Origin of the sequence: Streptomyces sp. NPDC053474, from assembly GCF_044544845.1 — a bacterium.
Lineage (GTDB): Bacteria > Actinomycetota > Actinomycetes > Streptomycetales > Streptomycetaceae > Streptomyces.
Window position 1 is genome coordinate 340,068 of the sequence record NZ_JBITXV010000006.1, and the last position, 55,694, is coordinate 395,761.

Annotated in this window: 54 protein-coding genes (2 of these 54 cut by a window edge); 29 read left to right on the forward strand and 25 right to left on the reverse strand. The window is 73.1% G+C overall.

Going from position 1 to position 55,694, the window contains the following annotated elements:
* The 3 genes from ACIG3E_RS16845 to ACIG3E_RS16855 all read right to left on the reverse strand — a co-directional run.
* A protein-coding gene (locus ACIG3E_RS16845; RefSeq protein ID WP_399616377.1) for a helix-turn-helix transcriptional regulator crosses the window boundary here: on the reverse strand, positions 1–679 show its start. 2,174 nt of this gene lie to the left of the window's left edge; 679 of the gene's 2,853 nt are visible here — the first part of the coding sequence; it begins with the start codon at positions 677–679; its stop codon lies off the left edge, out of view.
* Between the two features lie 161 nt (positions 680–840).
* Complete coding sequence (locus ACIG3E_RS16850) at positions 841–1,038, reverse strand: hypothetical protein (RefSeq protein WP_399616379.1); 198 nt, start codon at positions 1,036–1,038, stop codon at positions 841–843.
* A gap of 223 nt (positions 1,039–1,261) precedes the next feature.
* Complete coding sequence (locus ACIG3E_RS16855) at positions 1,262–2,119, reverse strand: aminoglycoside phosphotransferase family protein (protein ID WP_399616381.1); 858 nt, start codon at positions 2,117–2,119, stop codon at positions 1,262–1,264.
* Between the two features lie 238 nt (positions 2,120–2,357).
* Between ACIG3E_RS16855 and ACIG3E_RS16860 the strand changes: the two genes are divergently transcribed.
* Positions 2,358–5,585 carry an amidohydrolase family protein gene (locus tag ACIG3E_RS16860; RefSeq protein ID WP_399616383.1) on the forward strand — a complete coding sequence of 1,076 codons (3,228 nt, stop codon included), beginning with the start codon at positions 2,358–2,360 and terminating at the stop codon, positions 5,583–5,585.
* Positions 5,586–5,735: 150 nt separating this feature from the next.
* Positions 5,736–6,431 (forward strand): L,D-transpeptidase family protein, encoded by a 696-nt coding sequence (locus ACIG3E_RS16865; protein WP_399616385.1) that lies wholly within the window; start codon positions 5,736–5,738, stop codon positions 6,429–6,431.
* A 58-nt stretch (positions 6,432–6,489) separates the two neighbouring features.
* Here the strand turns inward: ACIG3E_RS16865 and ACIG3E_RS16870 are convergent, their stop codons facing one another.
* Positions 6,490–7,575 (reverse strand): NADH:flavin oxidoreductase/NADH oxidase, encoded by a 1,086-nt coding sequence (locus ACIG3E_RS16870; protein ID WP_399616387.1) that lies wholly within the window; start codon positions 7,573–7,575, stop codon positions 6,490–6,492.
* Positions 7,576–7,764: 189 nt separating this feature from the next.
* Between ACIG3E_RS16870 and ACIG3E_RS16875 the strand changes: the two genes are divergently transcribed.
* Positions 7,765–8,121 (forward strand): ArsR/SmtB family transcription factor, encoded by a 357-nt coding sequence (locus tag ACIG3E_RS16875; RefSeq protein WP_399616389.1) that lies wholly within the window; start codon positions 7,765–7,767, stop codon positions 8,119–8,121.
* Between the two features lie 22 nt (positions 8,122–8,143).
* On the opposite strand, the gene ACIG3E_RS16880 is transcribed toward ACIG3E_RS16875, so the two are convergent.
* The gene (locus tag ACIG3E_RS16880; protein WP_399616391.1) at positions 8,144–9,589 is read right to left on the reverse strand and encodes an FAD-dependent oxidoreductase; all 1,446 of its coding nucleotides are present in this window, start codon (positions 9,587–9,589) and stop codon (positions 8,144–8,146) included.
* Positions 9,590–9,872: 283 nt separating this feature from the next.
* Between ACIG3E_RS16880 and ACIG3E_RS16885 the strand changes: the two genes are divergently transcribed.
* The gene (locus ACIG3E_RS16885) at positions 9,873–10,433 is read left to right on the forward strand and encodes a DUF6214 family protein (RefSeq protein WP_399616393.1); all 561 of its coding nucleotides are present in this window, start codon (positions 9,873–9,875) and stop codon (positions 10,431–10,433) included.
* A gap of 107 nt (positions 10,434–10,540) precedes the next feature.
* Here ACIG3E_RS16885 and ACIG3E_RS16890 read toward each other — a convergent pair whose 3' ends face one another.
* Positions 10,541–11,236, reverse strand: a complete 696-nt coding sequence (locus tag ACIG3E_RS16890; RefSeq protein ID WP_399616395.1) for a DUF305 domain-containing protein — start codon at positions 11,234–11,236, stop codon at positions 10,541–10,543.
* Positions 11,237–11,411: 175 nt separating this feature from the next.
* On the opposite strand from ACIG3E_RS16890, the gene ACIG3E_RS16895 reads away from it, so the two are divergent.
* Complete coding sequence (locus tag ACIG3E_RS16895) at positions 11,412–12,920, forward strand: LVIVD repeat-containing protein (RefSeq protein WP_399616397.1); 1,509 nt, start codon at positions 11,412–11,414, stop codon at positions 12,918–12,920.
* Between the two features lie 19 nt (positions 12,921–12,939).
* Here the strand turns inward: ACIG3E_RS16895 and ACIG3E_RS16900 are convergent, their stop codons facing one another.
* The gene (locus tag ACIG3E_RS16900; RefSeq protein ID WP_242727824.1) at positions 12,940–13,557 is read right to left on the reverse strand and encodes a TetR/AcrR family transcriptional regulator; all 618 of its coding nucleotides are present in this window, start codon (positions 13,555–13,557) and stop codon (positions 12,940–12,942) included.
* 287 nt (positions 13,558–13,844) lie between these two features.
* Here ACIG3E_RS16900 and ACIG3E_RS16905 point away from each other — a divergent pair, with 287 nt between their 5' ends.
* Positions 13,845–14,090, forward strand: coding sequence for a DUF2630 family protein (locus tag ACIG3E_RS16905; RefSeq protein WP_138964057.1), 246 nt, complete (start codon positions 13,845–13,847; stop codon positions 14,088–14,090).
* 22 nt (positions 14,091–14,112) lie between these two features.
* Here ACIG3E_RS16905 and ACIG3E_RS16910 read toward each other — a convergent pair whose 3' ends face one another.
* From ACIG3E_RS16910 to ACIG3E_RS16925, 4 genes are all read right to left on the reverse strand, one after another.
* Positions 14,113–14,817, reverse strand: a complete 705-nt coding sequence (locus tag ACIG3E_RS16910; RefSeq protein ID WP_399616400.1) for an HAD family hydrolase — start codon at positions 14,815–14,817, stop codon at positions 14,113–14,115.
* 54 nt (positions 14,818–14,871) lie between these two features.
* Positions 14,872–15,576 (reverse strand): phosphatase PAP2 family protein, encoded by a 705-nt coding sequence (locus ACIG3E_RS16915; RefSeq protein ID WP_399616402.1) that lies wholly within the window; start codon positions 15,574–15,576, stop codon positions 14,872–14,874.
* 33 nt (positions 15,577–15,609) lie between these two features.
* Complete coding sequence (locus ACIG3E_RS16920; RefSeq protein WP_138964063.1) at positions 15,610–16,542, reverse strand: M56 family metallopeptidase; 933 nt, start codon at positions 16,540–16,542, stop codon at positions 15,610–15,612.
* A gap of 129 nt (positions 16,543–16,671) precedes the next feature.
* Positions 16,672–17,217: a DUF5134 domain-containing protein gene (locus ACIG3E_RS16925; protein ID WP_399616404.1), complete on the reverse strand. Its 546-nt coding sequence runs from the start codon at positions 17,215–17,217 to the stop codon at positions 16,672–16,674.
* 160 nt (positions 17,218–17,377) lie between these two features.
* Here ACIG3E_RS16925 and ACIG3E_RS16930 point away from each other — a divergent pair, with 160 nt between their 5' ends.
* Both ACIG3E_RS16930 and ACIG3E_RS16935 read left to right on the forward strand, forming a co-directional pair.
* Positions 17,378–19,069 (forward strand): FUSC family protein, encoded by a 1,692-nt coding sequence (locus ACIG3E_RS16930; RefSeq protein WP_399616406.1) that lies wholly within the window; start codon positions 17,378–17,380, stop codon positions 19,067–19,069.
* A 36-nt stretch (positions 19,070–19,105) separates the two neighbouring features.
* A complete protein-coding gene (locus tag ACIG3E_RS16935; protein WP_399616408.1) occupies positions 19,106–19,636 on the forward strand; it encodes a MarR family winged helix-turn-helix transcriptional regulator in 531 nt (176 codons plus the stop codon).
* Between the two features lie 26 nt (positions 19,637–19,662).
* On the opposite strand, the gene ACIG3E_RS16940 is transcribed toward ACIG3E_RS16935, so the two are convergent.
* A complete protein-coding gene (locus ACIG3E_RS16940; RefSeq protein WP_399616410.1) occupies positions 19,663–20,049 on the reverse strand; it encodes a VOC family protein in 387 nt (128 codons plus the stop codon).
* Positions 20,050–20,154: 105 nt separating this feature from the next.
* Here ACIG3E_RS16940 and ACIG3E_RS16945 point away from each other — a divergent pair, with 105 nt between their 5' ends.
* On the forward strand, positions 20,155–20,709 hold the full coding sequence (locus ACIG3E_RS16945) for a GNAT family N-acetyltransferase (RefSeq protein ID WP_399616412.1): 555 nt from the start codon (positions 20,155–20,157) through the stop codon (positions 20,707–20,709).
* 53 nt (positions 20,710–20,762) lie between these two features.
* Here the strand turns inward: ACIG3E_RS16945 and ACIG3E_RS16950 are convergent, their stop codons facing one another.
* Together ACIG3E_RS16950 and ACIG3E_RS16955 are read right to left on the reverse strand one after the other, a co-directional pair.
* Positions 20,763–21,446: a glycerophosphodiester phosphodiesterase gene (locus tag ACIG3E_RS16950; RefSeq protein ID WP_399616782.1), complete on the reverse strand. Its 684-nt coding sequence runs from the start codon at positions 21,444–21,446 to the stop codon at positions 20,763–20,765.
* 278 nt (positions 21,447–21,724) lie between these two features.
* Complete coding sequence (locus ACIG3E_RS16955) at positions 21,725–22,471, reverse strand: lysophospholipid acyltransferase family protein (protein WP_399616414.1); 747 nt, start codon at positions 22,469–22,471, stop codon at positions 21,725–21,727.
* Between the two features lie 623 nt (positions 22,472–23,094).
* On the opposite strand from ACIG3E_RS16955, the gene ACIG3E_RS16960 reads away from it, so the two are divergent.
* From ACIG3E_RS16960 to ACIG3E_RS16985, 6 genes are all read left to right on the forward strand, one after another.
* A complete protein-coding gene (locus tag ACIG3E_RS16960) occupies positions 23,095–24,498 on the forward strand; it encodes a DUF6421 family protein (protein ID WP_399616416.1) in 1,404 nt (467 codons plus the stop codon).
* A gap of 26 nt (positions 24,499–24,524) precedes the next feature.
* Positions 24,525–25,265: an SDR family NAD(P)-dependent oxidoreductase gene (locus ACIG3E_RS16965; protein ID WP_399616419.1), complete on the forward strand. Its 741-nt coding sequence runs from the start codon at positions 24,525–24,527 to the stop codon at positions 25,263–25,265.
* Positions 25,262–26,332: a threonine aldolase family protein gene (locus ACIG3E_RS16970; RefSeq protein ID WP_399616421.1), complete on the forward strand. Its 1,071-nt coding sequence runs from the start codon at positions 25,262–25,264 to the stop codon at positions 26,330–26,332. Before ACIG3E_RS16965 ends, ACIG3E_RS16970 begins: the two co-directional genes overlap by 4 nt.
* A gap of 179 nt (positions 26,333–26,511) precedes the next feature.
* Positions 26,512–27,120, forward strand: a complete 609-nt coding sequence (locus tag ACIG3E_RS16975) for a transglutaminase domain-containing protein (protein WP_399616423.1) — start codon at positions 26,512–26,514, stop codon at positions 27,118–27,120.
* A gap of 180 nt (positions 27,121–27,300) precedes the next feature.
* Positions 27,301–29,544, forward strand: coding sequence for a glycosyl hydrolase family 95 catalytic domain-containing protein (locus ACIG3E_RS16980; protein WP_399616425.1), 2,244 nt, complete (start codon positions 27,301–27,303; stop codon positions 29,542–29,544).
* A 156-nt stretch (positions 29,545–29,700) separates the two neighbouring features.
* Positions 29,701–30,390 (forward strand): B3/4 domain-containing protein, encoded by a 690-nt coding sequence (locus ACIG3E_RS16985; protein ID WP_399616427.1) that lies wholly within the window; start codon positions 29,701–29,703, stop codon positions 30,388–30,390.
* A 54-nt stretch (positions 30,391–30,444) separates the two neighbouring features.
* Here the strand turns inward: ACIG3E_RS16985 and ACIG3E_RS16990 are convergent, their stop codons facing one another.
* A complete protein-coding gene (locus ACIG3E_RS16990) occupies positions 30,445–31,173 on the reverse strand; it encodes a lysophospholipid acyltransferase family protein (protein WP_399616429.1) in 729 nt (242 codons plus the stop codon).
* A gap of 260 nt (positions 31,174–31,433) precedes the next feature.
* Between ACIG3E_RS16990 and ACIG3E_RS16995 the strand changes: the two genes are divergently transcribed.
* From ACIG3E_RS16995 to ACIG3E_RS17010, 4 genes are all read left to right on the forward strand, one after another.
* Complete coding sequence (locus tag ACIG3E_RS16995) at positions 31,434–31,769, forward strand: thioredoxin family protein (RefSeq protein ID WP_399616431.1); 336 nt, start codon at positions 31,434–31,436, stop codon at positions 31,767–31,769.
* Between the two features lie 239 nt (positions 31,770–32,008).
* The gene (locus ACIG3E_RS17000; RefSeq protein WP_399616433.1) at positions 32,009–32,515 is read left to right on the forward strand and encodes a flavin reductase family protein; all 507 of its coding nucleotides are present in this window, start codon (positions 32,009–32,011) and stop codon (positions 32,513–32,515) included.
* Positions 32,516–32,744: 229 nt separating this feature from the next.
* Positions 32,745–33,533: an electron transfer flavoprotein subunit beta/FixA family protein gene (locus ACIG3E_RS17005; protein WP_399616435.1), complete on the forward strand. Its 789-nt coding sequence runs from the start codon at positions 32,745–32,747 to the stop codon at positions 33,531–33,533.
* 59 nt (positions 33,534–33,592) lie between these two features.
* Positions 33,593–34,555 carry an electron transfer flavoprotein subunit alpha/FixB family protein gene (locus ACIG3E_RS17010; protein ID WP_399616437.1) on the forward strand — a complete coding sequence of 321 codons (963 nt, stop codon included), beginning with the start codon at positions 33,593–33,595 and terminating at the stop codon, positions 34,553–34,555.
* Between the two features lie 60 nt (positions 34,556–34,615).
* Here the strand turns inward: ACIG3E_RS17010 and ACIG3E_RS17015 are convergent, their stop codons facing one another.
* The gene (locus tag ACIG3E_RS17015) at positions 34,616–35,521 is read right to left on the reverse strand and encodes an endonuclease/exonuclease/phosphatase family protein (protein WP_399616439.1); all 906 of its coding nucleotides are present in this window, start codon (positions 35,519–35,521) and stop codon (positions 34,616–34,618) included.
* A 285-nt stretch (positions 35,522–35,806) separates the two neighbouring features.
* On the opposite strand from ACIG3E_RS17015, the gene ACIG3E_RS17020 reads away from it, so the two are divergent.
* The gene (locus tag ACIG3E_RS17020; RefSeq protein WP_399616441.1) at positions 35,807–37,114 is read left to right on the forward strand and encodes a DUF6986 family protein; all 1,308 of its coding nucleotides are present in this window, start codon (positions 35,807–35,809) and stop codon (positions 37,112–37,114) included.
* Between the two features lie 8 nt (positions 37,115–37,122).
* On the opposite strand, the gene ACIG3E_RS17025 is transcribed toward ACIG3E_RS17020, so the two are convergent.
* The gene (locus ACIG3E_RS17025; RefSeq protein ID WP_399616443.1) at positions 37,123–38,205 is read right to left on the reverse strand and encodes a LacI family DNA-binding transcriptional regulator; all 1,083 of its coding nucleotides are present in this window, start codon (positions 38,203–38,205) and stop codon (positions 37,123–37,125) included.
* Positions 38,206–38,537: 332 nt separating this feature from the next.
* On the opposite strand from ACIG3E_RS17025, the gene ACIG3E_RS17030 reads away from it, so the two are divergent.
* On the forward strand, positions 38,538–39,509 hold the full coding sequence (locus ACIG3E_RS17030; protein ID WP_399616445.1) for an ROK family protein: 972 nt from the start codon (positions 38,538–38,540) through the stop codon (positions 39,507–39,509).
* A gap of 55 nt (positions 39,510–39,564) precedes the next feature.
* On the opposite strand, the gene ACIG3E_RS17035 is transcribed toward ACIG3E_RS17030, so the two are convergent.
* On the reverse strand, positions 39,565–41,631 hold the full coding sequence (locus ACIG3E_RS17035) for an NPCBM/NEW2 domain-containing protein (protein WP_399616448.1): 2,067 nt from the start codon (positions 41,629–41,631) through the stop codon (positions 39,565–39,567).
* A gap of 276 nt (positions 41,632–41,907) precedes the next feature.
* On the opposite strand from ACIG3E_RS17035, the gene ACIG3E_RS17040 reads away from it, so the two are divergent.
* The 3 genes from ACIG3E_RS17040 to ACIG3E_RS17050 are packed head-to-tail and all read left to right on the forward strand — an operon-like array spanning position 41,908 to position 45,036.
* Positions 41,908–43,176 carry an ABC transporter substrate-binding protein gene (locus ACIG3E_RS17040; RefSeq protein WP_399616450.1) on the forward strand — a complete coding sequence of 423 codons (1,269 nt, stop codon included), beginning with the start codon at positions 41,908–41,910 and terminating at the stop codon, positions 43,174–43,176.
* A 19-nt stretch (positions 43,177–43,195) separates the two neighbouring features.
* Positions 43,196–44,110 carry a carbohydrate ABC transporter permease gene (locus ACIG3E_RS17045; protein ID WP_399616452.1) on the forward strand — a complete coding sequence of 305 codons (915 nt, stop codon included), beginning with the start codon at positions 43,196–43,198 and terminating at the stop codon, positions 44,108–44,110.
* Entirely contained in the window at positions 44,107–45,036 is a 930-nt protein-coding gene (locus tag ACIG3E_RS17050) for a carbohydrate ABC transporter permease (RefSeq protein ID WP_399616454.1), read from the forward strand. The genes ACIG3E_RS17045 and ACIG3E_RS17050 overlap by 4 nt, the downstream gene beginning before the upstream one ends.
* Positions 45,037–45,105: 69 nt before the next feature.
* On the opposite strand, the gene ACIG3E_RS17055 is transcribed toward ACIG3E_RS17050, so the two are convergent.
* From ACIG3E_RS17055 to ACIG3E_RS17065, 3 genes are all read right to left on the reverse strand, one after another.
* Positions 45,106–45,303, reverse strand: coding sequence for a hypothetical protein (locus ACIG3E_RS17055; protein ID WP_399616456.1), 198 nt, complete (start codon positions 45,301–45,303; stop codon positions 45,106–45,108).
* Between the two features lie 95 nt (positions 45,304–45,398).
* The gene (locus ACIG3E_RS17060; protein ID WP_399616458.1) at positions 45,399–46,121 is read right to left on the reverse strand and encodes a dienelactone hydrolase family protein; all 723 of its coding nucleotides are present in this window, start codon (positions 46,119–46,121) and stop codon (positions 45,399–45,401) included.
* Between the two features lie 185 nt (positions 46,122–46,306).
* A complete protein-coding gene (locus ACIG3E_RS17065; protein ID WP_399616460.1) occupies positions 46,307–47,221 on the reverse strand; it encodes an NAD(P)-dependent oxidoreductase in 915 nt (304 codons plus the stop codon).
* 58 nt (positions 47,222–47,279) lie between these two features.
* Between ACIG3E_RS17065 and ACIG3E_RS17070 the strand changes: the two genes are divergently transcribed.
* Entirely contained in the window at positions 47,280–47,687 is a 408-nt protein-coding gene (locus ACIG3E_RS17070; RefSeq protein WP_399616462.1) for a MerR family transcriptional regulator, read from the forward strand.
* Between the two features lie 127 nt (positions 47,688–47,814).
* Positions 47,815–47,892 carry a 50S ribosomal protein bL37 gene (locus ACIG3E_RS17075; protein ID WP_375256634.1) on the forward strand — a complete coding sequence of 26 codons (78 nt, stop codon included), beginning with the start codon at positions 47,815–47,817 and terminating at the stop codon, positions 47,890–47,892.
* A gap of 43 nt (positions 47,893–47,935) precedes the next feature.
* Here ACIG3E_RS17075 and ACIG3E_RS17080 read toward each other — a convergent pair whose 3' ends face one another.
* Positions 47,936–48,268, reverse strand: a complete 333-nt coding sequence (locus tag ACIG3E_RS17080; protein ID WP_242727872.1) for an STAS domain-containing protein — start codon at positions 48,266–48,268, stop codon at positions 47,936–47,938.
* Between the two features lie 361 nt (positions 48,269–48,629).
* On the opposite strand from ACIG3E_RS17080, the gene ACIG3E_RS17085 reads away from it, so the two are divergent.
* Complete coding sequence (locus ACIG3E_RS17085) at positions 48,630–49,673, forward strand: NUDIX domain-containing protein (RefSeq protein ID WP_399616465.1); 1,044 nt, start codon at positions 48,630–48,632, stop codon at positions 49,671–49,673.
* A 161-nt stretch (positions 49,674–49,834) separates the two neighbouring features.
* Here ACIG3E_RS17085 and ACIG3E_RS17090 read toward each other — a convergent pair whose 3' ends face one another.
* Complete coding sequence (locus ACIG3E_RS17090) at positions 49,835–50,551, reverse strand: MBL fold metallo-hydrolase (RefSeq protein WP_399616785.1); 717 nt, start codon at positions 50,549–50,551, stop codon at positions 49,835–49,837.
* Between the two features lie 112 nt (positions 50,552–50,663).
* On the reverse strand, positions 50,664–52,013 hold the full coding sequence (locus ACIG3E_RS17095) for a tannase/feruloyl esterase family alpha/beta hydrolase (RefSeq protein ID WP_399616467.1): 1,350 nt from the start codon (positions 52,011–52,013) through the stop codon (positions 50,664–50,666).
* 244 nt (positions 52,014–52,257) lie between these two features.
* Here ACIG3E_RS17095 and ACIG3E_RS17100 point away from each other — a divergent pair, with 244 nt between their 5' ends.
* Together ACIG3E_RS17100 and ACIG3E_RS17105 are read left to right on the forward strand one after the other, a co-directional pair.
* Entirely contained in the window at positions 52,258–53,553 is a 1,296-nt protein-coding gene (locus ACIG3E_RS17100; protein ID WP_399616469.1) for a sensor histidine kinase, read from the forward strand.
* Positions 53,550–54,221, forward strand: coding sequence for a response regulator (locus tag ACIG3E_RS17105; protein WP_399616471.1), 672 nt, complete (start codon positions 53,550–53,552; stop codon positions 54,219–54,221). Before ACIG3E_RS17100 ends, ACIG3E_RS17105 begins: the two co-directional genes overlap by 4 nt.
* Before the next feature lie 141 nt (positions 54,222–54,362).
* Here ACIG3E_RS17105 and ACIG3E_RS17110 read toward each other — a convergent pair whose 3' ends face one another.
* Positions 54,363–55,694: the 3' portion of a dipeptidase gene (locus ACIG3E_RS17110; protein WP_399616473.1), read on the reverse strand. The gene runs 27 nt beyond the window's last position; only the last 1,332 of its 1,359 coding nucleotides appear in the window; its start codon lies beyond the right edge, outside the window; its stop codon occupies positions 54,363–54,365.

The following is a 55,694-nucleotide window of genomic DNA, read 5'->3' on the forward strand; positions in this document are numbered from 1 at the left end:
AGGCCGAGTGCGGCAGCCGGGCCACGCCCAACTGGTCGCTGAGCGCGGCCAGTTCGTCGGGGCTGAGGCCGTCGAGGGCGAGCCGTCGCGTGCGCGCGTCGGTGAGCAGCCTGCGCAGCCCCTCGGGCAGCTCGGGCACGTGCGGGTCGCGCAGCGCGACGACGGCGAGGACCCGGTCGTGGCGCAGGCGGCGCAGCGCGAACGTGAGCGCGTTCAGGGACTCGGGGTCGGCCCAGTGCGCGTCGTCGACGACGAGGACGACGGGCCCCTTGCCCTGCACCTCGCTGAGCAGGTCGATGAGTCCGAAGCCGGCGGAGAGCGCCGGGAGGTTCGCGTGCAGCGACTGCGGGGTGCGCACGAGCCCCGCCAGGGTCTCCGGCACCGGCAGTGGGCTCTGCCCGACGAGCTGGGCGAGGACGCCGCACGGCAGTGCGCTCTCGTTCTCCTCGCCGCTCGCGTGCAGCACGCACGTGTCGTCGTCCACCGTGTCGAGGAACCGGCGCACGAGGGCCGTCTTGCCGATGCCGCCGGGGCCTTCGAGCAGGACGAGGCGCGGTGTGCCCGCGGCGGCGGCCTCGAAGTCGGCCCGCAGCGCGGCGAGTTCGGGCGCGCGCCCGCAGAAGGCGTCGTCGGGTACGGCGGGGTGGTGCGGGTCGTGCGCCGCGCCCTCGAGTGTCATCGCCGCCCCCGCGCACCGGCAGCGGCCACGGGGGGCCTGTGGGAGAGGGCGACCCGTGCCGAACACATGGCCATGGACCCCACGATGGTGGCCAACACACCCGGTGCACAAGCCAATTGCCCGGATCCGTGGTCATGTGGGGTGTCTGGAAGGGTGGTGGCCTACGGCGTGTCGTCGGGGGCCCTGTCCCCCAGGGCGAAGGCCTCCGGCAGCGGCGGTTCGAGGAGCGAGAGCAGCTCCAGCCAGCCGTGGAACGGCCGCGGCGGGCTCTCGGGGTGCTCGGAGTTCTCCGTGTTCTCGCACACGACGTTCCCGCACACCCCCTCATGCGACCGGTACACCTCGATGACGTAGCGCACAACGCCTCCCGGGGCCGCTGCGGGGCGTGAGCCGTGACGCGTGACGACGGCGAAGGACGTGACGCGTGACAGCCGTGACGCATGGCAAGGGCGACCAGGATAGGGGCCCGCGCGCGAGCGCCGCGTCGGTGCGGCACCTAGGGAAGTCCCTAGGGTGGCAAGGGAGTTGCCTCCGGGGCGGGTGTGTCGCGTGGTGGGGCCCGGCAGGACCGCCGGGCCGGGCTCAGCGCTCCCAGGCGCGCGCCAGCTGGGCCCGCAGCAGCGGCACGGGGCTGTCGTCGTCCCCGTACAGGCGGTCGGCGAGCCGCAGAGCGGTGTCGTAGCGGGCCAGGAGCAGCCCGCGCTCGGCCACCGCCGGGGCGTGCCCGGCCGCGGCGGCCACCCGCGCGGCCGTCGGGGCGCCGACGGACAGGGCGAGCCCGGCGACGTCCTCGGCGGGGTCGCCCACCACGGCGTCCGCCCAGTCGAGCACGCCGCTGACCCGGCCCGAGGAACTCACCAGTAGGTGCTCGCCCTTGAGGTCGTTGTGCAGGACCACGGGAGCGGGGGCGGGCGCGGGGCGGGCCGTGGCGTCGACGGCGAGGCCGCCGGGGACCTCGCCGTCGACGGCGAGCCGGGCCAGGGCGCGTCCGGCCGCAGCCCCGAGCGCGTCGAGGGAGCGCGGCGCCCGCGCGGGCAGCGTCGGAGCGGCCGCCGTGCGCAGCGCCCCGAGCAGCCGCGCCAGGTCCTGCTCGCCCTCCGCCCCGACCGGGCGGCGCTCGGCGGAGACTCCCGGCAGCCGTACGTCGACGGTGTAGGCGAGCCCGTGCGCCCACGAGCCGGACGCGACGCTCGCGGGCACGGCCACCGGCAGCAGGGGGCGCAGCGCGTCCCGCAGGGCCAGTTCGCGCCGCTGCCGGGCCGCCGTGTCCGCGTCCAGCGCGAGGCGCAGCACGTACCGGTCGCCCACCCACCAGGTGGAGTGCTCACCCCCTTCGCTCACGGGCGCGACGGACAGGTCCTGCTCCTTGGGCAACGCCTCACGGACGAGGGCGCGGGCGTCGGCGGGCGTGGGCTGACGAGGGGTGGCGCCCGAGTGCATGCCGTCGATCATGTCAGGGGCGACACGTCCGGGTGAACCGAATATCAGCGTGCGGGCGGCGCACCACGCGTGCACCGCGCGGCGCCGCGACGCGTGGGCAGCCGAGCCGCCGCGACCCGTGGGAGCCGAGGTGCCGTGGCGGGCGCGCCGGGTCGGGGTGGCACGTATGCGCCGAGTCGGGTGACGGTGTGCAAGGCGGTGTTGCCCGGGCCTCTGGGGTGCGCGAGTGTGCTGTGTCATGGACCGTGACAGCAACACTGACTCGTTGTCTTCGTCTTCCTCCCCCCTCCTCCCGGTCTCCCTGACACGTCGTCAACTCCTGGTCGTCGCAGGCGCCGCGGGCGTCGCCGCCACGAGCGCGGCGGGTGTCGTGGCCCCCGCGCCCGCCGCGGCCCGCCCCGCCACCGGGGTGTCCCTGTCCTTCACTCGCGCCACCAACGGCTCGGCGACCCTCTCGCCCGCCGGTGACCGGTTGATCGCCGAGGTGCAGCACGTCCTGTGGTCCGCCCCGCGCACCGGCGGCGAGGCCGTGCGGCTCACCCCGCCCGGGCTCGAACCCAACCGGCCGGTGTACGCGCCGGACGGCGAGCACATCGCGTTCTGCGCCTACCGCGACGGCGGCTTCCACCTCTGGACCCTGCGGGCCGACGGCACCGACCTGCGCCGCCGCACCGACGGACCGTGGGACGACCGGGGCCCGGCCTGGTCGCCCGACGGCACCAGGATCGCCTTCGCCTCCGAGCGGGGCGGCGACCCGGTGGCGGGCAGCGCGTACCGCATCCACGTCCTCGACCTGCGCACCGGGGAGCTGACCCGGGTCACGGGCGTGCCGGGCCAGGACGGCCCCCTCCAGGACGGCCGCTGGGAGGACTTCGACCCGGCGTGGACCCCGGACGGCAGCCGCATCCTCTTCGTCCGGGCCAAGGGCGTCACCGGCCCCACGGGCGTCACGCTCGAAGCGCGCACGGTCGCGGCCGTCCCCGCCCGGGGCACGGGCCCCGTGGCCGTCGAGCACACCGATACCGCGAACGCCCAGGTGATGACCCCGGCCCCGGCCCCGGACGGCCGCCGCCTCGCCTATCTGCGGACCACGGCGGCCCCGAACGGCTCCTGCGTGCTCGTCGTCGACGGCAAGCCCGTCGACGTCACCGGCGACATCGCGCCCGTGCCGCCCCGCTGGACGAAGGACGGCGAACTGCTCCTCACCGTCGACGGCCGCTTCACCCTCGTGCGCCCCGAAGCCCCCGGCACCCCGCGGCCCCTCCCCTTCGAGGGCGTCCTGCCCGTGGACCGGCCCCGCTACCGGGTCAAGGAGTACGACCTGGGCGAGGACCGGGTGCGCCCCGTGCGGGGCATCCATCTGCCCGCCCTCTCCCCGGACGGCCGGCACATCGCGTTCGCGGCCCTGAACTCGCTGTGGCTCGCGGGCACGTCGGGCGGCAAGGCGCCGCGGCGGCTGCGCCGGGCGAAGCCCACCGGCTATCTGCTCGGCCCGTCGTGGGCGCGCGACGGACGCTCCCTGGTGTACGCCGACGACCGTGACGGACTGCTCGGCGTCTACCGCCACGACCTGGACAGCGGCGCCGAGACCACGCTCGCCACCGGCGGCCGGGTGCACCCGGCGCTCTCGCCCGACGGCAAGCGCCTTGCCTGCCTCGACATGACCGGGCGGCTCGTCGTCCGCGAACTCGACGCGGGCACCGAGCGGATCCTCGCGGAGCCGCTGGGCGGCGGCGGGCTTCCCGGCCGCCCCAGCTGGTCGCCGGACGGCCGCCACCTCGCGTTCTGCGACCGCAACCGGCTCAACCTGCGCTTCCGCGAGGGCTACAACCTCGTCCGCGTCGTCGACACCACCACCGGCACCGACCGCCTCCACCCCGTCGCGCCGCACACCTCCATCGCCGACCGCTACGACTCCGGGCCCGTCTGGTCGCCGGACGGGCGCTGGCTCGCCGTGATCGTCGAGTCCGCCCTGTGCCTGCTGCCCGTCGCGGCCGACGGCACCCCGCGCGGCAGGCTCCGCACCCTCACCACCGAGCCCGCCGACCACCCCACCTGGTCCGGCGACTCCGCGACCCTGCTCTATCTGTCGGGCACCCGCCTGCGCCTGATCGGCGTCGACGGCGGGCGCGCCCGCACCGTCCGCGTGCCGCTCGACCAGCGCCGCCCCACCCCGCCCGACACCGTGGTGCACGCCGGGCGGCTGTGGGACGGCACCGGCACCGCCGTGCGCGAGGACGTCGACATCGTCGTACGCCGGGGCCGCGTCGCCGAGGTCGCCCCGCACCGCGGCGCACGGACCGCCCGGCGCAGGATCGACGCCTCCGACCGCACGGTGCTGCCCGGCCTGTGGGACACGCACACCCACCCCTGGCAGAGCACGTACGGCGGCCGCCAGACAGTGGGCCAGCTCACGTACGGCATCACCACCGCGGTGTCCCTCGGCGGCTTCGCCCACGAGCAGGCCCGCCTCCGCGAGGCGGTGGCCACCGGCCAGCTCGCCGGGCCGCGCCTGCTGACCACGGGCGAGCTCCTCGACGGCGGCCGGGTCGCCTACAGCATGGGGCGTGCCCACCGCACCCGGGCCGGACTCAGACGCTCCCTGGAGCGGGCCGAGCACCTCGACTGGGACTTCGTCAAGACGTACGTACGGGCGCCGACCTGGGTCATGGACGAGGCGGCGCGCTTCGCCCACGAGCGGCTCGGCGTGCGCAGCGGCAGCCACTTCCTGTCCCCGGGCATCCAGACGGGCCAGGACCTGACGACCCACCTCCAGGCCACCCAGCGGGCCGAGTTCGGGCACGCCATCACCGCGTCGGGGCGCGCCTACGCCGACGTCACCGAGATCTACACCGCGCGCGGCGCCCGCTTCGCGCTCATCGCGACGCCGTTCACGTCCGTGCCGCTCATCGGCGCCGATCCCGCGCTGGCCGACGACCCCCGGGTCACGGCCGTCATGCCGCCGTGGGACGTGGAGTCGGTGCGCAAACAGGCCGCGACGCCGCCGACCGCCGCCCAGCTCGCCACGCTGCGCACGGAGACCGACGTCTACCGGCGGATCCTCGCCGCGGGCGGCCTCGTGGCCCTCGGCACGGACCAGCCCCTCGTGCCCGTCGGCCTGGCCCTGCACATGGGGCTGCGCGCGCTGCACCGGGGCGGGCTCTCCCCGGCCGAGGCGCTGCGCACCGCGACGGTCCTGCCCGCCCGCGTGTTCGGCGTGGAGAAGGACCTCGGCACCGTCGAGCCGGACCGGATCGCCGATCTGACGATCGTCGACGGCGACCCGTTCACCGACTTCGCCACGCTGGTGCGCACGGTCGGGGTGCTGCGCGGCGGCACCCCGTACGAGACCGAGGAGCTGGTGGGCGCCTTCGCGTCGGCGGCCCGGCGCACCCCGCGCGACACGGACTGGCTCGACGTGGGCCGACTCATGCGCAGGGACGGCTGCTGCGACCCGGGGGTGTGAGGCGGGCGGCGGGCCCGGTCCGTACGGCCGGGCCCGCCGCCATCTCGGCCGCTGTTACAGACCTGTGTCAATTCCCCCTACAACGAACCTGGCCCGCGCGCTGTCTACCAGGGGGAATTCGCCGTACGTACGAAGAAGGAGCGCGCAGCCGTGGGGGAGACAGTCAGACGAGGAGCCGTCGCACTGGGGATAGCCGGACTGGTGGCCCCGCTCGCGATCGCGATGGGGACCGGCACCGCACAGGCCGCGTCGTGCTCGACGCAGACCGGGCCGTACCAGAAGCAGGTCGAGAAGTTCCTCGGCCGTCCGGTCGACGGCAAGCAGTCGGCCGCCGACTGCAAGGCCATCAAGGCCTTCCAGACCAAGCACCAGATCACCCCGAACGCGGGGTACGCGGGCGCCGTCACCTGGGGCGTGATGGACCTGATGAACAAGCAGAAGAAGGTGGGGAACAACCCGAACAAGGCGGGCAAGTGCCCGACCAACAAGGGCCGCATCGCCTGCGTCGACCTGACGCTCCAGCTCAGCTGGATCCAGGACGGCAAGCAGCTCAAGTACGGCCCGGTCCCGGTGCGCACCGGCCGCAAGGGCCACGCGACTCGCACCGGCCTGAAGAAGGTCTACTGGCGGGACATCGACCACGTGTCGAGCCTGTACCACGTGCCGATGCCGTACAGCCAGTTCTTCGACGGCGGCCAGGCCTTCCACTCGGTGGGCATCAGCGTCTGGGCCCCGCCGGGCTCGCACGGCTGCGTCAACATGACGAAGAAGGACGCCGCGAAGTACTGGAGCATGCTGCGCAAGGGCGACGACGTGTTCGTCTACGGCCGCAAGCCGGGCACCTGACCGGTCCGGGAACCGCGGAGCGCCGCCGGGAGGACTCCTCCCGGCGGCGCTCGCCCGTTCAGACGGAGCGCAGGTACTGGTTCGGCACGTGCACGTCCGCGCCCAGCTCCCGGGCGGCCCGGCGGGCGAACGACGGGTCGCGCAGCAGCTCCCGGCCCAGCAGGACCGCGTCGGCCTCGCCGTTGGCGAGGATCTTCTCGGCCTGCGCGGCCTCGGTGATCAGCCCGACGGCCGCCACGGGCAGCTCCGTCTCCGCCTTCACGCGGGCGGCGAAGGGGACCTGGTAGTTGGGCCCGGCGGGGATGCGCACGCCCGCGGCGTTGCCGCCGGTGGAGACGTCCAGGAGGTCCACGCCGTGCTCCTTGAGCAGCGGCGCGAGCCGCACGGTGTCGTCGGCGGTCCAGCCCGGCGCGCCGTCCTCAAGCCAGTCGGTGGCCGAGATGCGGAAGAACAGCGGCTTGTCCTCGGGCCACACCGCGCGCACCGCGTCGACGACCTCCAGGGCGAAGCGGGTGCGGCCCGCGAAGTCGCCGCCGTAGGAGTCGGAGCGCCGATTGCTGTGCGGGGACAGGAACTCGCCGATCAGATAGCCGTGGGCGCCGTGGATCTCGGCCACGTCGAAGCCCGCGTCCAGGGCGCGCCGCGCCGCGTCCGCGAACTCGCCGACGACCCGCCGGATGTCGGCCGCCGTCAGCTCGGTGGGGACGGGGTAACCCTCGGCGAAGGCCACCGCGCTCGGGCCGAGGGGCTGCCAGCCGCCCGCCTCCGGGGCGAGCGGAGCGCCGCCGCGCCAGGGGGCGTCCGTGGATGCCTTGCGGCCCGCGTGCGCGAGCTGGATGCCGGGGACCGAGCCCTGGCCCTTGACGAAGTCGGTGATCCTGCGCAGCGCCGCGGCCTGGGTGTCGTTCCAGATGCCGAGGTCCCAGGGGCTGATGCGGCCCTCGGCGCTGACGGCGGTGGCCTCGGTGAGGACCAGGCCGGTGCCGCCCGTGGCCCGCGCCGCGTAGTGGGCCAGGTGCCAGTCCGTGGCGACACCCGCGTCCGGCCCGGTGGCCTCGGCGGAGTACTGGCACATCGGCGCCATCCAGACGCGGTTGGGGATGGTCAGGTTCCGCAAGGTGTAGGGCTCGAACAGCGCGCTCACGGCGTGCTCCCTTCGGGGGCGGCGAGTGGAACGGGGCAGGGGGCGCCACAGGCCGCTCCGGACGCCCCCTGCCGCTCGTACGATAGGCACCGTAGTACGGAGACTGTCAAACTACGATGCCTCTCGTACAGTGGAAACGTTCCGTACACATACCGGTGCCGCGCACGCCCTCGCCCCAGTGGAGCCGCCATGACGACCGCCGCCCCGAGCTCGCGCGTGCTCGCGCACCCGGCGCGTGACGAGATCCGCCTCGAAGGCGTGCTGCACGCCCTCGCCGACCCGCTGCGCCTGCTGGTCGTCCGCGAACTGGCCCGGGACGACGTCGGCCTCACGTGCTCGGACTTCGCGCTGCCGGTCACCAAGTCCACCAGCACGCACCACTTCCGCGTGCTGCGCGAGGCGGGCGTGATCCAGCAGATCTACCGCGGCACCGCCAAGCTCAACGCCCTGCGCCGCGCCGATCTGGACGACCTGTTCCCGGGCCTCCTCGACAGCGTTCTGGCCGCGGCCGCACGCCAGGCGGACCGCTTGGCGGACGAAGGCTGACCTGTCCGGGGCCGCGGGCCGATCAGGGCCGCGGCTGCGGGCGTTCCTCGCTGCGGGCCGCCGCCTCGCGAAGGCCCGCCCAGTCCGGGATCTTCACCGGCCCGCCGCGCCCGAGCAGGAGCCCCCGCTCCGCCTCGGCCTGCTCGATCGCGAGCCACCCGGGCCACTCCACGGGATCGGCGCCCGCCGCCCGCAGCGCGGCGAGCGGCTCGGCCGCCACCGCCCGGCGCGCGAGGGCGGGCGCGTCGTCGAGCAGGGAGAGCGCCGTCTCCTTCGCGCACGGCCGGTTCGTGCCGATCACGCCCGTGGGCCCGCGCTTGATCCAGCCCGCGACGTACTCGCCCGGCGACACCGCGCCCTCGCGCAGCACCCGGCCCGCCGTGTGCGGCACCGTGCCGCTCGACCCGTCGAACGGAAGGCCCTCGATCGGCACCCCGCGGTAGCCCACCGACCGCAGCACGAGCTGCGCCCCGATCTCCTCGTACGTGCCGGAGCCGGTCACGCCGCCGTGCCCGTCCGGCAGCGTCCGCTCGAACCGCACGCCGCCCACCCGGCCCGCCGCCTCGGTCAGCTCCACCGGCCGCAGGAAGAACCGCAGCCGGATCCGGCGCGCGAGCCCGCGCTCGGGCCGCTCGGCCCAGTCGCGCAGGACCTCCACGTTGCGGCGGCTCGCCGCGGGCAGGCCCGAGGGGTCGGCGTAGGCGGGGTCGAGGGCCAACTCCTCGGGGTCCACGAGCACTTCGGTGTCCGGAAGCGAGCCGAGCTCCCGCAGCTCCTTCGTGGTGAAGCGCGCCTGCGAGGGGCCGCGCCGCCCCACCATGTGGACCTCGCGCACCCGGCTGGCGGCGAGGACGCCGAGCGCCTCGTGCGGCATGTCGGTGGGCGCGAGCTCCGCGACGCCGCGCGCCAGCATCCGCGCCACGTCCACCGCGACGTTCCCGACGCCGATGACGACGGCCGCGTCCACGTCCCGTACGAAGCGGTCCTGCGGCCCCGAGCCGTTCACCGCCACGTCCGGGTGGGCGCTGTACCAGGACACGAACTCCGTCGCCGAGTGGCTCCCCGGCAGGTCCTCGCCCGGCACCCCGAGCCTGCGGTCGGTGGCGGCGCCCACGCAGTACACGACCGCGTGGTAGCAGTCGAGGAGCCGAGCCGGGGGCAGCGCGGCGGGGCCGATCTCCACGCCGCCGAGGAACCGCACGCGCTCGTGCTCCAGGATCGTGCGCAGCGTCTTCTGCAGGGACTTGATCTTCTCGTGGTCGGGCGCCACGCCGTAGCGCACCAGGCCGTAGGGGCACGGCAGCCGGTCGAGCACGTCGACGCGTACGCCGGGCACCCGGTCCTGCTGGACCAGGCTCTGTGCGGTGTAGACCCCACTCGGACCCGATCCCACGACGGCGACGTGCACGGCGGAGCTCCTTCCGCGAGGTGTCCCCGGGACGCCCTGATGCCTGTCCTGCTTCAGCATCGCACCGGTGTGCCCCAAGGGGGTAGGGGACGGACGGGGTGCGGGACCCGTGGCACAGGCCGCTGGAGGGGTGTCCGCGTGTGCCGCTGACAGGGTGCCGTGCCGCCCACCGCGTGCGTGCCGCCCTGGCGGAGTGTGACTGTAGGGCTACCGTGCGGCTGTGCTGGAAAGCTCATTTTTCGACGAGAGTGATCATTACGCACGCGCGGCCCACGGCCCGGGGTGGTCCGGCGAGGATCCGCTGGAGGAGTGGCCTCCGGCCCCGCAGGAGCCGCTTGACCCCGTGGCGTACCACGAGGCGCCGCGCTGGGCGGCGGACCCCTCGGCCGCCACGCTCCAGCTGTTCCCCAGTGCCGAAGGGCACCTGGACGTCCGCGGGCCGGGCGGCGGGCCCGCGTCCCTGCTGCACGTGCGCCTCGACCTCGACGGCGCCCACGTCGACGTGCTCGCCGCCGTCTGTGAGGGCCGCGTCGCCATCGAGGACCTGCGGGCACAGCCCCCGCTGCCGCTGCCCGAGCTCGTCGCGCTCGCCGACCGCATCGAGGGCCCGCTGGCGGACGTCTGCCGGGGCGTCGCCCAGCAGTACGGCCCGGCCGACACCTCCTGTCGCCCCGTCCCCGGGGACGAGGCGGTGGCCGCCGCGCGGCCCGCCCGGCCCTCCGTGCGGCGCGGCGACACCGCGCGCCAGGCCGCCGTCGAGGCGTACCGCACGGCACGGGAGGAGGGCCGCGACCCGGTGCTCGCGGTGATGGGCGCGACGGGGCACAGCCGCCGCAAGTCCCTGCGCCTGATCGCGGGGGCACGCGACGCGGGCCATCTGTCGCCCCGGCACCGCCGCCGCTGAGTGCTCCGCTGGATACGCCGTGCCTCGTTCGCCTGCGGGTTCGTCGTGGCTGGCCGCGCAGTTCCCCGCGCCCCTTCGGGGCGTTGGGCGCGGTGGCCGGGTAGGGCTCAGCTCATCCCGCGCATCCGGTTGATCTCGGCGGTCTGCTGCGCCACGACGTCGTTGGCCATCTCCTCGACCAGGAGGTTGTTGCCTTCCGAGAGCGCGTCCGTGGCCATGGTGACGGCCCCCGAGTGATGCGTGATCATCAGCTTCAGGAACAGCTCGTCGAAGGCCTCGCCCCTGGCCGCCCGCAACTGCTTGAGTTGAGCGGGCGTGGCCATCCCGGGCATCCCCGCGTGGTCGTGGTGCGCGCCGTGCCCGCGCTTCTCCGCCTTCTTGCCCTGGCTTTTCAACCACCGCTCCATGGCGCCGATCTCCGGCTTCTGGGCGGCCGTGATGCGGTCGGCTAGCCGCTTCACCCGCGTCGACTTCGCCCGCCCGGGCACGAGCCGGGTCATCTCCAGGGCTTGGGCGTGGTGCGGGATCATCTTCTCGACGTAGTCGAAGTCCGCCGAGTTCGGGCTGTCGTCGTCGGTTCTCTGCTGCGCGGCCTCCTCGGCCGAGAGCGTCGCCGCCTTCTCCCCGGGCTTGCCCGGTGCGATCACCGAAGGCCCGGTCGAGGAGCCGGACTTGGGCTTCGCGTCCGCGTCCGACGCGGAGTCGCAGGCGCCGAGCGCGAGGGCGGCGGCCGCGGCGAGCGCGGTCACGGCAGAGGCGCGGACGACGGACGTACGGGCGGTGGGCGTACGGCGGTGGGGCACGGCAACCTCCTGGGACGCGCGGGGTAGTTGGGTCCGTCCTAGCACGCCGATGAGCGTCAGTGATCGGAAGTGTTCATTACGGCCGCGTTTCCATCTGTTGTTTTGTACATGAGGAGCACGATACTGCGGGTGTCCGTGCACCGTTCGCCTTCGAACGGCCACAAGGGAGGAAGCAGTGACTCTGCTGAACGAACCCCGAACTCGGCGCAGACGCCTGGGAGTAGCCACGGCCGCCGCCGGGCTCCTCGCCGCGCTGCTCACCGCCGTCCCCGCGGCGGCGACGCCCGACCCCGGCGACACCCCCGCTCCACCGAAGAAGGTGTCGAAGTCGGATGCCGCCGACACCCAGCGGGCCATACGGGACGGAAGGATCCCCGCGCCCGACGAGATAGTCCACTCCGACAACATCGAGCACCTGGGCAACATCCCCAAGGACGCGCTGCCGGGCACCAACTCCGATCTCGCCTTCCAGGGGAAGTACGCCTTCGCCGGGAACTACGACGGCTTCCGCATCTTCGACATCAGCAACCCGAAGAAGCCCGAGACCGTCGCGCAGGTCCTCTGCCCGGGATCGCAGAACGACGTCTCGGTCTCCGGTGATCTGCTGTTCCTGTCGACCGACTCCTCGCGCAGCGACAGCTCCTGCGCCAGCACCACGCAGCCCGCCACGGAGAAGTCCTCCTGGGAGGGCATGAAGGTGTTCGACATCAGCGACAAGCGCAACCCGCGCTACGTCGCCGCCGTCGAGACCGCCTGCGGTTCGCACACCCACACGCTGGTGCCCGAGCGCCGCAACGTCTACATCTACGTCTCCTCGTACGCGCCGAGCGCGGCGTTCCCCGACTGCCAGCCGCCGCACGACGGCATCTCCGTGATCAAGGTGCCGCGCAAGGCGCCGCAGAAGGCGGCGGTCGTCGGCTTCCCCGTGCTGTTCCCGGGCGAGGGCCCGGACGGCGGCGGGAACCCGGGTCCGCCCACCAACCCGGGCGTCTCCAAGACCACCGGCTGCCACGACATCACCGTGCTGCCCTCGGAGGACCTCGCCGCGGGCGCCTGCATGGGTGACGGGATCCTGTTCTCCATCGAGGACCCCGAACGTCCGAAGGTCATCGACCGCGTCCAGGACAACGTGAACTTCGCGTTCTGGCATTCGGCGACCTTCAACCAGGACGCCGACAAGGTCGTGTTCACCGACGAGCTCGGTGCTGGCCTCGGCGCCACCTGCAACGCCGAGATCGGCCCGAACCGCGGCGCCGACGGCATCTACGAGATCAAGGGCCGCGGCGACAAGCGCCAGCTCGTCTTCAAGAGCTACTACAAGATCCCGCGCCACCAGGCGGACACCGAGAACTGCGTGGCCCACAACGGCTCGCTGATCCCGGTCAAGGGCAAGGACCTCATGGTGCAGGCCTGGTACCAGGGCGGCGTCTCCGTGTGGGACTTCACCGACTCCGCCAAGCCCAAGGAGATCGCCTACTTCGAGCGCGGCCCGCTCTCCGCGGACCAGCTCGTCGTCGGCGGCTCGTGGTCGGCGTACTACTACAACGGCCACATCTACTCGAACGACATGGTCAAGGGCTTCGACGTGCTGAAGCTCAACGACAAGCGCACGGACCCGGCCAAGCGCGTGCGGCTGCGCGAGCTCAACGTGCAGACGCAGCCTGAGTACTTCAACGGGCACTGAGCCCGTGCTCCGGTGAGGTCTAGAACGTCCCGTCGGGCGGTTCGTCGCCCGGCGGGACGCCGAGCTTCCAGTCGAGTCCGTAGCGCTGGAACAGCTCCGCGCGCAGCCGCTCGTAGGGCATCGGGGCGCCCGGGATCAGCAGCGCGAACACCGCGCCCATCAGCAGGGCGCGCAGCATGGGATAGTCCGTGTCCACGTCCGGCGAGCCGTGCCGGACCATGGTGTCGCGCAGCAGGAACGCGAGCCGCTGCTGCTCGGGGCACTGCACGAACCCGTCCGCCTGGAGGATCCCGGCCATGTGCGTGCGCATCAGGACCGGCCGGTCCCGGGCGAGGCCGAGGATCGCGTCGACGGCGCGGGCCAGGAGCTCGTCCCCGTCCTCGGTGCGCGGCTCGCGCTCCAGGCCCTCCTGGAGGGTGAGGTGCATCAGACGGTGCACGGCCGACTGCAGGAGCTGGCGCTTTCCCGGGAAGTAGTACGACACCAGGCCGCGGGCGGAGCCGGCGCGGTCGGCGATGTCCGCGAGCGTCGTCGCCTCGTAGCCGCGCTCGCCCACCAGGTCCACCGTGGCTTGCAGGAGCCGCTCGCGGGAACGCCGTCGCAACTCTTCATTGACCGATGGGCTACGCGGGGACATCCTGTAACTCCTGCGTTGACTGGCTCACAGCCAATATACTCAGGACGTCCCGGACCGGGCCGACATGGGCCGGGGCTGCTCGGGGCAGGCAACACCGCGGGGGAGTGTTGCCTGCCTCCAGGCATGTCCGGAGTGCGGCCGTCGCGGCTGCCCCTTTGCTCCGCATGTCTTCCTCATCCCCCTTGCTGTCCCCCTTCACCCTGTTCTCCCCGTTCTTCCCTTCTCTCCTCGCCGATCCGGCTCTGTCTCCTTACAGTGGGGCCGGGGGTCTGAGGAGGCGCGTGAACATGGACCAACAGCAGATTCTGGCGCGGATCACGGAGATGGTCGACGCCGAGAAGACCCTCCGGGAATCGCTGGCTTCCGGAGCGATCGACGAGGCCACGGAGCGGGCCCGCCTGGGCGATCTGGAGCGGGAGCTCGACCAGTGCTGGGACCTGCTGCGCAGGCGGCGGGCCAAGGAGGAGTTCGGCGGCGACCCGGACGCGGTCCGGGCGCGCCCCGTCGCGCAGGTCGAGAACTACGAGTCGTAGGCGCGGCCCGCGGGCACGACGGTCAGCCCGTGCCGCCCACCAGGCTCAGGACCGCGCGCAGGGCGTCGGGGCGTTGGCGCACCGGCAGATGGGCCACGAAGTGCACGGCGCAGCCGAGGGCGGCCGCGCCGCCGTCCGCACGCCGGTCGTCGCCGACCATCAGCGTGTCCGCGGGGGCGACGGCGAGCGCGTCGCAGCCGTGCGCGAAGAGGCGGGGGTCGGGCTTCTGGACGCCGTGCTCGTACGACAGCGCGTACGCGTCCACGTACGGGGCGAGGCCGTGCGCGCGGAAGACGGGGCGCGGATCCCAGCCGATGTTGCTCACGACCCCGACGCGCACGCCGCGCGCCCGCAGGCCGCGCAGGACGTCGAGCGCGTCGGGGTAGGGCCGCCAGGCGTCCGGCGCCATGTGCCGGTCGTAGAGGGCGTCGTACAGGCCCGGGTCGGGCAGCGGCACGGTCCGGGCGAGGCCGGTGTACGCGGCGCGGTGCAGCTCCGCGCTCTCGTCGCGGCGCGCGACTAGGTCGGCGAGGGGCCAGGGCGCCTTCGGGGTGGGCGAGCCGCCGGGCAGCGCGCCCGCGCGGTCGAGCGCCGCCGCGAGCCGCGCCTCCTCGCCGGGCGGCAGGGCGAGCCCGCGCGCGGTGAGCGCGGCCCGCAGCCAGGACGCGGTGGACTCGACGCGGAACAGCGTCCCGGAGAAGTCGAACAGCACGCCCTTGATCGCCATGCCGCGATCCTCCGGGACCGTCCGGCGCGGGGTCAAGCACCGCCCGGCTCGCGGTCACCGACGGCTGTGCGCCCGTTCCGTCGGCGCCGGGGGCCGTACGGCGGGTGCGTAGCGGTCGTACAGGGCGATGGCGGTGGCGACGACCAGGGCGCCGATGAGCCAGCCCGCCACGACGTCCGAGGCCCAGTGGACTCCCAGCCACACCCGGGTGAGGCCGACGCCGACGACGGACACCGCGGCCACGGCGACGGCGGCGCGCCACAGGGCAGGACCCACGCCGTGGCGGCGGAGCAGCCACAGGAGGAGCCCGCACACGACGGTGGCGGTCAGCGCGTGCCCGGACGGGAAGGCCGCGTAGTGCGCGGAGTCCACCGGGTCCGGCCAGACCGGGCGCTCCCGGCCGACCGCCGCCTTCATGGCCTGTTGGAGCAGCGTGCCCACCAGGCAGGTCGCCGTGAGCCACAGGGCGAGCCACCACGCCCGCCGCGCGACGAGCCACAGCACGACGGCCGTGCACAGGGCGCGCATCGTCCACGGGTCCCACACCCAGTCCGTGAGGACGCGGGCGGTCTGGGTGAGGTCCCCGTGGGCCACCGCCCAGCGGTGCGTGGTCCGTGCGATGTCGCCGTCCAGCGTGAGCAGCGGCTGCCACTCGGCCCAGACCAGGACGAGCAGCAGCAGCGAGGGGAGCGCGAGCAGGATTGCCGCGCGGGCGGCGCGGGACGGCGGGGGCGGCGTCGGGGCAGGCGCGGAGTCCATGCCTCGATCCTCACCGATGTCCGGCGGCGGCGCCTAACCGAGGGCGCGCAGCGCCGGGACGAACGCGACCAGGAGCGGGACGACCGGCACGAGCGCGGCCGCGGCGGTCAGCCGCAGCCGGCGCCCCGCGGTGAGCCGGGGGCGGGCGGCGAGCAGCCGGTGCACCCGGGCCGGTACGTGTGCCTGCGGGGTCGGGCAGGGGCCGAACACGCCCCGGTCCTCGTTGAGTTCGACGAGGGCGAGCGCGATGGTCAGGCGCCCGAAGCGGCGCGAGGCCACGTCGTCGGCGGCCAGCTCCACGAGCCGGTGCATCTCGTCGCGGAACGCGGCGAACACCGGGACCTGCGGGAAGCCCGCGGCGAGCGCGCCGGAGCAGTGCAGGAGCCAGTCGTGCCGGGCCTGCGCGTGCCCCTGCTCGTGGGCGAGCACCGCATCGAGCTGACGGCCCTTCAGGCGGCGCAACGCGGCGGTGGTGATGACCAGTTGGGGCGCGGTGCCGGGCAGCCACCAGGCGTCGGGGCGCTCGCCCTCCAGGACGACGAGCCGGTCGGCGCCGGGCTCCTCGCCGGGCAACAGCGGGGCGCGCACGACCAGTTCGGCCCGCCGCCTGGCGCGCCGGGTCCGGGCCCGGGCGATCTCGCGCGTGAGCATCACGGCCGTCCAGACGCCGCCGCAGGCGAGGGCCACCGCCGTCACCGTGGCCCAGGGCGTCGGACCGAGCGCGTACGCCTCGACGACGCCGTGCGGCGCGGGCGCGAAGAGCTGGCCCCGCACGGCCTGCCAGGCGGCGGCCGCGCTGAAGGTCATCGACAGGGCGCAGCAGAGCAGCACGCCCGCCACCACGCACTGCCAGGCCCACAGCGCCACCACCGGTTCGCGCTCGGGCCAGTCCGCCCGCGCGAGCATCCGGGGCGCGACGACGGCGGTCAGCCCGGCAAGGAGCAGCAGCGCGACGGGGACCATCATGGGTCAACCCTATGAGGGGCATGCCTCAAGAGGGTATGGACCTTCGCCGTGAAGTGACGCACGCCACGGCAGGGGCCGGGGTTCAGGGCCGTGGGCGCGGGGCGGAAGGGGCGCTCGCGGGAAGGGGGCTCACAGCGTCAGGAGCATCGCGATCATGGCCATGCTCATCGCGAGGCGGCACACCAGCGCCAGCTCCGGCCGGTCCGCCCAGCGGACGACACCGGCCTCCGGAGTGGCCGCCGCGCCCACCGGGGCGAGCCGCGCGCCCGAGGCGAGCACGTGCGCGGTGAAGTACAGGAGCAGGGTGCCGGTCAGCGCCGGGACGCCCGTGTCGCCGTGGCCGCCGCCGGGGGCGGAGAGCATCGCCGCCGACATGTAGACCATCGCGGCGGCGCCCACCAGGTGGTGGACGTGGTGGACGGAGCGCCGCGTCGTCCAGGCCGCGTGCAGGGCGATGGCGGTGAACACCGTCGCGTAGACGAGCCACGCGCCCCGGGGCGGGGAGAGCGCGGCGGCGGGCACGGCCATCGTCGCCATGCCGAAGCCCATGAGCGCCTCGCCGCCCGCCGTGCGGCGCTGCTCCGCGACGCGGCTGCGCATCCGCAGCACGCAGTAGGCGCCGCTCGCCGCGCAGAGCGCCACGAGCAGCCAGCTCGCCGAACCAGGTCCGTGCACCGGGCACCTCCTCGACCGACGGACGACGCCGATGACGAGTCGATGCCCGGCGCCGGGGCGGCGTACGGGAGCGCACGGGTGTACGGCGGGAGCGCGACGGGGGCGGAAGGGGCCCGGATCAATTATTTTTCAGGTAAAACACTTGCTAACCTTCTCTGTCATGAGCAGCACCCCGCCCCCGTCCCGTACCTCGCCCCCGGCCCGCACCCCGTCCCGCCCCTCGTTGCGCGCGCACCTGCGGCGCCTGCCGCTCGCCGGTGTGCTGCGCCTCGGCAAGCCGTCGGACATCTGGTTCAAGCCCGCGACGAGCGTCTTCGTCGCCATGGCGATCCCTCATCTGACGCTGCTCGCCCTCGGCCGCCTCGACCTCGTGATGTACACGATGGCCGGGTCGCTCTGCGCCCTGTACGCACACCAACTGCCGTACGCCGTACGGGCCCGCGCCCTCGCCTGGGTCGTCGCCGGGATGGCCGCGAGCGTGGCGGTCGCCCTGACCACCGCCGCGCTCGCGCCCGGCGCGGCGGTGCTCGTGGCGGTGGGCGCGCTGCTCGCCGCCGCCCAGAAGGCGCTCTGCGACGCCACCCGCGTCGGCCCGCCCGGCCACCTGATCTTCACCTTCGTCAGCTCCGCGAGCCTGTTCGCGCCGCAGCGCATCGACCAGGTGCCAGGCCACCTCGCCCTGACGCTCGGCGCGGGGGCCGTGGCCTGGCTCGTCGGCATGGCGCCCGCGCCGCTGCGCCCGCACGGCCCCGAGCGGCGCGCCACCGGCCGGGCCCTGCACGCCGCCGCCGCGTACGCCGACGCCGTGGCGGCCGACGCGAGCGGGCCCGGCGCCGCGCGGGCCCGTGCCGCCGCTGCCGACGCCGTGCACGCCGCCTGGCAGTCCCTGCACGCGACCCGCGCCGACGCGACCCGGACCGCGCTGCACCACCTCGTGGCGACCGCCGAGGAAGCCCTCGCCGCGCCCGCCGCGGGAGACCCCGCGCGGCTGCGCGCCCTGGCCGAGGGACTGCGCGGCACCGGAGCCCTCCCGGACACCGGCGCCACGGCCCCGCACCCGCCGCTGGAGCGGGCCGAGACGGCCGAGGCCGCGCTGCCGCCGTGGCGGCGGCTCGCGCCCGGGTCGCCGCTCCTCCCCATCGCGCTGCGCACCGGCGTCGGCTGCGCCCTGGCCGGGTACGCGGCGCTCGCGCTCGGCGTCGGGCGCCCCTACTGGGCCCTGGTCACCGCCGCGTCCCTGTACCAGGCCAACGTCACCCTGACCTGGAGCCGCGGCGTACAGCGCGTCGTCGGCAACGTCGTGGGCGTGGTCGCCTTCGCCGCGCTCGTGCCGCTCGCGCACCACGACCACGCCGCGCTGACCGTGTGCGGGCTGCTCTGCGCCTTCGGCGCGGAGGCCCTCATCACCCGCAACTACTGGCTGGGCTGCGTGTGCGTGACGCCGATGGCGCTGCTCGTCACCGAGTTCGGGCGCTTCCAGGACCCCGGCGCGCTGATCGCCGACCGCGTCGTGGACACCCTGCTCGGCGCGCTGCTCGGGCTCGTCGCCGCCGTGGCCGTCACCAACCGGCGGGCCGCCGACCACATCGAGCACGCCCTCGCCGCCACGGACCGCGCCCGCGCCCACGCTGAGAGCGCCCTGCCGGGACCGGCCCCCGACCTGCACCGGGCCCGGCGCCGGCTGACCGCGAGCCTCGTCGCCCTGCGCACCGCCCACGACACGGCCGCGGGCGAGTGGTGGCAGCGCGAGCTCCCCGCGCGTCGGGTGGCGGACGCCGAGCGGGCCGGGCACCGTACGCTCGCGGCTACGGTACGTGGTGGACCGCGGGCCGCGGAGGGCGCGCGGCCGTGACACCAGCGGCATGAGCACGAGGAGCGGGGCGCGGGGATGACGAGTGGGTACGGCCGGGCGGGTGCGGGCGACACGGTGGCCGCGGTGGTCCGCCAGTGGCAGCGGGTGCATCCGGGCGTGGACACCGCGCCGATGGAGATCATCGGCCGCATCAACCGCTGCGCGGCCCTGCTCCAGCAGGCCGAGGACGCCCCGCTGCGCCGGGCGGGCCTGACCCGCCCGGAGTTCGACCTGCTCGGCGCCCTGCGCCGCACCGGCCACGAGCTGACCCCCGGCGAGCTGGCCCGCGAGACCTTCTCCTCGGGCGCGGCGGTCACCAAGCGCCTCAAGCTGCTCCAGGAGCGCGCCCTGATCGACCGCCGCCCGGACACGCGTGACCGCCGCGTCACGCACGTCCGCCTGACCGACGCGGGCCGCGACCTCGTCGACGGGGTCCTGCCCGACCAGCTGGCGTACGAGACGACGGTCCTCGCGGGCCTGGCGGACGACGGCCAGGAGCGCCTCGGCGCCCTCCTGGGCGAGCTGCTCAGCCAGCTGGAGGGCCGCCTCGGCGTCCCGCGCGGGTGACCCGGGGCCGGTCCGACGGGTCGGCCCTAGGGCCGGTAGCGCAGCGGATGGTCCTCCGGCACCTCCACCACCGCGATGCGCACGCCGTCCGGGTCGGCGATCCACATCTCGACGAGGCCCCAGGGCTCCTTGACCGGCGGCCGCAGGATCGCCACGCCGCGCGCGGCCAGGTCCGCGTGCGCGGCGTGGACGTCCGCGACCTGGAGCCACAACTGCACGGCGGGCGAAGGGGGCTGTGCCGAGCGCCCCGAGACCTCCAGGAAGCCGCCGCCGAGGAAGTACACCGTGCCGCGCTCGGGCCCCGTGCCGAACTCGCGGTAGACGGCGAGGCCGAGGTCCGTGCCGTAGAAGGTCCGGGAGCGCTCCGGGTCGGTGGGGCGCAGGAGGATTCTGCTGCTGAGTACGTGCACCATGCGGCCGCACCTTAGCCCCGGGTTACGCTCGGCGGTGCGCGCCGGGGCTTGAGGGGTCCGGCGCGCGACGGCACCGCAGCACCAGCAGATCGGAGACCCGCCCCCATGGCAACCGCCCCGCACCCGAGCACGCACGGCGACCTCACCTTCAGGGACGCCACCGAAGCCGACGCACAGGCGCTGGTCGGGCTGATCGAGTCGGCGTACCGAGGCGACGACAGCCGTGCCGGGTGGACCACCGAGGCGGACATCCTCCAGGGCCAGCGCACCGATCCGCAGGGCGTCGTCGACGTCATCACCGCGCCCGACAGCAAGCTGCTCGCGGTGGAGCGCGACGGCCGGATCGTGGCCTGCTGCCAGCTCGAACACCGCGGGGACCACGTGTACTTCGGGATGTTCGCCGTCAGCCCGGCGCTCCAGGGCGCGGGCCTGGGCAAGGTGATCATGGCGGAGGCGGAGCGGACCGCGCGGGACACCTGGGGCGCCCGGGAGATGCACATGACCGTGATCTCCGTACGCGAGGAGCTCATCGCCTGGTACGAGCGGCGCGGCTACCGCCGTACGGGAAAGATGAGCCCCTTCCCGTACGGCGACGAGCGCTTCGGCGTCCCGCAGCGCGACGACCTGGAGTTCGAGCTCCTGGTGAAGCAGATCGGCTGAGCCGGGCGCGCCTCGGCCCGGCGGGGACCCGGCGAGGGGCCCCGCGAGTCGCCTCAGGCGGTGAAACGTCCCGTCCGTTTGATGTCCGGGTAGTCCGTCGTCGCGCCGTCGAGCTGGAGCGCGCGCACCAGGCGCAGATCGTCCTGGGTGTTCACGACCCAGCCGATGATCCGCAGACCGGCCTTGCGCGCGTGCTCGACGATCTCCAGGGTCAGCCGGCGGATGTTCAGGACCAGCGTGGCGGCGCCGACGGCGGTGGCGCGCTCCACCACGTCCACGCCGTAGCGGCTGGCGACGAGCGCGGTGCGCACGCCGGGGACGAGCCGGGCGATCTCGGCGATCGCCTCGTCGTGGAAGGAGAGCACCTCCACCCGGCCGACCAGGTCCCGCGCGTGCATGACGTCGGCGAGGGCGCGCGCCGCCGCCACGTCCTTGATCTCGGCCTGCAGCGGCGCCCGGACGGCGTCCAGGACCTCCTCGAAGACCGGGACGCGCTCGCCCAGGCCCGCGTCGAGCTCGCGCAGCTCGGCGAGGGTCTTCTCGGCGATGGGGCCGCTGCCGTCGGTGGTGCGGCGCACGTCGGCGTCGTGCATGACGACGAGGGCGCCGTCCTTGCTCAGGTGCAGGTCCAGTTCGATGACGTCCAGGCCCGCGGCTTGCGCGGCGACGAAGGATCGCAGGGTGTTCTCGGGTTCGGTGCCCATGACACCGCGATGCCCGATGGTGAGGAAGTTCAAGGTCACTCGCTTCCGTCGACGGCGGCTCGGCTCCGCGCGGTGCGGAGGCAGGGGACCGCGCGGCACGGCCGCAGCCTAATCGCCCGCTTCCACGATCGGATCGTTCCTGCGGGGCGAAGCGGAATCATCCGGTCTCGTGCCCACGATGCCCAGAATGAGTCCGGTGATGACGGCGGCGACCAGAACGGCGCGGGTGCTCAACGGTTCGGCGCTCCCTGCGGCGGGGACGGCTGACCCGGCCCGTCCTACCGCCGCGGGCACCGTGATCGCGAGCTGTCTCACCCGTGGGTGGGCGCGTCGGCCGGGGGTTGACCCGCGCGCCTGCGGGTGCGCGGCGCCAGCTCCTGGGCCTGCGCCGCGGCCTTGGCCTCGACGGCGTACGTGTCGACGTACTCCTGGCCCGAGAGCTCCAGGATCGCGTACATGATCTCGTCCGTGGCGGCCCGCAGGGCGGCGCGCTGGTCCTGCATGCCCGCGTACTTGGAGAAGTCGAGCGGCCTGCCGAAGCGCAGGGTGATCGGCACGATGGTCGGCACCCGGCGGCCCGCGGGCTGGGCCTCGAACGTGCCGATCATGGCGCAGGGGATCACGGGCGCGCCGGACCGCAGCGCCATCGCGGCCACGCCCACCCGGCCCTTGTACAGGCGCCCGTCGTGCGAGCGGGTGCCCTCGGGGAAGATGCCGAGCAGGCCGCCCCGGTCGAGCACGTCGAGCCCGGCCTCGACGGCGGCCTGGCCCGCGCCGTTGCCCGACCGGTCCACGGGGATCGCGCCGATGCCCCGGAAGAACGCGGCGGCGAGGCGTCCGCGCAGGCCCTTGCCCGTGAAGTACTCCTGCTTGGCAAGGAAGTTGATGCGTCGGCGCAGCGTCACGCCGAGCAGGAACTGGTCGCAGAACGACTGGTGGTTCCCCGCCACGATGGCCGCGCCCCGGGCCGGTACGTTGACCAGCCCCTCGATCCGCGGCCGGAACAGCCACCGCAGCAGCGGTATCAGGACGACACACCTGAACACGGCATAGAACATTCCGCTGATCCCCTCCTCGACTGCCCCCGCGCCCGGGCACGCTAGCGGCCTTTCGGGGCGGGAGGGAGAAGGCGAATCGAGCCAGCGGAAGCGGTGGGGGAAACGCGGCCGAAAAACGCGGAGTCCATGCTGTGCTGAACAATTGGAGGGGTGAAAGGTTGGGGGTCGTAGCGCCCGTATACGAGCGAGGGCATGGCCTCTGAGCTGGAGTGATGCTGGGGAGGGTGGTGCGCGGCGAGGTGCTTGTCGCGGCACTGCGGTGAGGTTCTTCGCGGTGTGCCGATCCGCCCGCCTCTGCTTTTCCCTTCGCATTACCGGCGCGTTTTCCGGGGTGCGGGCCTTTCATGCGTGGCCGTACTCGGGGATTTTGCCTCCGGGGCGATGTGGCGGTCTTGCGCGGGCGGCGGCCGCAGCCCGTGGCGCGCGGGGCGCCCCGGGGCGGGGGTGTCCGCACGCCCGGAGCGGGAAACAGTGGGGGAGGCGGCCGTCCCGATGCCGGGTGACAGGAAAAACAGCGGCCCAGGGGAGGGTGGGCGGGATAATTTCCCGGATCCCCTCTTGTGACGGAGAAGCTCGCACACATACGCTGCTTAGACGCGAGGTTCTCCCGTGGAGGATGGGACATGACGGAAATTCTTGTGCAGACGGCGGCGGACAGCCCCGGGGCTTCCCGTGACGGGCGAGTGGTGGACCACCCGGCCTGGCCGGTGCTCAAGGGTGCCGTCGAGGAGATCAGGCCCTGGCAGTCCAAGGACGGCTCGATCGACTTCGAGCGCGAGGGCGCGCCGTCGCAGGCCGCGGCCAGGCGGGCGGTCGACCGCCTCATAGCCTCGGTCGAGGAGCTGGCGCCGCTGCTCACCCACGACGCCGCGTACCTGACGGCCCTGGTGGCCGATCTGCGCAAGTGGGCCGAAGACGGCTTCCAGGTGCCGGACTTCCTCGACTCGCTGCTCGCCTTCCACCCGGCGGCCCGCCGCGAGGACGGCCTCCAGCACCTCGTGCTCTTCCCCATGTACACGCAGAACGGCAATCCGGACCGCAACTTCGAAGCGGTCGTCCTGCGCATGGTGTGGCCCGAGTGGCTCGCCGAGCTCGAGCGCACGCGCTACGACAACCCGCTGTTCTGCGGCATCACCTTCGAGGACTTCACGGCCGGTTACGACACCAACTCGGCCGTGCTCTTCCCCGAGACGATCGCCGTCCGCGAGGCCCCCGAGCGCTTCACCTGGGGCGGCATCTTCTGCGACCGCGAGGCCGCCCGCTTCCGCCGGGTCACCGCGGCCGCCGTGGACATCCTCGGCATCGACCTGCCGGACGACATCCGCGCCATGGTCGCCGACCAGGCCCGCTGCCAGGAGGCGTTCGTCCTGTGGGACATGGTCCACGACCGCACCCACAGCCACGGCGACCTGCCCTTCGACCCCTTCATGATCAAGCAGCGGCAGCCGTTCTGGATGTACGGCCTCGAAGAGCTGCGCTGTGACCTCACCGCCTTCAAGGAGGCCGTGAAGCTGGAGGCCGAGGGCGTGCCCCAGGCCCGTGACGTGCAGTACGCGGTGCTCTTCGACCGGATGTTCCGCTTCCCGGTCACCGGTGACCGCGTGCGCAACTACGACGGGGTCGGCGGCCAGCTGCTCTTCGCGTACCTGCACAAGCACGACGTCGTCCGCTGGACGGACAACAAGCTGAAGATCGACTGGGATCGTGCCCCGCAGATCACCAACCAGCTCTGCGCGGAGATCGAGAAGCTCTACCGCGACGGCATCGACCGGCCTAAGCTCGTGCACTGGCTGGCCGGCTACCAGCTGGTTTCCTCCTACCTGGCCCCGCACCCCGGCTCGCGCTGGGCGAAGGGCCCGGAGGCCCTGGACATGTCGCTGCCGCCGCGCAAACTGGTCGACGACGTGCTTCCCGACGAATTTCCACTCAGCATGTTCTATGAGGCGCTCTCCAAGAAGCTCAAGCACGTGATCGCCTCCACCAAGGGGATCACCGCGGAGTCCGGCGCCGAGACGGTTGCCGCGTGAGCGGCCGCAGCAAGGAGGCGAGGGCCATGTCCGCACTCGACGGAGCCGTGATCGCGGTGGCGGGGGCCGCAGGGCCCGCGGGGCGTGCCACCCTGCTCCGCCTGGCGGAGGCGGGGGCGACCGTGGTCGCGTCCGACGCCGACGCCGCACGCCTGGCGGAGGCCGTGGACGCGGCGCGCTACGCGCACGGCGGCGCCACGGTCACCGGCGACACGGTCGACCTGCTCGACCTGGACGCCGCCCGCGCCTGGGCCGCCCGCACGGAGAAGGAGTACGGCCGGATCGACGGCCTGGTGCACCTCGTCGGCGGCTGGCGCGGCAGCTCCTCCTTCGCCGACACCGACCTCGGCGACTGGGACGTCCTCGAAGACCTCCTGATCCGCACGGTGCAGCACACCTCGCTCGCCTTCCACGGCGGCCTCCAGCGCGGCGGCAACGGCCGCTACCTGCTGATCAGCGCCGCGGGCGCCAGCAAGCCCACCGCCGGGAACGCGGCGTACTCGGCCGCGAAGTCCGCCGCGGAGGCCTGGACGCTCGCGCTCGCCGACGCCTTCCGCAAGGAGGGGGGCGAGGACGGCCCGCGCGCCGCGGCTGCCATCCTGATCGTGAAGGCGCTGGTGCACGACGCGATGCGCGCGGAGCGCCCCAACGCGAAGTTCGCGGGCTTCACGGACGTCAAGGAGCTGGCCGAGGCCGTCGCCGGCGTCTGGGAGCGCCCCACATCGGAAGTGAACGGGAAACGTCTGTGGCTGACCGAGAAGCCGTGAACCCTCCGAAGACCGATGCCAAGCGGCATCACGACCCCGCCGCCCGCGGTTTCGCGAGCGACAACTACGCGGGCGCGCACCCGGAGGTCATGGCCGCGCTCGCCCTCGCCAACGGCGGCCACCAGGTCGCCTATGGCGAGGACGTGTACACCGACCACCTCCAGCAGGTCATCCGCGGCCACTTCGGCGCGGGCGCCGAGGCGTTCCCGGTCTTCAACGGCACCGGCGCCAACATCGTCGCCCTCCAGGCGGTCACCGACCGCTGGGGCGCGGTGATCTGCGCGGAGAGCGCGCACATCAACGTGGACGAGGGCGGCGCCCCCGAGCGCATGGGCGGCCTGAAGCTGCTCACCGTGCCGACGCCCGACGGCAAGCTCACCCCCGAGCTGATCGACCGGCAGGCGTTCGGCTGGGACGACGAGCACCGCGCGATGCCGCAGGTGGTCTCGTTCGCGCAGAACACCGAGCTCGGCACCCTGTACACGGTGGACGAGATACGCGCGATCGTCGAACACGCCCACGAGCTCGGCATGCTGGTGCACCTCGACGGCGCCCGCCTGGCCAACGCGGCGGCCGCGCTCGACGTGCCGATGCGGGCACTCACGAATGCCGTCGGCGTCGACATCCTCTCGCTGGGCGGCACGAAGAACGGCGCGCTGTTCGGTGAGGCCGTCGTCGTCCTCAACCGCGACGCCGTGCGCCACATGAAGCACCTGCGCAAGCTGTCCATGCAGCTCGCCTCCAAGATGCGCTTCGTCTCGGTGCAGTTCGAGGCGCTGCTCGCCAAGGACCTGTGGCTGCGCAACGCCCGGAACGCCAACGCGATGGCCCAGCGCCTGGCCGAGGGCGTCCGCGCGGTGCACGGTGTGGAGATCCTCTACCCCGTGCAGGCCAACGCCGTGTTCGCGCGGCTGCCGCACGACGTCATCGAGCGCCTGCAGAAGCGCTACCGCTTCTACTTCTGGGACGAGGCCGCGGGCGACGTCCGCTGGATGTGCTCCTTCGACACCACGGAGGACGACGTCGACGCCTTCGTGGCGGCGCTCAAGGAGGAGATGGCGCGCTAGCCGCCCCGGGCCACGCCAGTCCGCCCGGGCCACGCCAGTCCGCGCTGGCCGCGCTGGCCGTGCCCGGATCTGCCGTGGGTGCGCGGGCCCATCCAGCGCAGATCCAGAATATGCATGGGTATGCGGCCGATCGAAAAGTCATTGACTCTCGATCGGCCGCTTTCCTATGCTCGCGGCCCATGGAGCTGATCCAGGAGAACCCAGATCTGTCCGCCTATCTCGCGGCGGACGAGGCCGTCGACCATACGCACCCCCTGGTCCGGGAGACCGCGGCGCGCCTGGCCGAGAATGCTGACGACTCATACGTATACGCGCGGGCGGCCTATGAATTCGTCCGCGACACCATCCCGCACTCCGCGGACGCCGGGGACCCGCGCGTGACGTGGCGCGCCTCCGACGTCCTGGAGCGGCGGACCGGCATCTGCCACGCCAAGGCGCACGCGCTCGCCGCGCTGCTCCGCGCGAAGGGCATCCCCACGGCCCTGTGCTACCAGCGGCTCCTCCACGACGACGGCAGCGCCTTCGCGCTGCATGGCCTCGTCGCCGTGCGCTTCGACGGGTCCTGGCACCGCCAGGACCCGCGCGGCAACAAGCCCGGCGTGGACGCGCGGTTCTCCCTCAGGGGCGAGCGGCTGGCCTTCCCGGTGGACGCGGCCGCCGGGGAGGTCGACTACCCGACGCTGTACGCCGAGCCGAACCCGGTGGTGCTGGAGATCCTCAAGGCGGCCCCGGACCGGCCCTGGCTCTGGGAGAGGCTGCCGGAGGGGCTCCCCGCGACGCGGGGCTGAAACATCGGATGTGGTGAGGGGTTCGTTGCTCTCGGTGTGCTGCGAAGCGTGTTTGCGAGGTGGCGGGACGGTCAGTCATCCGACCTATTCCTGTCGGATGGCTTGACGCGGCACGGCGTGGCCCCGATGCTGCGTACGCCAACTCACCCTGACCGCACCGCTGTTGGAGAGGCCCACGCCATGACTCCCCTCTCACGGCGCGCCTTCGTCGCAGGCGCCTCCGGAGCTCTCGTCGCGGCGGGCTCGCCCGTCGCCTGGGCCGCGTCCGCGGCGCCGCCCCGCGCGGACGCGCACGGCGGGCTGCTGCGGGACGCCGCCATGGTGTGGAAGCGGCTCCCGCACAGCTGGCAGGAGGGGCCGTTCCTCGGCAACGGCTTCCTCGCCGCGCACGTGTACGCGCAGCCCGGCGAGGGCAACGTGCTGCGCTTCATGGTCAACCACGCGCACGTACAGGACCAGCGCGGCCAGTGGGAGGCCGCGATCGGCTACTCCCGGCTCGGCGTCGGCTTCCTGACGCTCACCTTCGCCGGGACGGTCACCGGCGTCGACTGGCGCCTGGACCTGGACGCCGCCGAACTCGCGGGCACCGTCACCACCACCCGCGGGAGCGTCGCCTTCTCCGCCCTGATCCTCAGCCACGAGGACGTCCTGCTGGTCTCGACGGAGCCGAGCGCGGGCGAGGAGGCCATGGCCTGGGGGTTCACCGCGCTGCCCGCGCGCACCACCCGCACCGTCCGGGTCCCGCCCGAGTACACCGCCAACCCCGACCCCGCCACCGGCCCCGACCACGTCGAACAGCCCCTGCACGCGGGCGGCGGCTACACCACGGCCTGGCGCGAGCGCCGCTCGGGCACCGGCCGCCTCCTCGCAGTCACCATCGCGTACGGACACCCGGACTCCACCGGCAGGCAACGGGCGCTCCGCGCGGTCGAGAAGGCGCTCGACGGCTCGGCCGAGGCAGCCGTGGCCCGCCACCGCGCCTGGTGGCGCGCCTTCCATCGGCGCAGCTTCGTCTCCGTACCCGACAAGAAGCTCCAGCGCTTCTACTGGATCCAGCTGTACAAGCTGGCGTGCGCGACCCGCGCCGAGGGGCCCGTCACCCCCGTCTTCGGCCCGTGGTTCCCGGAGACGGGCAACAACTGGACGAGCATCTGGTGGAACACCAACGTCCAGGTGACCTATCCGCTCGCCGACGTCTCCAACCACCGCGAACTCGACGCCATCACGCCGACGTTCGCCCGCGACCACGCCAACCTGGAGACCAACATCCGCCCGGAGCTGCGCGACGGCGACACCTACGCGCTGTGCCACCCCGGCGACTGGCGGCTGCGCTCCGGCCCGCGCTACGTCGGCGTGCCCGGCGTGAGCCCCAACGACCACACGGGCAACCTCATCTGGGCCCTGCACAACGCCTGGGTCACCTACCGCCACCACATGGACGACGACGCCCTGCGGCACGTCATCCGCCCGGTCCTCGCCAAGGCGGTCCGCTACTACGCGCGCCACCTCACCGAGGGCTCCGACGGCCACCTCCACCTGCCCGAGACCCGCTCGCCCGAGTACGCCAACGCCGCCGACTGCACCTACGACCTGTCCCTGCTGCGGTGGGGCGTCACGGCCCTGCTCGACTCCGTGCGGCGGCTGCGCCTGCGGGACCCGGACGAGCAGCGGTGGCGCGACATCCGCGACCGCCTCGTCCCGTACCACCGCGACCAGAACGGCGTCATGATCGGCGCCGGAGTCCCGCTCGCCGAGTCCCACCGCCACTTCTCCCACCTGCTGTGGCTCCACCCGCTCCAGGAGGGCCTCGACCGGCGCAGCTTCGACCACTGGGCCGGGCGGCAGGACCGCTGGCACGGCTACAGCTACGCGGCGGCCGCCTCCATGGAGACGCTGTTCGGGGAGGCGGAGCGGGCCCTGCGCCATCTGCGGTTCTTCGTGGACGGCAACGTCACCGACAACTGCGCGCTCACGCCCAACACCATGTACCGCGAAGGCTCCAACTTCGCCCTGGAGAGCCCCATCGCCGCGGGCCGTTCCCTGCTCGACATGCTGACGCAGAGCCACGGGGGAGTGGTCAAGGTCTTCCCCGCCGTCTCCGGCACCTGGCGGGACGCGAGCCTTCAGCGGATCCGCACGCAGGGCGCGTTCCTCGTCGACGCCTCGCGGCGCGCCGGGCGCACGGAGTGGATCCGCGTGCACAGCGAGGCAGGGGAGCCGCTGCGGCTGCGGCACGGCATCACCGGGGAGGTCGACGTACGCGACGAGCGGGGCCGCCACCTGCCGTACCGGGGGAGCGACGTGATCAGTGTCCCGCTGCGGCGCGGACAGACGGCGCTGGTCACCCCGAAGGGCGCCCGCCCGGCACCGGACCCGCGCGACGTACCGGGCAACGCGACGGAACCGGCCTGGGGGCTGCCGTAGGCCCAGCCGTCGTCGGGTGCGGGCTGCCGGAGCCCTGGCCGTCGTCCCGGCACGGATCAGCCCCCAGCCCGCCGCGGAGCGGAAGTACAGTGCAATGAACTGTTCAGTTCGTTACGCTGTACTCCCGCTGATGATGTCCGCGACCCAAGGCAGACCATGACGCTCACGCTCACCGTGTCCGACGAGGTGCGGGCGCTCGCGCCCGGCTTCACCCACATCGCCGTCGAGGCGTACGACCTCACGAACGGCCCCAGCTCCGACGGCACGTCGGCCCTCCTCGACGACGCGGCCCGACGCCTCGCCGCGCGCCTCGACGGCCGCGCCCCGCACGAGGACCCGCACATGGCGCACTGGCGCGAGGCCTACACGGCCTTCGGCGCCAAGCCCTCACGCACCCGCAACTCCGCCGAGGCCCTGGCCAAGAGGGCCCTCACCGACGCGGGGCTGCCGCGGATCAACACGCTGGTCGACGTCTACAACGCGATCAGCGTGGCCCATCTGATCCCCGTCGGCGGCGAGGACCTGGACCACATCAAGGGCGCCATGCGGCTCGTCCGCGCCACCGGGGACGAGGACTTCGTCACCATGGCCGGGGACGAGCGGACCGTCGAGCACCCCGACGCGGGTGAGGTCGTCTGGCGCGACGACGAGGGCGTGACCTGCCGCCGCTGGAACTGGCGCCAGGGCCCGCGCACGCGCCTCACCGAGCAGACCGTCAACGCGGTCTTCTTGCTCGAAGGCATGGGCCCGCACGCGGGCCTCGACGCGGCCGCCGCGGAGCTCGTCGAGCTCCTGGAGAAGTTCAGCCCCGGCGCGCGGATCGTCGTCCACGAGCAGGCGGGCTAGCCGCCCCGCTCCGGCGCGGCGCGTCGTGCGCCGAAGCCTCTGCGCCTCGGCGGCTCAGTGCGCCTCGGCGGCGCGGACCTCGGCCGGGGTCGGGGCCGTGCCGCCCAGGTGGGCGGGGAGCCACCAGGTGTCGTCCGGGCCCTTGGGGCGGCCGGGGTAGGCGCGCTGCGCGGCTTCGAGCAGCTCCTGGCAGCGCTCGCGCAGGCGCCGCGTGATCGCGCCCGCGTACTGCTCCTTCGGCGCCTCCACGCCCTCGCCGACCCGGATCGTCACGGGCAGGTGCTGGCGCTTGAAGTTGCGCGGGTGGCCCTTCGTCCAGACCCGCTGCGTGCCCCACACCGCCATGGGGATCAGCGGGACGCCCGCCTCCTGGGCCAGGCGCGCGGCGCCCGTCTTGAACGTCTTCAGGGTGAACGACTGCGAGATCGTCGCCTCGGGGAAGACGCCGATGATTTCCCCCGAGCGCAGCGAGTCCAGGGCGTGGGCATACGCCTGGTCGCCCTGCTTGCGGTCCACGGGAATGTGCTTCATGCCGCGCATCAGCGGACCGGAGATCTTGTGGCGGAACACCGACTCCTTCGCCATGAAGCGCACCAGGCGCTTCTGCGGAAGTGCCGCGAGACCGCTGAAGATGAAGTCGAGGTAACTGATGTGGTTGCTGACGAGGACCGCGCCACCCGTGCGCGGAATGTACTCGGAACCCTTGCAGTCGATCTTCAGGTCCAGTGCCTTGAAGAAGGTCTTGGCGACGCCGACGATCGGTCGGTACACGAGTTCTGCCATGGGTGGGGAGGCCCTTCATCTCTGCCGGAGGAGGAGGGCCTTCGGCAGGCAATCAAGTTACGGATCCGTAGGTATACGGCTCCGCAGATCGTGCCCCAAGAACGAGCGACTGGCCAGCGTAAGTGCCCGTAGTGCGGGAGATTCTCGTCACGTCGGAATCTTTGAGCACGCGCGCGTGCTGAAGGGAATGAGGTATGTGCGCCCCCGGCCGGGGGCCGGACAGCGCCCGGGCGGGCGACGGAGAAGGGCGGGAGGCGCGGGTGACAGCGGCGCGCGGACACGAGAGCGCACGGCGGCTGGACGCGGGGGACCTGGGCGGACCGCTCGGCGAGCGGGCCACGCTCGTGCAGTTCTCCAGCGCCTTCTGCCAGCCCTGCCGGGCGACCCGCAGGGTCCTTGCCGACGTCGCCGCCATGGTGCCCGGCGTCGCGCACGTGGAGATCGACGCCGAGGGCGCCCTGGGGCTCGTCCGGGAGCTGGGCGTCGACAAGACGCCCACGGTGCTCGTCCTCGACCGCGCCGGGCGCGTCGTGCGGCGCGCGGCGGGACAGCCGCGCAAGGCCGACGTCATCGCCGCCCTCGGGGCGGCCGTATGAGGCGGGGGCCGCGGTCCCGGAAGGGGGTCCCGTGCTCCGGCCCGCGTTCCTGAGTGATCTTTACCGCGCCCGCAGGGCCTTGACTGCGCCATCCCTCTATCGACAGCCTGCTGCCATGCCACCGGAGCTCCTTCTCTACGAGCGCGTCCACGTGGACCTCGCCCGTCATGCCAGTGCGCGCTGTTGGTCCTGCTGAGCAGCCACGGACCCGCTCGTACCTCCTGCAGAAGGACAACTCCATGACGGCTTCACCCGACCTCGACATTCCCCAGCTCGCCGCGCCCGACCTGCTGCGCTCCGTCTTCCGGCGGCACGCGGCCGGGGTCGCGGTGATCACCGCGCGGGGCTCGGGCCCCGTCGGCTTCACCGCCACCTCGCTCACCTCGGTGTCCGCCGAGCCGCCCATGATCTCGTTCGGCATCGGCACCGGCGCCTCCAGCTGGCCCGCGATATCCCGGGCCGAGTACGTCGGCGTCCACGTCCTCGGCGAGCACCAGGAAGAGCTCGCCGCGACGTTCGCGCGCAGCGGCGCCGACCGCTTCGGCGCGCCCACGCGCTGGTTCGAGGGGCCGCACGGCGTGCCCGTGCTCGACGGCGTCCTCGCCTGGCTGGTGTGCCGGGTCGTGGCGCGGGTGCCCGCGGGCGACCACCGGCTCGTGCTCGCGGAGGCGGTCGTCGGCGACCCTGCGGGGGCGGGCCGCCCGCTGCTGTACCACCAGGGACGCTTCAACGCGCTGCGTGACTGAGAGTTCCCGATGACGCGGGGTGCGCGTGATTACGGAGCGTTGCGAAGGTCACAGTTCAAAGCGCTTGCTCAGCGGGAAAGCAGTGGGTGTACTCATGAGTAATATTCCGGTTGGAGCGGGGGCCGCCCCGACCGGGATCCGCCGCTTGAGGCGCCTATGCTGCCTGCAAGAAGGCAGTGGCCCAGCCAAGGCAGCAGCCCAGTAATGACGATGCAGTAGGAGAGCCGGCGTGAGCTTGAGGATCGTTGTCTGTGTGAAGTACGTGCCCGACGCCACCGGCGATCGGCACTTCGCCGAGGACCTGACCGTCGACCGTGACGACGTGGACGGCCTCCTCTCGGAGCTCGACGAGTACGCGGTCGAGCAGGCCCTGCAGATCAAGGAGGCGGCGGACGACGAGGCCGAGATCACGGTCCTGACCGTCGGCCCCGAGGACGCCAAGGACGCGCTGCGCAAGGCCCTGTCGATGGGCGCCGACAAGGCCGTCCACGTCGAGGACGACGACCTGCACGGCACGGACGTCATGGGCACCTCGCTGGTCCTCGCCAAGGCCATCGAGAAGACGGGCTACGACCTCGTCATCGCCGGCATGGCCTCCACGGACGGCACCATGGGCGTGCTCCCGGCGATCCTCGCCGAGCGCCTGGGCGTCCCGCAGGTCACGCTGCTCTCCGAGGTCTCCGTCGACGGCGGCGTCGTCAAGGGCCGCCGTGACGGCGACACCGCCTCCGAGCAGCTGGAGGCGTCCCTGCCGGCCGTCGTGTCCGTCACGGACCAGTCGGGCGAGGCCCGTTACCCCTCGTTCAAGGGCATCATGGCGGCCAAGAAGAAGCCGGTGGCGTCCCTGGACCTGGACGACCTGGACATCGACGCGGAAGAGGTCGGTCTCGAGGGCGCCTGGACCAAGGTCGACTCCGCCGCCGAGCGTCCCGCGCGCACCGCGGGCACGATCGTCAAGGACGAGGGCGAGGGCGGCAAGCAGCTCGCTGAGTTCCTCGCGGGCCAGAAGTTCATCTGAGCTTCAGCCACTCCCTCAACCGCCCCAACTTCTTCGTAACCGCAGGAGATTGAAGTCCCATGGCTGAAGTTCTCGTCTACGTCGACCACGTCGACGGAGCCGTCCGCAAGCCCACCCTGGAGCTGCTGACGCTCGCCCGCCGCCTCGGCGAGCCCGTCGCCGTCGCGCTCGGCGCCGGCGCCGAGGCCACCGCCGCCACGCTCGCCGAGCACGGCGCGGTCAAGGTCCTCACCGCCGACGCCCCCGAGTTCGCCGACTACCTCGTCGTGCCGAAGGTGGACGCGCTGCAGGCCGCGTACGACGCCGTGTCCCCGGCCGCCGTGCTCGTACCGTCGTCCGCCGAGGGCAAGGAGATCGCGGCCCGCCTCGCGGTCCGCATCGAGTCGGGCATCATCACCGACGCCATCGACCTGGAGGCAGGCGACGAGGGCCCGGTGGCCACGCAGTCCGTGTTCGCGGCCGCGTTCACCACCAAGTCCCGCATCTCCAAGGGCACCCCGGTCATCACCGTGAAGCCGAACTCGGCGCCGGTCGAGGCCGCCCCGGCCGCGGGCGCCGTCGAGGCCCTGGCCGTGTCGTTCTCCGCCCAGGCCACCGGCACCAAGGTCACCGCGCGCACGCCGCGCGAGTCGACCGGCCGCCCCGAGCTCACCGAGGCCGCGATCGTGGTCTCCGGCGGCCGCGGTGTCAACGGCGCGGAGAACTTCGCGATCATCGAGGCGCTCGCCGACTCGCTCGGTGCCGCCGTCGGCGCCTCGCGCGCCGCCGTCGACGCCGGCTGGTACCCGCACTCCAACCAGGTCGGCCAGACCGGCAAGTCCGTGTCGCCGCAGCTGTACATCGCCTCCGGCATCTCCGGCGCGATCCAGCACCGCGCGGGCATGCAGACGTCGAAGACCATCGTGGCCGTCAACAAGGACGCCGAGGCCCCGATCTTCGACCTCGTCGACTACGGCGTGGTCGGCGACCTCTTCGAGGTCGTCCCGCAGCTCACCGAAGAGGTCAAGTCCCGCAAGGGCTGAGCTTCTCGACGCTCACGAGGCCCCCGGTTCCGCCGCGCGCGGGGCCGGGGGCCTCGCGCGTCACAGCGTCAGGCTCGCCTGCACCGGCAGGTGGTCGCTCGGGAACTGCCCGTCCAGGGAGAAGACGTTGACGGCCGCCGCGTGCACGCGCGCGGCCGGAGTCGCCAGGATCCAGTCGATGCGGTCGCCGTCCGGCACGAGCGGCTTGTAGCCGTGGAAGGTCGCGTACTGCTTGCCGCGTTCGTCGGCCGCGTCCCAGGTGTCGACGAGCCCCGCCTGGAGCAGCGTCTCGTACACCGAGTTCTTGTGGGCCGCGACGTTGAAGTCGCCGGTGACCACCTTCGGCACGGTGCGGTCGAGGGCGGAGAGGCGGTCGGAGATCAGATGCGCGGCCCGCGTGCGCGCGTACTGACTGTGGTTGTCCAGATGGGTGTTGAGGACGTAGAACTCGCGCTCCGTGCGCCGGTCGTGGAAGCGCACCCAGGTGACCATGCGGATGGAGCCGCCGCCCCAGGTGTTGGAGCCGATCACCTCCGGGGTGTCGGAGAGCCAGAAGTGTTCGTACGCGACGGGCGTCAGCCTGCGCGTGTCGTAGTAGACGGTCATGAACTCGTCGCGGCTGCCGCCCGCGCGGCCCGTGCCGATCCAGGCGTAGTGCGGGCCCAGGTCCTCGGCGATGTCCCGCACCTGCTGGTAGAGGCCCTCCTGGGTGCCGATGACGTGGGGCCGCGCCCGGTGCAGGAGCTCGCGGGTCACCGGGCGGCGCTCCGGCCACGAGTTCGGCGGCGTGGGGCTCGCGTAGCGCAGGTTGAAGGTCATGACCTCCAGGCGGCGGCCCGGGCGCTCCGCGGCGTGCGCGGGCGCGGCGGCGAACGCCGTGGCGAGCAGCGGGACCGTGACGGCCGTCGCGGTGGCCACGGCCGTACGCAGGCCGGAGCGGCGGGTCACGGGTGTGTCGGTCGGCACGCGTTCTCCTTCGGTCGGTCGCGGTGCTGCGCTGTCGGGCTCCGAGCGGGCCCGGGCCGTGCGGAGAGGGCCCATCGGAGTGTGAAAGCAGCATCTGAGACGGGCGTGAACGCCCGGGGTCCGGTACACGAGAAGGTGTTGACCAGTGGGAAGGTGCACGGATAACTTCGCCATACGGATTCCTAATTCCGTGAAGCGGAAGATTTGATGCGTGGTTCACCGGCGTCCCCGCCATGGAACACCGTGAGCACGGGACGCCGCACTATGAAGGTGGAGGGTGCACGGATGGGTCAGCAGGAAAAGGTGGCGACGAGTCTCGCGGGCGCCGTCAGCGCGCGGGTCAGCGCCTCGCTCACGCCGGTGGACGAGGAGCTGGAGCGCCGCTACCCCGGAGACCCCGGCACCCGCCAGCCCGTCCACACCGTGTACGTGCCCGGCGAGCAGTTCGCCGCCGACACCATCCGCTCCTGGGGCGACCGGGCGCTGGCCGCGCTCGACGAGCACGCGCCGGACGCCGCCTCCTTCGCCGCCGTCCTCGGCCTCGCCGACGACCTCGCCGAGCCGGTCTACGCGCGCGTGCGGGCCAAGCTGGAGCGCGAGCCCATTGAAGACCTGCGCGTCGACTTCGAGGACGGCTACGGCGGGCGCACGGACGCCGACGAGGACACTCACGCGGCGCGCGCGGCCCGGCTGATCGCCGAGACGTACGCGCACGGCACCGCCGGGAACACAGCCCCCTACCTGGGCATCCGCATGAAGTGCATGGAGGCCGCCGTGCGGGACCGCGGCATCCGCACCCTCGACGTCTTCCTGACCGGCCTCATGGAGGCGGGCGGCCTGCCCGACGGGCTCGTCCTGACGCTGCCGAAGGTGACGTATCCGCAGCAGGTCACGGCGATGGTGCGGCTCCTGGAGGAGTTCGAGAAGGCGCGCGGCCTCGCCCCCGGCCGGATCGGCTTCGAGATCCAGATCGAGACCAGCCAGGCGATCCTCGCCGCCGACGGCACCGCGACCGTCGCCCGCATGATCGACGCCGCCGAGGGCCGCGCCACCGGCCTGCACTACGGCACCTTCGACTACAGCGCCTGCCTCGGCGTGTCCGCCGCCTACCAGGCGAGCGACCACCCGGCCGCCGACCACGCCAAGGCGATCATGCAGGTCGCGGCCGCGGGCACGGGCGTGCGCGTCTGCGACGGCTCCACCAACGTCCTGCCGGTCGGCCCCACGGCGAAGGTCCACGACGCCTGGCGCCTGCACCACGGCCTCACCCGGCGCGCCCTGGCCCGCGCCTACTACCAGGGCTGGGACATGCACCCCGGCCACCTCCCCACCCGCTACGCCGCCGTGTTCGCCTTCTACCGCGAGGGCTTCGAGCAGGCCGCCGCCCGCCTCGCCGCGTACGCCAACCGGACCGCGGGCGACATCGCGGACGAGCCCGCCACCGCCAAGGCCCTCGCCGGGTATCTGCTGCGCGGCCTGGACTGCGGCGCGCTCGACACCGCCGAGGTCACCCGGCTCACCGGGCTCACCCTGGCCGGGCTCCAGACGTACGCGGGGCCGCGCCGGGGCGATCTGACGCCGTCGGCCAAGTAGCGCCGCGCTCAGTCCGCGGGCGCCAGCTCCCCCGAGCCCCGGGTGATCAGGCGCGTCGGCAGCTCCACCCGCTCCGGCGGACCCGACGCGCCGTCCAGCTGCCGGAAGAGGCGCTCCGCCGCCGTGCGGCCGAGCTGGGCCGCGTCCTGGGCGACCACCGTGACCCCGGGACGGAGCAGGTCCGCCAGCTCGATGTCGTCGAAGCCGACCAGGGCGACGGGGCGGGGGAGCCCCGCGAGGACGCGGACGACGGTGACCGTCACGCGGTTGTTGCCCGCGAAGATCGCGGTGACGGGAGCCGGGCCCGCCAGCATCGTCTCGGCGGCGCGGGCGACGCGCTCGGGGTGCGTGAGGCCGAGGGACACCCAGGACTCGTCGACGTCGATGCCCGCGTCCGCCATCGCCGTGCGGTAGCCCCGCAGGCGCTCTATGGCGGTGTGGATGCGCGGCTGGTCGCCGATGAAGCCGATGCGGCGGTGGCCGTGCGCGATCAGGTGCGCGACGCCGTCCCGCGCGCCGCCGAAGCTGTCGGAGAGCACTACGTCCGCGTCGATCCGCCCCGGCGGCCGGTCCACGAACACCGTGGCGACGCCCGCGGCGATCTCCGGCTCCAGATAGCGGTGGTCGTCGCCCGCGGGGATCACCACGAGACCGTCGACGCGCCGCGCGCACAGCGCGAGCACCAACTCCTGCTCGCGGTCCGGGTCCTCGGCGCTCGAACCGTTGATGAGCAGCGCCCCGTGCGCCCGCGCCACCTCTTCGACCGCGCGGCTCAGCGGGCCGTAGAACGGGTCGGCCAGGTCCTCCAGGACGAGGCCGATGCTGGCCGTGCGGCCCTTGCGCAGCACCCGCGCGCTGTCGTTGCGCCTAAAGCCGAGGGCGTCGATGGCCTCCTGGACGCGCCGCTCGGTGTCGGGCGTGACCCCCGGCTCGCCGTTCACCACGCGGGAGACCGTCTTGAGGCCCACGCCCGCGCGGGCGGCGACGTCCTTCATGGTCGGCCGGTTGCCGTAGCGGCTCCGGGGGTCCGCGGGGTCCGAACCGCCGTCGGGGCGGCGGTGGGAGACGGGGGTGCGGGCGGTCTCTGCCACGGTGCGCTGTCCTGTCTGTCGTCCACTACGGGGCTGTGCTGCGCGGGTCGCGGACCCAGTCTGCGTAACAGAGGCCGGTTCGCGTGCGGAAGTTCAGGTTTCCACGGCGTACGGGCTCATCTGACGTCCACTATGTATACGGGGGGTTGGATGTCCGGTGTTTACCCGGGGGTAGCGTCCTGCGCTGCCGAAGCGGGGGCCGCGGTTCCGGCGGTGGGCGCGAGGGCCCGCCGTGTGGCATCGGGCATAGAACCTGGACAACGTTGTCAGAAGCGCGAGAGACTGTCCCCCGCACTCTCCGGCCTGCCCTTTCACCAGGAGATCTGACAGTGATGCCCACGGACCTCGTCGCCGCACTCGACATCGGCGGCACCAAGATCGCCGGAGCCCTGGTGGACGACCGCGGCCGGATCCTGCTGCGCACCCAGCGGCCGACGCCCGCGCGCGAGGACGGCGACACCGTGATGCGGGCGGTCCAGGACGTGCTCGGCGAGCTCGCGGCGGGGGAGCCGTGGGCCCAGGTGCGCGCCGTCGGGATCGGCAGCGCGGGCCCCGTGGACGCGTCGGCGGGCACGGTCAGCCCCGTCAACGTGCCCGGCTGGCGCGGCTACCCCCTGGTGGAGCGGGTGCGCGCCGCCACCGACGGCCTGCCGGTGGAGCTGGTGGGCGACGGCGTGGCGATGACGGCCGCCGAGCACTGGCAAGGTGCCGCCCGGGGCCACGACAACGCCCTGTGCATGGTGGTGTCCACCGGCGTCGGCGGCGGCCTGATCCTCGGCGGCTCGCTGCACCCCGGCCCCACCGGCAACGCGGGCCACATCGGCCACATCTGCGTCGACCTGGACGGCGACCCGTGTCCCTGCGGCGCACGCGGCTGCGTCGAGCGGATCGCGAGCGGCCCGAACATCGCCCGGCGCGCCCTGGAGGCGGGCTGGCGGCCGGGCCCGGACGGCGACACCTCGGCGGCGGCCGTGGCGCTCGCGGCCCGTGCGGGCGACCCCGTCGCCACGGCGTCCTTCGACCGGGCCGCTCAGGCGCTCGCGGCAGGCATCGCCGCCACCGCCACCCTCGTCGAGATCGACATCGCGGTGGTCGGCGGGGGCGTGGCGATGGCGGGCGACGTCCTGTTCGCGCCGCTGCGCCGGGCCCTGCGGGACTACGCCGCGCTGTCCTTCGTACGCCAACTGACGGTCGCCCCGGCCCTGATGGGCACGGACGCGGGTCTGGTGGGCGCGGCGGCGGCCGCGCTGCGGGCCTTCCCCGACCCGGCGGTGCCGCGGCTGCGGTCGGCCGTCAACGGCTGAGCGGACCATAGCCCGGTCGCGCGGCGCGACCGGGCTCCGGCGCCTGGCGGGTCGCTCAGCAGCTGAGTACCGGCTCCGCCCAGTCCGCGTGGTCGGAGTCGATGCCGTCGCCGCCGTCGGTGACGACGAGGCGCACCACCTCGGCGCCGCTGACGTCGGCGGAGACGGCCTGCGCGGGCATCTCGTTGGTGAGGACGCCGGTCGACGCGGCCTTCTCGCCGTCGGCCCAGACCTCGAAGGTGACGGTGCCCTTGAGGAGCTTCTCGTCGTCGACGCCGACCTGCGCGGTCAGCCGCTCGCAGGCGCCGCCCGCGTAGTAGGCGACGTCGCTCTCGGCGTGGACGCCGAGCCCCTTGGCGTACACCTTGCCGTCGATGGTGAGGGGATTGCCGTCGCCCGCCTGGCTCTCGCCGTTGCTGGTGTCCTTCTCCACGGGGCCCCAGCCGTTGGTGGTGGAGATCCACGGCAGGTCGCTCAGGGCGGAGCGGCCCGCGACAGGCGCGGTCACCACCCGGGCCGTCAGCGGCAGCGCGCTCTCGACCTGGCGGCCGCCCGGGCCGCGGTAGGTCGCCTTGAGGTCGAGGGCGTACGCGCCGGTGGGCGTGCCCGCGGGTGCCGTCACGGTCCACGAGGTGGTGAGGGCCTTGCCGGTGGGCAGGCCCGTCGCGCTCGTGGGTGACGTGGCCTTGACCTGCCAGCCCGCGGGGCCGCTGAGGCGCGCGCGGACGTCGCGCGCGGGGGTGCGGCCGAGGTTGGTGACGCGGGTGGTGAGCTTGTCGGGCTTGCCCGCCTCGACCAACGCGCCGCCGTCGAGCCCGAGTTCGACGGCCGGGGGCTTGTCGGCCCACGTGCCGTCGGCGGCGACGCGCACCAGGACGGTGCCGTGCGCGGGCACGGTCGCGGAGATGGCCCCCGCGGTGTGGAAGCTCTCGTGCTTCCACAGGTCGCGCAGCGTGTAGCCGGAGGCCTTCGGCAGGCCGACGGCCTGCGCGGTCGTGGCGATGCGCTGCGGGCTGCCGGTCTCGTTGAACAGCGCGACCGCGCGGCTGCCGTCCTTCATCTCCTTGGCGACGACCCACCGCCCGCCGGTGGACGCCACGACGGTGCCCTGCTTGCCGAGCGGGTCCTGGTCGACGGCGATGACTTCCTTGTTGCCGAGGATCTCGAAGGTCTGGGGGGAGACCTTGCGCAGGTCGGAGCCGATGAGCAGCGGTGCGGCCATGATCGACCACATGGAGAAGTGCGTGCGGTACTCGGTGTCGGTCATGCCGCCGTTGCCGACTTCGAGCATGTCCGGGTCGTTCCAGCGGCCGGGGCCCGCGTAGCGCGCGAGCGGCAGGTTCTGCTTCATGATGGACAGCATGGAGTTCCAGTTGTCGCTGATGTCGCCCGTCGTGCGCCACAGGTGGCCGACGTCAGAGGCCCACTCCCAGGGCTTGTTCTCGCCCCACTCGCAGATGCTGTAGACGATGGGGCGCCCCGTGCTCGCGGACGCGGCCTTGAGGGCGTCGCGCATGGCGATGTAGCGCTCCTTGGCGTCGACGCCCTGGTTATTGCAGTTGTCGTACTTGAGGTAGTCGACGCCCCACTCCGCGAACTGCCGGGCGTCGCTGCGCTCGTGGCCGAGCGCTCCGGGAAAGCCCGCCTGGTTGCAGGTCTTGGTGCCCGCGCTGGTGTAGATGCCGAGCTTGAGGCCCTTGCCGTGCACGTAGTCGGCGACGGCCTTGATGCCGCCCGGGAACCTCTTCGGGTCGGGCACGAGCTTGCCGTTCGCGTCGCGCTGCGGCAGGGCCCAGCAGTCGTCGAGGTTGACGTACTGGTAGCCCGCGTCCTTGAGGCCCTTGGACACGAAGAGGTCGGCGATGCCCTTGACCATCGCCTCGTCGAACTCGGCGCGGCAGTGGGTGGCGTTCCAGTTGTTGAAGCCCATCGGCGGGGTCAGCGCGAGGCCGTCGGGCAGCCGGGGCCCGTCGGCGCCCGCGGTCCGTGCGGCCTGTGCGGCCTGCGGGCCCGGTGCCGTGCCCGCCATGGCGGGTGAGGCGAGCCCCGCCGCGCAGAGCAGCGCCGCGGTGAGGGATCCGACCACTCTTCGGCGGGATGTGCGGGTGGGAAGGTGACGCATCGTTACGTTCCTCCGTACTCGCGGAAGATGGGATGTCTCCATGTCCGAGTCAGTCGTGCGCGCTTACGGTAGAGCGTGTTGAAGTCTGTTGGAAGAGGAGGGGTAACGGTTCGAGCATTCGGCGTCAGAACCCTTGACGGCGGGGGGTGTTGGGAGTGAGATCCAAGCCTTGCGTTCGGTTGTGTTGGGTTGCACCCCGAGGAGGGGGACATGGCACAGTCAGATTTCAGCGGGTCCCACGGTCCGACCGCTCCCCGGAATGTGAATGGACATCCGATGTCCCGCCGGACCCTCCTGCGCGGTACCGCTCTCGGCGCCGGAGCGGTGACGCTCCCCGCCCTGCTCACCGCCTGCGGTGACGGGCCCGGCGGCGACAAGAACGAGGTGACGGTGGGCTCCAACGCGTCGGACGCCGTGCCCAAGGCGGCCTTCGCGCAGGCCTTCAAGGCGTACGAGAAGGAGAGCGACAAGCGCGTCAAGGTCAACACCACAGAGCACAACGAATTCCAGCAGAACATCACGCGCTATCTGCAAGGTTCGCCCGACAACGTCTTCATGTGGTTCGCCGGTTACCGCATGCAGTACTTCGCGGAGAAAGGCCTGCTGGTCGAGATCAGCGACGTGTGGAAGGGCTTTGAGGGCTTTTCGCAGGCGCTGAAGGACCAGTCCTCGCACGACGGGAAACAGTACTTCGTGCCGTACTACTACTATCCGTGGGCGGTCTTCCACCGGAAGAGCCTCTTCGAGAAGCAGGGGTACGAACAGGCCGGGAACTGGGACCAGTTCATCGCGCTCGCCAAGAAGATGCACAAGGACGGCATCCCCGTCGCCTTCTGTGACAAGGACGGCTGGCCCGCCATGGGCACCTTCGACTACATCGACCTGCGGCTGAACGGCTACGCGTTCCACAAGCGCCTGATGGCGGGCGAGGAGGCGTGGACCGACCGGAAGGTCAAGAAGGTCTTCGACCTGTGGCGCGAACTCATGCCGTACTACCAGAAGGGCGCCCTCGGCCGGACGTGGGAGGAGGCCGGGCAGGGCCTCCAGCGTCGCAGGACCGGCATGGCGGTGTTCGGCATGCCGCACCCCGGCAGCCAGTTCCCCAAGGGCGAGCGCGGCGACATCGACTTCTTCCCCTTCCCCGAGATCGACCCGCAGTACGGCAAGGACGCCGTGGAGGCCCCCATCGACGGATTCCTCATCCCGAAGAAGTCGAGGAACGTGGAGGGCGCCAAGGACTTCCTGAAGTGGCTCGGCACGGCGCAGGCCGAGGACGTCTACCTCAAGGGCGACCCGAACAACGTCGCCGTCAACGAGGACGCGGACACGAGCAAGTACAGCCCCCTGCAGAAGAAATCCGCCGAACTGGTCTCCAAGGCGAAGCAGATCTCCCAGTTCCTGGACCGCGACACCCGCCCCGACTTCGCCCAGACCGTCATGATCAAGGCACTGCAGGACTTCATCGACGACCCCAAGGACGTCGACGGCCTGTGCCACCGGATCGAACGGCAGAAGAAGGACATCTTCTCCACGTCCGTGAGCTGAGCTAAGGGGAGCGCACTCCGTGCCGCAGAACACCGCGCGGCGCGCCGGACGGCGTACGACACGGCGCTTCACCCGCCGCGACATCGCCGTCCTCGGCGCGCTCTTGGGCCTGCCCGTCCTGCTGGACGTCCTCATCGTCTGGGGACCCGCCCTCGCCTCCGTCGGCCTGTCCTTCACGTCCTGGGACGGCATCGGGGACATCCACTGGGTGGGTGGCGACAACTACGAGAACCTGGTCCAGGACTATCCCGCGTTCTGGCCCGCCGTCCGCCACAACCTGCTGTGGATCGCCTTCCTCGGACTCGTCGCGACGCCCTTCGGGCTCCTCCTCGCGGTCCTCATCGACCGGGGGATCCGCTTCAGCCGCTTCTACCAGTCCGTGCTCTACCTGCCGGTCGTGCTCTCGCTCGCCGTCGTCGGCTTCATGGCGCAACTGCTCCTCGGCACCGACCAGGGCGTGGTCAACACCATCCTCGGCAACGAGCAGGACCCCGTCGACTGGCTCGGCGACTCCGACATCAACCTGTGGATGATGATGCTCGCCGCGAGCTGGCGGCACACCGGCTACGTGATGATCCTGTACCTGGCCGGGCTGAAGTCCGTCGACCCGGAGCTGAAGGAGGCCGCGGCGATCGACGGCGCGAACGAACGCCAGACCTTCTTCCGCGTCACCTTCCCCACCCTGCGCCCCGTCAACGTCATCGTGGGCGTCATCACGGTCATCGAAGCGCTGCGCGCCTTCGACATCGTGTACGCGGTGAACAAGGGCCGCAACGGCCTGGAACTGCTCTCCGTCCTCATCACCGACAACATCATCGGGGAGGCCAGCCGCATCGGATTCGGCTCGGCCATCGCGGTCGTGCTGCTCAGCGTCTCGCTGGGCTTCATCGTGACGTTCCTGGTCCAGGAGCTGAGAGGAGCGCGCGAGAAATGACCGCGGACCTGAAGTCCACGACCCGGGCGGGCGATGTGGCACCGGCCCTCCGGGGCGCCGCCCCGCGCCGCCGTCCGCGCCGGGGCAGATACGGCGTCCACATCTTCCTGTCCGCGGTCTGCCTGGCGTTCGTCGCCCCGCTGCTCCTCGCCGTCTACGCCAGCCTGCGCCCGTACGAGGAGACCGCCCGGGACGGCTACTTCTCCTGGCCGGACAAGCTGTCCTTCGCCTACTACCGCGAGGCCTACACCGCCTCCGGCATGGGCAAGTACTTCACCAACACGCTGATCATCGCCGTGCCCGCGGTGCTCGTCACGCTGTTCCTCGCGGCCTTCGTCGCCTTCGCGGTCTCCCGCCTGAACATCCGCGGCGGCCTCGCGCTGCTGATGTTCTTCACCGGGGGCAACCTGCTCCCGCCGCAGGTCCTCGTGACCCCGCTCTACGTCCTCTTCCTGAAGATCGACCTGCCCTGGTGGATGTCCGACTCGATGACCCTCTACGACTCGTACTGGGCGGTCATTATCGTCAACATCGGCTTCCAGGTGGGCTTCTGCGTCTTCGTCCTCGCCCAGTTCATGCGCACCCTGCCCAAGGAGATCCTGGAGGCCGCGGTCGTCGACGGGGCCGGGGTGTGGACCCAGTTCTGGCGCATCACCCTGCCGCTGTGCCGTCCGGCCCTCGCGGCCCTGGCCACCCTCGAATTCACCTGGATCTACAACGACTTCCTCTGGGCCCTCATCTTCATCTCCAACCCCGACAAGCTGCCCATCACCTCGTCCCTGAACAACCTCCGCGGTCAGTTCTTCACCGACTACAACCTCCTCGCGGCGGGCTCCGTCCTGGTGGCCCTCCCGACGATCCTGGTGTTCCTCCTCCTGCAACGCCACTTCATCGCGGGGCTGACCCTGGGATCGAGCAAGGGCTGAGGCCGCGTGAAGTCCCGTCGCCGGGCCGCACCGTGGCCGCCGCCCACGCCAGGCGGGCGGCGGCCACGGTCAGGGGGCGGACGGGCCGCGGGGGGCCGGGGCGGGGGCCGGCTCGGTGGTGGTTCCGGTCCAGACCTGGGCCGCGAGGGCGTCCACCTCGGCCTGGGGCAGGCCCGCCCGCACCGTGATCACGCCCTTCGTTCCGTCGGGGAACACCGCCTCCCGCATCTCCACGCCCAACCGGCCAGGCACAGGCTCGTCAGCCATGACATCCCTCTCGACGACTGGACCTCCACGACTACCACGAAGATCCGGCCGGGGTGAGGAGGCGTTTCACCGGGCGTGGCGGTCCGGCACCGGCCCTACTTCAGGTGCCGGTCGAAGAAGCGGCCCTTGTCCTCCGACTCGAACCACGGGGTGCCGGTGTGCCCGCCCAGGTTGGCGTGCAGCGTCTTCTCCTGGGTGCCGAAGGCGTCGAACAGGTCCAGGGCCCGCTGCCGGGGGTTGCCCTCGTCGTCCCACTGCAACAGGAGCAGCAGCGGAACGGTGACCCGCCGGGCCTCCTCGTGCTGGGCGCGGGGCACGTAACCCCCGGCGAAGAAGCAGGCGGCCGCGATGCGCGGCTCGGTCACCGCGAGGCGGATGCCGAGGGCGGTCCACCCCGAGTAGCCGACCGGGCCGCCGATCTCGGGCAGCTGAAGGAGGGCGTCCAGGGTGGTCCGCCACTCCGGGACCGCCTGTGCGACGAGCGAGCCGACCAAGGACTCGAAGATGTCGTCGACCGGCTCACAGGACCGCATCGCCCGGCGCAGGTCGGCGCGGGTCCGCTCGTCGGCTGCGGAGCGGGTCCTGTCCCCGCACCCGGCGGCATCGATGGTGGCCACCGCGTAGCCCCGGGCCGCGGAGTGCCGGGCGCGGGCCACCAGCCGCGGTTCCTTCTTGGGCAGGCCGTTGTTGTGGGCCATGAGGATCAGCGGGGCCGGTGCGGCGGACGCGGGTGTCCACAGGGTGCCGGGGATCTCGCCGAGAGTGAACTCGCGCTCAAGGACGCCGTCGTCGAGGCGCTGGTCGGAAGTGACGTGCATGGTCGTGCCTTTCGGGAGTGCGCTGGATCGGCGCTCCCGGACGACCTATCGCCCGACCGTGACCCCGGAGGGGAGCACCCATGTCGATACGTTCACGGGTACCACCTCCTCGTTCTCTCGCACGGCCTGGGGAAACGTAGCAGCGGCCGCCGTGGCCCGCCAACGGGTTTTCGCCGAGGCCGCTGTCAGGGCGTGGGCGACGCCTGCTTGAAGACCTCGTAGACAGCGAGGTAGTTGTGCTCGCCGTAGCCCTGGCGGATCGCGCGTTCGGCGACCTCGTGCATCAGCCGGGGCAGGTCGGTGTGGACGCCCTGTTCCGCGCTGGCTCGCGTGATGTGTTCCAGGGCGTTCGCGTTCATGACCAGCGTGCCGAGCGCGCCGGGGTAGTCGGCCTCGTCCAGGGCGGGCGCGTACCGGGCGAGCATCGGGTCGACGACCGTGGGTGCGAACCAGCCGAGTGCGAGCTTCGAGAAGTCGACCGCGGCCACCCCGGCCGAGCCGACCAGGGCGGAGGCCTGGAGGAAGCCGTTGACGCTCGCATACATCATGTGCAGCAGGGCCGTGTTGTACAGGACGGCCAGGGCCGGGTCCGTGCCGAGGAAGCGCGGGTCGCCGAGGCTCGCAAGGGGTGCCCGGTGCTCGTCGAAGACGGCGCGGTCGCCGCTGTACAGGAACACCGCGTCGGGCCGCCCGACCAGCGGCGGCGGCACCATGATGGCGCCGTCGAGATAGCCGGCGCCCAGCTCGGACGCCCAGGTGACGGCGGCGCGGACCTCCTGCGGCGTACCGGAGTTGAGGTTCACCAGGGCCCGGCCCCGCAGGGCGTCGTGGGCGGGGGCGAAGACCTCGTACATCGTGTCGTAGGTGTTGAGGCACATGAGGGTGACGGGGCTCGCGGACACGGCGTCCGTGATGCTCCCGGCGAGCCGCGCGCCCTGGGCGACGAGGCCGCTCGCCCTGTGCGGGGTGCGGTTCCAGACGGTCGTGGGGTGGCCCTTGGCCAGGAGGACCTCGGCGAGGACCAGGCCCATGGGGCCGAGGCCGACGACGGAGACGGGGGCCGCGGGGGCCGTACTCGGTGATGTTTCGTGGTGCGTCATGCGGCCTAGACTGCTCTCTCACATCGATGTGAGAGTCAACGGACGTGGTGGTGATCACATGCGCATGGGTGAGTTCTCCCGGCGGACCGGCGTCAGCCAGCGGCTGTTGCGCTACTACGAGGAGCAGGGCCTGCTCGCCCCCGCGCGGCGCCCGAGCGGATACCGCGAGTACACGGAACAGGATGTGGTCACCGTGCGCGGCATCCGCGTCCTGCTGGCCGCGGGCCTCAACACGGCCACCATCGCGGAGCTGTTGCCCTGCATGATCGACGACGACGGGGCGCTCGCTCCCGGCTGTTCCGGGATGCTGCCGGACCTCGCCAAGGAGCGCGACCGCATCGACGAGGCCGTCGCCGGGCTGCTCGCCGCGCGTGCCCGTCTCGACGAGATCATCAACGCGACGGTGCCGGGCGCGCTCGCCGACCCGGACGCCTGTTACGCGGGCACCGCGCCGGGCGCCGCGTGACGCGTGCGCTCTGGCGTGGTGCCGGGCCCCGAGGGGGCGGCGAATCGCGGGTGGGGCGGGGGTGTGCCACGGTGGAGACGTACTCCGGCTCAGGCACAGGCCCTGACCAGCAGGGAGAGGAGCACGCATGTCCTCGAAGCGACGCCGCAAGAAGAAGGCCCGCCGCAAGCACGCGGCCAACCACGGAAAGCGTCCGCAGTCCTGACCCGGCCGGGGCGGCTTCGGGCCGCCCCCGCCCGGTCCGACGGCTACGTGCCGGGTCCCGGCTGTTCCAGCGCCTCGCGCACCGAGGCCACCGGCTCAAGGATGACCCGCAAGCCGGTGATGCCCATGACGCGCAGCGCCATCGGATCGCGGCACACGACCCGCAGCTCGGCGCCCCTCGACGCGAGGCGGCGCCGCGCCCGCATGAGCAGGGCGAGGCCGGAGCAGTCGATGAACGTCGTGTGGGTCAGGTCGATGACGACGGTCTCCGCGGAGCCCGCGGTGACGGGATCGAGTACGGGCGCCGCCTGCTGGAAGCCCACGAGGTCGACCTCGCCGCGCAGTTCCACCACGACGCCGCCCCCGGACTCGTACACCCGAGGCGGTAAGTCCGGAATCTCGCACGCGAATTCGCGCAGTTCGTCCTGATGCACTAATCCCCCCAGGGCGGGCCCCGGCCGGTCTGCGAGGCCGGGGTGGATGCCGTGAAGCAACCGGAATGAGGAGGTCACCAGGGGCCGGGGTGCCTGGTGGATCACGGTAGCGGGCGGCGGCCCGCCCCGCAGTGCGGGAACGATTCGTGGGGTGGCGGTGCCACTCGATGGGGCGAAGTTGTCGCGAGAGACTTGACATGATCTGGCGGCTTTTGGTCTGGCGTCGGCGGTCCTCATCACGTGCTGGTTTCCGTGGCACTGTGTAGCGGGCAAGCCACTTGGGGCCAACAGAAGAGGGGGAAACGTGATCGTCTGGATCAATGGGGCGTTCGGTGCGGGAAAGACATCCGCCGCACGGGAACTGATCGAGCTGATCCCGAACAGCGCGCTCTTCGACCCTGAGGTCATCGGCGGCGCCCTGCCGCAGCTGCTGCCCGCCAAGCGACTCGCCGAGGTGAGCGACTACCAGGACCTGCCGATCTGGCGACGCCTCGTGGTGGACACGGCGGCCGGACTGCTCGCGGAGCTCGGCGGGGTCCTCGTGGTGCCGATGACGCTCCTGCGCCAGGAGTACCGGGACGAGATATTCGGGGGGCTCGCCTCGCGGCGGATACCGATACGCCATGTGGTGCTCGCCCCGGACAGAACGATCCTGCGCGAACGCATAGCCGGGCGCGAAGTGCCCCCGGAACTCCCCGATGGCGAACTGCGCATTCGCCAATGGTCGTTCGACCACATCGAACCCTTCCACACGGCGCTCGCCCTCTGGCTGGGGGCGGACGCCCATCGCGTCGACACCAGCGCCCTGACGCCGTACGAGACGGCCGAGCACATCGCCGACGCGGTGCGCACCGGAGCCGCCCCCGTCTGCGAGATCGTGCAGACCCCGCAGCCCACCGCCGAGACCCTGGCCGCGGGCGTGCTGCTCTTCGACGAGCGGGACCGGGTGCTGCTCGTCGACCCCACGTACAAGGCGGGCTGGGAGTTTCCCGGCGGGGTCGTGGAGCGCGGCGAGGCGCCCGCGCACGCCGGTGTGCGCGAGGTCGCGGAGGAGACCGGCATCCGGCTCACCGGGACTCCCCGGCTCCTCGTCGCCGACTGGGAGCCGCCGCTGCCGCCCGGCTACGGCGGGATGCGCTTCCTCTTCGACGGGGGCGTCCTCGACGGCGCCGAGGCCGAGCGCCTGCTGCTGCCCGGCCCCGAACTGCGTGACTGGCGCTTCGTCACCGAGGAGGAGGCCGCCCGGCTCCTTCCGCCGGTGCGCTACGAGCGCCTGCGCTGGGCCCTGCGCGCCCGGGAGCGGGGCGTGCCGATGTATCTGGAGGCCGGGGAGCCGGTGGGCGACTGAGCCCGCGCGGGCGCCGGGCGCACGGCAGAGGCAGGCGGGCAGCCGCCGAGGAGCGAGACCCCCAGGGCCGTGACCGTGTGCAGGGCCGTGGCCCTGGCACGGGTGGAGGCGGTCATCGGCCGCGGCGGGGCGTCGTTCGCGGCCGTCCCGCCCAGGCGGTGTCAGGTGCGCGCATACCGCGCCGCCGACTCCCGCAGCACCGCCGACGCGTCCGCGCGGACCGGATCGCCGTGACCGAAACACGCCATGTCCGAGTCGAGCGCGGCGAGCCGGTGGAACGAGGCGACGGCCTGGCCCGCGTCCTGGTTGAACACGCCGAGGAGCACGCCCGTCTCAGGGGTGTTGGCGATGGCGTCACCGGTGAACAGGACGCCGTGCTCCGGCAGGTGCAGGCCGATGCTGCCCCGGGTGTGCCCGGGGGCGCCGACCACGTGGGCGCCCCCGCCGAAGGGCAGGACGTCGCCGTCCGTCACCTCCCGCACCTCAGCGGCGTACACCCGCTGCTCGGTCGGCTTCGGCACGTTCTTCGACGCTTCCGCGAAGATCGGCACCTCCCAGTCCTCCAGGACCGGTGCCGGGCCCGGGACCTCGCCGCGCACCATGGGCGCGTCCAGGTGGTGCGCGAGGACCGTGGCGCCGGTGCGGGCCGCCACCTCGCCCGCCCCGCCCACGTGGTCGCTGTGGAAGTGCGTGAGGACGACGCGCCGTACGTCGCGGGCGCGGAGCCCGAGGCCCTCGATCGCCTCGACGACGGCCGGGCCCGAGCCGGGGGTGCCCGCGTCCACGAGGGTCAGCTCGTCGCCGTCGCGCCACAGATAGGCCTGGCCGACGGAGAAGCGGAAGAGGTGCAGCCGGGGCCGGAGTTCGATGATCTCGATCGGGTTCATACGGCGACCGTAGGGACGGCGCGGCCTGCGGAGCGAGGGCTCTTCGCCCGGGGCGTACGGGTTCTGCCCCTGGCAGAGCGGCTGGTCGGAGCCCGCGCCGGGGTCAGAGCGCGCACGTGTGCACCGGGTCGCCGTCCGGGCGCGGCACCGTGCGGCCGGGCGGGGGCGCCGTGCCGTCCTCCACCCAGGCCGTCAGGGCGTCGAAGGCCTCGCGCACGCACGGCAGCAGGGGCCGGACCAGGTCCGGGTGCGCGGCGTACAGGCCGTCCGAGTGGGTGCCGCCGGTGATCCGGTAGGAGCGGTGGAGGGGGCCGCGCCGGGCCCTCTCGACGAGCCGCGCGTAGGTGTCGGAGCCGGGCCCGATGGGGATCAGGGCGTCCAGGGTGCCGTGCACGGTCAGCAGCGGCCGGGCGATGCGGCCGCTCAGCGCGAGCCTGCCCACGGTGTCGTGCACCGCGCGGGGGCGCGCCGCGTAGTCGTAGTCCGTGTCGCAGCCCCGGCCGGTGCCCTCGGGGCAGAACGGCGTACCGGCCTCGGCGTCGCCGTCGTAGCCGGGGTCGACCTCCTCGCGGATCAGCCGCTGGAAGGTGTCCCACTGCGTCCGGTAGTGCGTGTCCCACAGGGGCTCGGACTCCGGCGGGTACCCCGCGGCGGCCAGCGCCGCGCGTGCGCCCGGCTCGCCCGCGCGCAGCCGCGGGTAGGCGCGAAGCGCGGGCGGCAGCGTGGTGAGGAGGTTGGGCGCGTCGCGGGTCAGCAGGACGCCCTCCCAGTCGAGCCCGCCGTCGTACAGCCACGGGACGTTCTCCAGCTGCCAGCGCACCAGGTAGCCGCCCATGGACATGCCCGCCGCGTAGGTGCGCCGGGGCGCGCGGCCGTAGTGCCGCGCCGCGACGCGCTCGGCGGCGACGGTCAGCTGGGTCAGGCGCCGGTGCCACTCGGCGATGGCGTCGCCGGGGCGTGCGCCGTCGCGGTACAGCGCGGGCCCCGTGTTGCCCTTGTCGGTGGCCGCGAACGCGTAGCCCCGCGCCAGGACGTGGTCGCCGATGGTGCGGTCGTTGGCGTACTGCTCCCGGACGCCGGGCGGCCCGGCCACGACGAGGCCGCCGTTCCAGCGCTCGGGCAGCCGGATCACGAACTGGCTGTCGTGGTTCCAGCCGTGCGTGCCGTTGGTGTGCGACGAGTCGGGGAAGTAGCCGTCGAGCTGGACGCCGGGCACGCCCGACGGGCCGCGGGTGCCGGGCGCCACCAGGCCCGCCCAGTCCGCCGGGTCGGTGTGGCCGGAGGCGACCGTACCGGCCGTGGTGAGGTCGCTCAGGCAGGCGGCGACGGTCTTCTCGGCGCCGGGGACGCGCAGCCGCCCGCCGGGGCAGGCCCCTGGCGGCGCGGCCGTGGTGGCGGGGGCGAGCGTCGCGAGCAGCAACGCCGCGGTGGTGGCGGCCAGATGACGGATCATGCGCGGGGCTCCCGGTTCTCGTCGTGGGCCCGGCCGCGGACGGCGGCGGGGCAGGGAGACCGTAGGGAGCGGGCGGGGGCGGCGGTCAGTGCCGGACGGCCGGACCGGCGGCCACTCTCCCGGGCGGCGGCCGTCCGTTCGGCATGTGCCGAACGGCCAGAGCCTCTACGGGAGCCCCCGAAGGGTCGTGGCCCGCCGCCCGCCCCAAGTACCGTGACCCGCAGGTTGTGTGGGGGAGGGGCGGATGACGACCACGCCGTGGCACCCGGGGAAGCCGTCGCCGGTGCGACCGGGCCACGCACCACCCTGGGTGGCCTCCGTGCTCTACGCGGCCGTCCTGTTCGCGGGCGTCTACTACGACCTCGTCGGGGACGAGCCCCAGCCGCTCGCGCGCACCGCCGGATTCGTCGCGGCGCTGGCCGCGCTGTTCGCCCTGGACGCGGCCGAGCGGCGCCTCAACCGGCGTACGGGCCTCGCGCGTGGCCGCGCGGCGGGCGTGCTCCTCGCGCGCGTGGGTCTCTTCTTCGCGGTGACGGCCTGCGACAGCGCGGGCCTGTCGCGGGCCCTGTTCGTCCTCGTGCCGTTCACGGCGTACTTCGCCTTCGGGCGGCGCGTGAGCCTCGCGCTCGGTACGGGCTGCGCGGGCGCGCTGCTCGGCCGCTACGCGCTGGCCTCCGACGGCTGGTACACGGACGCCGAAGCGATCTCCGACCTGCTGATGTTCACTCTCGTCCTGGTCCTCACGGTGTCCATGGCGGCCGTCGCGACGGGGGAGCAGGACGCCCGGTGGCGCCTGGAGTCGACGGTGCGTGAACTCACCGACTCCCAGCGCCGGTTGCGCGCCTACGCGGCCCGGGTCGCCGAACTGTCCACGGCCGAGGAGCGCAACCGGCTCGCCCGCGAGATCCACGACAGCATCGGCCACCACCTCACGGCCGTCGCCGTGCAGGTGGAGAAGGCGGAGGCCTTCCGCGACCTCGACCGCGCGGAGTCCGACCTGGCCCTGGCCGCCGCCCGCTGGTCGGCCAGGCGCGCCCTGGACGAGGCCCGCCGCTCGGTGCGGGCCCTGCGGGACGAGCCGGAGCCGTTCTCGCTCTCCGACGCGCTCACGGACCTCGTCCGCAACGCGGCCGACGGCGGCGGCCCGCAGCTCACCCTCGACATCACCGGGCAGGAAACGGGCTACGGGCAAGGCCAGTTGACCGCGCTGTACCGCGCCGCCCAGGAGGCCCTGACGAACGCCCGCCGCCACGCGGACGCGGCGCACGTCCACCTCCACGTGGCGTACGGACCGGGCGCCGCGCGCCTGACCGTGACCGACGACGGCCGCGGCCTTCCCGGCCCGGCCGCCCTGCGGGCCGCCCCCGGCGTCGGCCTGCGCGGCCTGCGCGAACGGCTCCAGCCGCTCGGCGGCGCACTGCGCGTGCGGAGCGCACCGGGCGGCGGCACCACGCTCACGGCGACCGTGCCCCGTGCCCTGTCGACCCCCGAGGCGGCGGACGCCGTCGACCCTCCGGCGCCGACCGGACGCGCCCGATGAACCCCCGGGCCCCCGAAGGCCCCGACGCCGTGCGCGTCCTCGTCGTCGACGACCAGGAACTGGTCCGTGAGGGCATCGCGTCCCTGCTCGGCATCCAGCCCGGCATCCGGGTGGTCGGCACGGCCGCCGACGGCGCCGCAGCGGTCGACGCCGCGCTTTCGCTTGCGCCCGACGTGATCCTGATGGACGTGCGCATGCCGGGCATGGACGGCGTCACGGCCGTCGCCGCCGTCAGCGGCCGCGCTCCCGCCTGCAAGGTCGTCATGCTGACGACGTTCGACGACGAGGACTACGTGGTGCGCGCCCTGCGCGCGGGGGCCGTCGGCTATCTCCTCAAGAGCCTGCCCGCGGCCGAACTCGCCGACGCCATACGGCTCGCCCACCGGGGCGTGGCTCAGCTCGACCCGGCGGTCACCCGCCGCCTCGCGGCCGCGCCGCCGCCCGCCCGGCCGCCCGGACCCGTCGCGGAACCGGGCGGCTCGCCCACCGCCCGTGAGATCGAGATCCTGCGGCTCGTCGCCGCCGGGGCCACCAACCGCGAGATCGCGGCGGAGCTCTACCTCAGCGAGGGCACCGTCAAGAACCACATCTCGCGCGTCCTGACCCGCCTCGGCCTGCGCGGCCGCGCCCAGGCCGCGCTGTACGCCCGCGACCACGGCCTGCTGTAGGCCCCGGGGCTTGCGCTGGGGGTCAAGGATTCCTGCGCTCCGTGCCGACGACATGAGGGGGTGCGGCCGGGCACGGTAGGGCTCTGGAGGGGGAGCCGGAGCCCGGGGCCGCGGTCGTGGCCCCGGGCATCGCCGGTGGGGTCAGGCCCTGGCCGCGTACCGCTTGAGGAACAGGGCCTCGGCGACCGACATGCGCTCCAGCTCGTCCGGCGACACGCTCTCGTTCACGGCGTGGATCTGCGCCTCGGGCTCGCTCAGGCCGATGAGGAGGATCTCCGCCTCCGGGTACAGCGCGCCCAGCGTGTTGCACAGCGGGATCGAGCCGCCCATGCCGGAGGCCTGCATCCGCTGGCCGTCGTACGCCTCGCTGAGGGCGGCGGCCATGGCCTCGTACGCGGGGCTGGTGACGTCCGCGCGGAAGGCCTGGCCCTGGCCGACCTGCTCCGTGCGCACCCGGGCGCCCCACGGCGTGTGCGCCTCCAGATGGGCGCGCAGCAGCTTCGTCGCCTCGGCGGCGTCCACGCCCGGCGGCACCCGCAGGCTGATCAGCGCCCGCGCGCCCGCGTGCACGGACGGGGTCGCGCCGACGACGGGCGGGCAGTCGATGCCGAGCACGGTGACCGCCGGGCGCGCCCAGATGCGGTCGGCGACCGTGCCCTCGCCGATGAGGCCCACCCCGTCGAGGACCTTCGCGTCCCTGCGGAAGTCGTCCTCCGCGTACTGCAGGCCCTCCCAGACCCCGGTGCTGTCGAGGCCGTCGACGGTGGTCGAGCCGTCCTCGGCGCGCAGCGAGTCCAGGACGCGCACGAGGGCCGCGAGCGCGTCCGGGGCCGCGCCGCCGAACTGCCCGGAGTGGAGGTTGCCTTCGAGGGTGTCGACCTCCACGCGCACCAGGGTCATGCCGCGCAGGGTCGCGGTGACCGTCGGCAGTCCGGCGCGGAAGTTGCCCGCGTCGCCGATGACGATGGTGTCGGCGCGCAGCAGGTCGGGGTGCGCCTCGGCGTACCGCTCCAGACCGCCCGTGCCCTGCTCCTCCGAGCCCTCGGCGATGAACTTCACGGCCACGGGGATGCCGCCGTTGGCCTTCAGGGCGCGCAGCGCGAGCAGGTGCATGACCACGCCGCCCTTGCAGTCGGCGCTGCCGCGGCCGTACCAGCGGCCGTCGCGCTCGGTCAGCTCGAAGGGGGGCGTGGTCCAGCCGGACTCGTCGAGCGGGGGCTGGACGTCGTAGTGCGCGTACAGGAGCACCGTCGGGGCGCCCTCGGGGCCCGGCAGGTAGCCGTACACCGACTGCGTGCCGTCCGGGGTGTCCAGGAGCGCGACGTCCTCGAAGCCCTCGGTGCGCAGGGCGTCGGCCACCCAGCGCGCGGCGGCCTCGCTCTCGCTCTTCGGGTACTGCTCGAAGTCCGCCACCGACTTGAAGGCCACCAGCTCGGTGAGCTCCGCCTTCGCCCGCGGCATGAGCGCGGCGAC

Coding starts and splice junctions, on each gene's coding strand:
- ACIG3E_RS16855 (WP_399616381.1), bottom strand. CDS start 2,119: ATGCACTCGGGCGCCACCCCTCGTCAGCCCACGCCCGCCGACGCCCGC.
- ACIG3E_RS16860 (WP_399616383.1), top strand. CDS start 2,358: ATGGACCGTGACAGCAACACTGACTCGTTGTCTTCGTCTTCCTCCCCC.
- ACIG3E_RS16875 (WP_399616389.1), top strand. CDS start 7,765: ATGACGACCGCCGCCCCGAGCTCGCGCGTGCTCGCGCACCCGGCGCGT.
- ACIG3E_RS16880 (WP_399616391.1), bottom strand. CDS start 9,589: ATGCTGAAGCAGGACAGGCATCAGGGCGTCCCGGGGACACCTCGCGGA.
- ACIG3E_RS16900 (WP_242727824.1), bottom strand. CDS start 13,557: ATGTCCCCGCGTAGCCCATCGGTCAATGAAGAGTTGCGACGGCGTTCC.
- ACIG3E_RS16905 (WP_138964057.1), top strand. CDS start 13,845: ATGGACCAACAGCAGATTCTGGCGCGGATCACGGAGATGGTCGACGCC.
- ACIG3E_RS16910 (WP_399616400.1), bottom strand. CDS start 14,817: ATGGCGATCAAGGGCGTGCTGTTCGACTTCTCCGGGACGCTGTTCCGC.
- ACIG3E_RS16915 (WP_399616402.1), bottom strand. CDS start 15,576: ATGGACTCCGCGCCTGCCCCGACGCCGCCCCCGCCGTCCCGCGCCGCC.
- ACIG3E_RS16920 (WP_138964063.1), bottom strand. CDS start 16,542: ATGATGGTCCCCGTCGCGCTGCTGCTCCTTGCCGGGCTGACCGCCGTC.
- ACIG3E_RS16930 (WP_399616406.1), top strand. CDS start 17,378: ATGAGCAGCACCCCGCCCCCGTCCCGTACCTCGCCCCCGGCCCGCACC.
- ACIG3E_RS16935 (WP_399616408.1), top strand. CDS start 19,106: ATGACGAGTGGGTACGGCCGGGCGGGTGCGGGCGACACGGTGGCCGCG.
- ACIG3E_RS16940 (WP_399616410.1), bottom strand. CDS start 20,049: ATGGTGCACGTACTCAGCAGCAGAATCCTCCTGCGCCCCACCGACCCG.
- ACIG3E_RS16945 (WP_399616412.1), top strand. CDS start 20,155: ATGGCAACCGCCCCGCACCCGAGCACGCACGGCGACCTCACCTTCAGG.
- ACIG3E_RS16955 (WP_399616414.1), bottom strand. CDS start 22,471: ATGTTCTATGCCGTGTTCAGGTGTGTCGTCCTGATACCGCTGCTGCGG.
- ACIG3E_RS16960 (WP_399616416.1), top strand. CDS start 23,095: ATGACGGAAATTCTTGTGCAGACGGCGGCGGACAGCCCCGGGGCTTCC.
- ACIG3E_RS16965 (WP_399616419.1), top strand. CDS start 24,525: ATGTCCGCACTCGACGGAGCCGTGATCGCGGTGGCGGGGGCCGCAGGG.
- ACIG3E_RS16975 (WP_399616423.1), top strand. CDS start 26,512: ATGGAGCTGATCCAGGAGAACCCAGATCTGTCCGCCTATCTCGCGGCG.
- ACIG3E_RS16980 (WP_399616425.1), top strand. CDS start 27,301: ATGACTCCCCTCTCACGGCGCGCCTTCGTCGCAGGCGCCTCCGGAGCT.
- ACIG3E_RS16985 (WP_399616427.1), top strand. CDS start 29,701: ATGACGCTCACGCTCACCGTGTCCGACGAGGTGCGGGCGCTCGCGCCC.
- ACIG3E_RS16990 (WP_399616429.1), bottom strand. CDS start 31,173: ATGGCAGAACTCGTGTACCGACCGATCGTCGGCGTCGCCAAGACCTTC.
- ACIG3E_RS17000 (WP_399616433.1), top strand. CDS start 32,009: ATGACGGCTTCACCCGACCTCGACATTCCCCAGCTCGCCGCGCCCGAC.
- ACIG3E_RS17010 (WP_399616437.1), top strand. CDS start 33,593: ATGGCTGAAGTTCTCGTCTACGTCGACCACGTCGACGGAGCCGTCCGC.
- ACIG3E_RS17020 (WP_399616441.1), top strand. CDS start 35,807: ATGGGTCAGCAGGAAAAGGTGGCGACGAGTCTCGCGGGCGCCGTCAGC.
- ACIG3E_RS17030 (WP_399616445.1), top strand. CDS start 38,538: ATGCCCACGGACCTCGTCGCCGCACTCGACATCGGCGGCACCAAGATC.
- ACIG3E_RS17035 (WP_399616448.1), bottom strand. CDS start 41,631: ATGCGTCACCTTCCCACCCGCACATCCCGCCGAAGAGTGGTCGGATCC.
- ACIG3E_RS17040 (WP_399616450.1), top strand. CDS start 41,908: ATGTCCCGCCGGACCCTCCTGCGCGGTACCGCTCTCGGCGCCGGAGCG.
- ACIG3E_RS17050 (WP_399616454.1), top strand. CDS start 44,107: ATGACCGCGGACCTGAAGTCCACGACCCGGGCGGGCGATGTGGCACCG.
- ACIG3E_RS17055 (WP_399616456.1), bottom strand. CDS start 45,303: ATGGCTGACGAGCCTGTGCCTGGCCGGTTGGGCGTGGAGATGCGGGAG.
- ACIG3E_RS17060 (WP_399616458.1), bottom strand. CDS start 46,121: ATGCACGTCACTTCCGACCAGCGCCTCGACGACGGCGTCCTTGAGCGC.
- ACIG3E_RS17065 (WP_399616460.1), bottom strand. CDS start 47,221: ATGACGCACCACGAAACATCACCGAGTACGGCCCCCGCGGCCCCCGTC.
- ACIG3E_RS17070 (WP_399616462.1), top strand. CDS start 47,280: ATGCGCATGGGTGAGTTCTCCCGGCGGACCGGCGTCAGCCAGCGGCTG.
- ACIG3E_RS17075 (WP_375256634.1), top strand. CDS start 47,815: ATGTCCTCGAAGCGACGCCGCAAGAAGAAGGCCCGCCGCAAGCACGCG.
- ACIG3E_RS17095 (WP_399616467.1), bottom strand. CDS start 52,013: ATGATCCGTCATCTGGCCGCCACCACCGCGGCGTTGCTGCTCGCGACG.
- ACIG3E_RS17100 (WP_399616469.1), top strand. CDS start 52,258: ATGACGACCACGCCGTGGCACCCGGGGAAGCCGTCGCCGGTGCGACCG.
- ACIG3E_RS17105 (WP_399616471.1), top strand. CDS start 53,550: ATGAACCCCCGGGCCCCCGAAGGCCCCGACGCCGTGCGCGTCCTCGTC.